Annotated in this window: 36 protein-coding genes and 4 pseudogenes; 24 read left to right on the forward strand and 16 right to left on the reverse strand. The window is 35.4% G+C overall.

What is annotated here, in order from left to right:
• The 6 genes and pseudogenes from H4J62_RS16585 to H4J62_RS20515 all read left to right on the forward strand — a co-directional run.
• Positions 1 to 319 (forward strand): zinc ribbon domain-containing protein (locus H4J62_RS16585; protein ID WP_182231348.1); only part of this gene is annotated, 319 nt, incomplete at its 5' end.
• Positions 320 to 433: 114 nt separating this feature from the next.
• On the forward strand, positions 434 to 1,309 hold the full coding sequence (locus H4J62_RS16590) for a dienelactone hydrolase family protein (RefSeq protein ID WP_182218540.1): 876 nt from the start codon (positions 434 to 436) through the stop codon (positions 1,307 to 1,309).
• Between the two features lie 231 nt (positions 1,310 to 1,540).
• Positions 1,541 to 3,166, forward strand: a complete 1,626-nt coding sequence (locus H4J62_RS16595) for an FAD-dependent oxidoreductase (protein WP_182218539.1) — start codon at positions 1,541 to 1,543, stop codon at positions 3,164 to 3,166.
• 156 nt (positions 3,167 to 3,322) lie between these two features.
• Positions 3,323 to 4,174 (forward strand): PEP-CTERM sorting domain-containing protein, encoded by an 852-nt coding sequence (locus H4J62_RS16600; RefSeq protein WP_182218537.1) that lies wholly within the window; start codon positions 3,323 to 3,325, stop codon positions 4,172 to 4,174.
• Between the two features lie 306 nt (positions 4,175 to 4,480).
• On the forward strand, positions 4,481 to 5,518 hold the full coding sequence (locus H4J62_RS16605; RefSeq protein ID WP_182218535.1) for an IS110 family transposase: 1,038 nt from the start codon (positions 4,481 to 4,483) through the stop codon (positions 5,516 to 5,518).
• Between the two features lie 251 nt (positions 5,519 to 5,769).
• A pseudogene (locus H4J62_RS20515) lies at positions 5,770 to 6,167 on the forward strand (transposase); the annotation flags it as partial.
• A 356-nt stretch (positions 6,168 to 6,523) separates the two neighbouring features.
• On the opposite strand, the gene prsT reads toward H4J62_RS20515, so the two are convergent.
• The gene (gene prsT / locus H4J62_RS16615; RefSeq protein ID WP_182218532.1) at positions 6,524 to 9,184 is read right to left on the reverse strand and encodes an XrtA/PEP-CTERM system TPR-repeat protein PrsT; all 2,661 of its coding nucleotides are present in this window, start codon (positions 9,182 to 9,184) and stop codon (positions 6,524 to 6,526) included.
• A gap of 221 nt (positions 9,185 to 9,405) precedes the next feature.
• The gene (locus H4J62_RS20680) at positions 9,406 to 10,497 is read right to left on the reverse strand and encodes a GNAT family N-acetyltransferase (protein WP_182231349.1); all 1,092 of its coding nucleotides are present in this window, start codon (positions 10,495 to 10,497) and stop codon (positions 9,406 to 9,408) included.
• 96 nt (positions 10,498 to 10,593) lie between these two features.
• On the opposite strand from H4J62_RS20680, the gene H4J62_RS16625 reads away from it, so the two are divergent.
• The 9 genes from H4J62_RS16625 (at position 10,594) to H4J62_RS16665 (ending at position 22,985) form a co-directional block, all read left to right on the forward strand.
• Positions 10,594 to 13,161, forward strand: a complete 2,568-nt coding sequence (locus H4J62_RS16625) for a hypothetical protein (protein WP_182231350.1) — start codon at positions 10,594 to 10,596, stop codon at positions 13,159 to 13,161.
• On the forward strand, positions 13,158 to 14,120 hold the full coding sequence (locus H4J62_RS16630) for a glycosyltransferase family 2 protein (protein ID WP_182217645.1): 963 nt from the start codon (positions 13,158 to 13,160) through the stop codon (positions 14,118 to 14,120). Before H4J62_RS16625 ends, H4J62_RS16630 begins: the two co-directional genes overlap by 4 nt.
• Positions 14,117 to 15,253, forward strand: coding sequence for a glycosyltransferase (locus H4J62_RS16635; protein WP_182217647.1), 1,137 nt, complete (start codon positions 14,117 to 14,119; stop codon positions 15,251 to 15,253). Before H4J62_RS16630 ends, H4J62_RS16635 begins: the two co-directional genes overlap by 4 nt.
• Positions 15,253 to 16,254, forward strand: a complete 1,002-nt coding sequence (locus H4J62_RS16640; RefSeq protein WP_182217649.1) for a WalW protein — start codon at positions 15,253 to 15,255, stop codon at positions 16,252 to 16,254. The genes H4J62_RS16635 and H4J62_RS16640 overlap by 1 nt, the downstream gene beginning before the upstream one ends.
• A complete protein-coding gene (locus H4J62_RS16645) occupies positions 16,251 to 17,303 on the forward strand; it encodes a FemAB family XrtA/PEP-CTERM system-associated protein (RefSeq protein ID WP_182217651.1) in 1,053 nt (350 codons plus the stop codon). The genes H4J62_RS16640 and H4J62_RS16645 overlap by 4 nt, the downstream gene beginning before the upstream one ends.
• 124 nt (positions 17,304 to 17,427) lie before the next feature.
• Complete coding sequence (asnB, locus tag H4J62_RS16650) at positions 17,428 to 19,344, forward strand: asparagine synthase (glutamine-hydrolyzing) (protein ID WP_182217653.1); 1,917 nt, start codon at positions 17,428 to 17,430, stop codon at positions 19,342 to 19,344.
• 4 nt (positions 19,345 to 19,348) lie between these two features.
• Positions 19,349 to 20,650, forward strand: a complete 1,302-nt coding sequence (locus H4J62_RS16655; protein ID WP_259364701.1) for a glycosyltransferase — start codon at positions 19,349 to 19,351, stop codon at positions 20,648 to 20,650.
• Positions 20,634 to 21,494: a glycosyltransferase family 2 protein gene (locus tag H4J62_RS16660; RefSeq protein WP_182217655.1), complete on the forward strand. Its 861-nt coding sequence runs from the start codon at positions 20,634 to 20,636 to the stop codon at positions 21,492 to 21,494. Before H4J62_RS16655 ends, H4J62_RS16660 begins: the two co-directional genes overlap by 17 nt.
• Before the next feature lie 33 nt (positions 21,495 to 21,527).
• Positions 21,528 to 22,985 carry an oligosaccharide flippase family protein gene (locus H4J62_RS16665; RefSeq protein WP_182217657.1) on the forward strand — a complete coding sequence of 486 codons (1,458 nt, stop codon included), beginning with the start codon at positions 21,528 to 21,530 and terminating at the stop codon, positions 22,983 to 22,985.
• A 522-nt stretch (positions 22,986 to 23,507) separates the two neighbouring features.
• Here H4J62_RS16665 and H4J62_RS16670 read toward each other — a convergent pair.
• Positions 23,508 to 25,048, reverse strand: a pseudogene (locus H4J62_RS16670) (IS3 family transposase).
• 188 nt (positions 25,049 to 25,236) lie between these two features.
• Here H4J62_RS16670 and H4J62_RS20525 point away from each other — a divergent pair.
• The gene (locus H4J62_RS20525) at positions 25,237 to 25,365 is read left to right on the forward strand and encodes a hypothetical protein (RefSeq protein WP_259364700.1); all 129 of its coding nucleotides are present in this window, start codon (positions 25,237 to 25,239) and stop codon (positions 25,363 to 25,365) included.
• 191 nt (positions 25,366 to 25,556) lie between these two features.
• Here H4J62_RS20525 and H4J62_RS16675 read toward each other — a convergent pair.
• The 4 genes and pseudogenes from H4J62_RS16675 to H4J62_RS16690 all read right to left on the reverse strand — a co-directional run.
• Positions 25,557 to 25,745, reverse strand: a pseudogene (locus H4J62_RS16675) (transposase domain-containing protein); the annotation flags it as partial.
• A gap of 110 nt (positions 25,746 to 25,855) precedes the next feature.
• On the reverse strand, positions 25,856 to 26,869 hold the full coding sequence (locus tag H4J62_RS16680; protein WP_182217659.1) for a tyrosine-type recombinase/integrase: 1,014 nt from the start codon (positions 26,867 to 26,869) through the stop codon (positions 25,856 to 25,858).
• Positions 26,866 to 27,801, reverse strand: coding sequence for a tyrosine-type recombinase/integrase (locus H4J62_RS16685; protein WP_182217661.1), 936 nt, complete (start codon positions 27,799 to 27,801; stop codon positions 26,866 to 26,868). The genes H4J62_RS16680 and H4J62_RS16685 overlap by 4 nt, the downstream gene beginning before the upstream one ends.
• The gene (locus tag H4J62_RS16690) at positions 27,798 to 29,045 is read right to left on the reverse strand and encodes a tyrosine-type recombinase/integrase (protein ID WP_182217663.1); all 1,248 of its coding nucleotides are present in this window, start codon (positions 29,043 to 29,045) and stop codon (positions 27,798 to 27,800) included. Before H4J62_RS16690 ends, H4J62_RS16685 begins: the two co-directional genes overlap by 4 nt.
• Before the next feature lie 155 nt (positions 29,046 to 29,200).
• On the opposite strand from H4J62_RS16690, the pseudogene H4J62_RS16695 reads away from it, so the two are divergent.
• Positions 29,201 to 29,410: pseudogene (locus H4J62_RS16695) on the forward strand (transposase domain-containing protein); the annotation flags it as partial.
• Here H4J62_RS16695 and tnpB read toward each other — a convergent pair.
• From tnpB to H4J62_RS16715, 4 genes are all read right to left on the reverse strand, one after another.
• Positions 29,407 to 29,619, reverse strand: a complete 213-nt coding sequence (gene tnpB / locus H4J62_RS16700; RefSeq protein ID WP_182217665.1) for an IS66 family insertion sequence element accessory protein TnpB — start codon at positions 29,617 to 29,619, stop codon at positions 29,407 to 29,409. The pseudogene H4J62_RS16695 and the gene tnpB overlap by 4 nt on opposite strands.
• Positions 29,619 to 29,915 carry an IS66 family insertion sequence element accessory protein TnpA gene (gene tnpA, locus H4J62_RS16705; RefSeq protein WP_182217667.1) on the reverse strand — a complete coding sequence of 99 codons (297 nt, stop codon included), beginning with the start codon at positions 29,913 to 29,915 and terminating at the stop codon, positions 29,619 to 29,621. The genes tnpB and tnpA overlap by 1 nt, the downstream gene beginning before the upstream one ends.
• A 131-nt stretch (positions 29,916 to 30,046) precedes the next feature.
• Positions 30,047 to 31,138, reverse strand: coding sequence for an acyltransferase (locus tag H4J62_RS16710; protein ID WP_182231351.1), 1,092 nt, complete (start codon positions 31,136 to 31,138; stop codon positions 30,047 to 30,049).
• Positions 31,139 to 31,186: 48 nt separating this feature from the next.
• Positions 31,187 to 32,386: a glycosyltransferase gene (locus H4J62_RS16715; RefSeq protein ID WP_182217670.1), complete on the reverse strand. Its 1,200-nt coding sequence runs from the start codon at positions 32,384 to 32,386 to the stop codon at positions 31,187 to 31,189.
• Between the two features lie 241 nt (positions 32,387 to 32,627).
• Between H4J62_RS16715 and H4J62_RS16720 the strand changes: the two genes are divergently transcribed.
• Genes H4J62_RS16720 through H4J62_RS16740 form a run of 5 tightly spaced genes read left to right on the forward strand, consistent with a single transcriptional unit; the run spans position 32,628 to position 38,449 of the window.
• Positions 32,628 to 33,968 (forward strand): O-antigen ligase family protein, encoded by a 1,341-nt coding sequence (locus H4J62_RS16720; RefSeq protein WP_182217672.1) that lies wholly within the window; start codon positions 32,628 to 32,630, stop codon positions 33,966 to 33,968.
• Position 33,969: 1 nt separating this feature from the next.
• Positions 33,970 to 35,577, forward strand: coding sequence for a phosphoethanolamine transferase (locus H4J62_RS16725; protein WP_182217673.1), 1,608 nt, complete (start codon positions 33,970 to 33,972; stop codon positions 35,575 to 35,577).
• Positions 35,578 to 35,580: 3 nt separating this feature from the next.
• Entirely contained in the window at positions 35,581 to 36,672 is a 1,092-nt protein-coding gene (locus H4J62_RS16730) for an acyltransferase (RefSeq protein ID WP_182217675.1), read from the forward strand.
• 56 nt (positions 36,673 to 36,728) lie between these two features.
• On the forward strand, positions 36,729 to 38,015 hold the full coding sequence (locus H4J62_RS16735; protein ID WP_182217677.1) for a right-handed parallel beta-helix repeat-containing protein: 1,287 nt from the start codon (positions 36,729 to 36,731) through the stop codon (positions 38,013 to 38,015).
• A 26-nt stretch (positions 38,016 to 38,041) separates the two neighbouring features.
• Complete coding sequence (locus tag H4J62_RS16740) at positions 38,042 to 38,449, forward strand: diacylglycerol kinase (protein ID WP_182217678.1); 408 nt, start codon at positions 38,042 to 38,044, stop codon at positions 38,447 to 38,449.
• A 61-nt stretch (positions 38,450 to 38,510) separates the two neighbouring features.
• On the opposite strand, the gene H4J62_RS16745 is transcribed toward H4J62_RS16740, so the two are convergent.
• Entirely contained in the window at positions 38,511 to 40,163 is a 1,653-nt protein-coding gene (locus H4J62_RS16745) for a hypothetical protein (RefSeq protein ID WP_182217680.1), read from the reverse strand.
• A gap of 344 nt (positions 40,164 to 40,507) precedes the next feature.
• On the opposite strand from H4J62_RS16745, the gene H4J62_RS16750 reads away from it, so the two are divergent.
• On the forward strand, positions 40,508 to 41,713 hold the full coding sequence (locus H4J62_RS16750) for a TIGR03087 family PEP-CTERM/XrtA system glycosyltransferase (RefSeq protein ID WP_182217681.1): 1,206 nt from the start codon (positions 40,508 to 40,510) through the stop codon (positions 41,711 to 41,713).
• 303 nt (positions 41,714 to 42,016) lie between these two features.
• Here H4J62_RS16750 and H4J62_RS16755 read toward each other — a convergent pair whose 3' ends face one another.
• Both H4J62_RS16755 and H4J62_RS16760 read right to left on the reverse strand, forming a co-directional pair.
• On the reverse strand, positions 42,017 to 42,304 hold the full coding sequence (locus tag H4J62_RS16755) for a GIY-YIG nuclease family protein (protein ID WP_182217683.1): 288 nt from the start codon (positions 42,302 to 42,304) through the stop codon (positions 42,017 to 42,019).
• A gap of 631 nt (positions 42,305 to 42,935) precedes the next feature.
• The gene (locus H4J62_RS16760; protein ID WP_259364691.1) at positions 42,936 to 44,363 is read right to left on the reverse strand and encodes a mannose-1-phosphate guanylyltransferase/mannose-6-phosphate isomerase; all 1,428 of its coding nucleotides are present in this window, start codon (positions 44,361 to 44,363) and stop codon (positions 42,936 to 42,938) included.
• Positions 44,364 to 44,600: 237 nt separating this feature from the next.
• On the opposite strand from H4J62_RS16760, the gene H4J62_RS16765 reads away from it, so the two are divergent.
• A complete protein-coding gene (locus tag H4J62_RS16765; protein ID WP_182217684.1) occupies positions 44,601 to 45,185 on the forward strand; it encodes an acyltransferase in 585 nt (194 codons plus the stop codon).
• 16 nt (positions 45,186 to 45,201) lie between these two features.
• Here H4J62_RS16765 and H4J62_RS16770 read toward each other — a convergent pair whose 3' ends face one another.
• Both H4J62_RS16770 and xrtA read right to left on the reverse strand, forming a co-directional pair.
• Positions 45,202 to 46,059, reverse strand: coding sequence for an FkbM family methyltransferase (locus H4J62_RS16770; RefSeq protein WP_182217686.1), 858 nt, complete (start codon positions 46,057 to 46,059; stop codon positions 45,202 to 45,204).
• A gap of 1 nt (position 46,060) precedes the next feature.
• Positions 46,061 to 47,545, reverse strand: coding sequence for an exosortase A (gene xrtA, locus H4J62_RS16775; RefSeq protein WP_182217688.1), 1,485 nt, complete (start codon positions 47,543 to 47,545; stop codon positions 46,061 to 46,063).
• Positions 47,546 to 47,716 lie beyond the last annotated feature (171 nt).

Here is a 47,716-nt window from a genome sequence, read left to right on the forward strand (position 1 = left end):
GTATAAGGCTGAATTAAATGGCGTAGTTTACCATGAAATTGGTCGGTTTGTGAAATCTTCCGGCATTTGCTATGGATGTAAGTATGAGCATAAATTCGATTTGAGTGTGCGAGAATTTTCCTGTGAGAGCTGTGGATTAGTACAGTGCAGAGATTTAGCAGCAGCTAAATCTGTTGCAGACACAGGCGAAAAAGAGTTAATAGCTAATGGAATATTAGCTAGGGCGTTGCCCAAATTTCAGCAGAAATCACCTTCTAAAATGAAAGTCTTTGAGCAATCAAAGTTTGGTGTGGGATCTGAGAAAAAAGAAGCAGCCTAGTTATCAAAAGCTAGATTGCAGAAGCCCCGTGATCAGAGCGAAGCGAAGTCGCGGGGTAGTTCACCGTGTGTATTGTTATTTGATAAAAACTCTCTAAATAAAAAGGAATTTATTATGTTTAAAATATTAGGCTTTATTGTATCTGTACTCTTATGTTCACTTCCCGTTTCTGCAAAAATTAAAATTGAGAAACACCAGCTTCCAATCATTAATTACGTAAGTATTCCCGTTCAAACACTTGAAAATAGCTGGCTAGTATCGGCAAAATTAAGCATTCCACGAACAGATAATACTTCAAAAATGCCTGCAGTAGTCATTATGCATAGCTCAGGTGGTATAGATAGCACGGGTGATTTTTACGCAAAGTCGCTTAATAAAAATGGGATCGTAACCATTGAACTTGATCTTTGGGGCGCTCGCAACCTCGCTGGAGGAACCGACAGACCAGCCAGTCCACAAGAAACCTTACCCGATGCTATTGCTGCATTACATTATTTAGCGTCAAGACCCGACATAGACTCGTCTAAAATAGGTATTATTGGATTTTCTTGGGGTGGAGTTTTATCCATGTTAACGGCTACTGAACAATATATGGGTATGACAGGTAGCTCTCTTAGATATGCCGCCCATGTTGCTCATTACCCTGTTTGTTGGGTATACAATAATGTTCCTGGTTTTGAATTTGAAAAACTCACCGGTGCACCGGTATTGATTCAAACCGGGCAATATGACGATTACGACTTACCTGACACCTGTTCAAACATGGTGAACAATTTAGTTGATATAGATAAAGAGTTAACTGACCTTAATGTATATAAAAAAGCTTACCACGCATGGGATAGACTTGAACCTACCTTAATCGTTGAAGATCCTTTTGCACATTTAGGACAAGGCGGCACTGTGACCTTAAAGCCGAATAAGAAACTTGCAGTTAAATCTCGTCACAAGGCTGTAAAGTTTTTCAACAAAGCTTTTGATCTTAATGAGTAATAATATTTAAAAATATCAGCAAATAGAATAAATGCCCTGTGATGCCGGTAGCTTTCAAAATAAAACGACTGGCATCACAATACGAGTTTTAAAAAAGCAATAACTTCCTCTACAAAATTTTATGAAACTGATGCAGGATCAATAAAAACACGAATTTATTGTCTTAAAAATGCCAATAAAATTATTATGTCATATAATAATTTACAATCTATATATTCAAAAAGAGTAACTATGAATAACCTAATTTCGCTATTAACAATAATAGTGGGTAAAGACTACATTTTTACTTCAAGTGAAAAAGTCGCTGAATATAATTTAGGAACATTCCCTCATAAAAATACAAATAAAATTGTAATCAAACCTGCAAATACAACGCAAGTTCAGCAAATAGTTAAAACCATTAACCAGTATAATTTATCCAATGACGACTCGAAGTTTTCAATTAGCACGGTAAGCTCAGGAAAAAACTGGGGATATTCGGCGCAAGAACCAAGTTTTGATAATGCCATATTAATGAAACTTTCACGTATTAAAGAACTCGATAACTACGACGACAAGCAAGGTACTATTACCTTAACCCCAGGTGTAACCCAACAAGATCTTTACGAATACTTACAAGAACAAGGTGGAAAGTTTTGGATGGACGCCACAGGGGCGTCTCCTGAGTGTAGTATTATCGGTAATACGATGGAAAGAGGTTTTGGCCATACCGAATATGGTGATCATTTTAACAACGTATGTAGTTTTGAAGTGATATTAGCTGATGGCAGTTTAATTAACACCGGCTTTAAACAGTTCTCAAAAAATGGTGTGATACCGGTGGCAGCAGATTGTTATAAATGGGGTATTGGCCCTTATGTTGATGGTTTATTCACGCAATCAAATTTTGGTATTGTCACCAAGATGACTTTATGGCTTATGCCAAAACCTGAACATTTTGAAGCATTCTTTATTAGCATTAAAGACGAAGATAAAATAGCGGATTTAATCGATGCACTACAACCGTTAAAATTAAATGGTATTATTAAAAGTTCAGCTCATATAGGTAACGATCATAAAGCGATTCAAGCACTCAGCTTTTATCCTTGGAAAAAAGCGAAAAATCAAACGCCATTACCCGAATCCATCAAAAACACGTTAAAAAAGAAGTTTATGGTTAATGCTTGGAGTGTATCGGGTGCATTCTACGGCACAAAGGCAGAAGTAAAAGTCTGGAAAAAAATACTTAAACAGGCGATTAAACCCGTTACAACTGATATCAAATTCATCGACCAATCGACTTTAAATCTAGCGATGAAATTTAAAGGCATACTGAGTTTAATTACCGGGATAGATTTCAATAGCAATATCCCTTTGCTTGAAAAAGTATTTCGTCTCAAACAAGGTATTCCCACTAATTACTTTATTCCAAGCACTTATTGGCGAAAGAAAACACCACCCAAAACTATCGACGGATTAGATCCCACTCAAGACAACGTCGGTTTACTATGGTTAGCCCCAATAGCCCCCATCGATGGCCAACATGTAAAAGCAATGGTTAAAATTATTAATACCATTCAAATTAAGTATGGTTACGAACCAGGGTTATCAATCACCCTATTAACTGAACGAACTTTAGACTGCGTTGTGTCGCTGGTATATGACCGTGATATAGAAGGTGAAGATGTAAAAGCCTTGGCGTGCCATGATGAGATGTTTGAAGCGCTAACCAATGAAGGCTATTTTCCTTATAGGCTTTCGAGTCATGCGCATAAAGCATTTTCTGAAATAGAAAGTAGCCTATCTCCTGTATTAAGATCCTTAAAGCAACAATTGGATCCTGAGGATCTACTATCACCTAAAAAATACAATATTTAGTGTCGGATTAATTTACACTTTTAATTAAAGCACAACAATAAAAAACAAAGACAGCATATAAAACAACAACTTAAAAAGTTGGCACGATAAGAGCATAATAAAAAGCAAGTAACTAATTAAAACAAACAAGCATTCCACATGGAATCGGAGAGAAAAATGAAATTAACTAAATTAGCAAAAAATTTATTAGCAGTATCTGCACTTACGGTTGCCTCTTTTGGTGCGAATGCTGGTGCAATAGCAACATCTGAGTTTACAATATCAGGCTTTGGCATATACCAAGGAGATGGTGCTGGTAATATAATATCAGCAACACCTTTAAGTGGTATTACTATTAGCGAATCTGATTTTTTTGGTTCAACCGCTGGGACTGGAAATTCACAATTATCAATGGATGATATTTTCACAGATCCTAACGAGACTGAATTTGATACGAACAACTTAGGTTATGAAAATTTTTCATTTGGCGTAACTGATGGACTAAATTCAGCTAATCTTCAATTTACAGGAGCTAATGGTTCTACAGCACCTACCGGTAGCACTTATGCTCATGCAGAAGTAGCAGGTACATCAACTGCTGAAGCAAGTACGAGACTAGAAAACTCAGCTAGGTTTACTTATTCTGATGGCGACGATAATACAAGCGCAGGAACAACAACTAACGCACTATTTGCTTATTCTTATTTGTTATCTCTAATTGCTGACTCTACGGTTTCTTGGGAAACGGGCACCGCTGAAGCTTATGGTGATTTTCAAGTGATGTTATTTGGTGGAGGGGCACCCCAAACGGTCTTCGATTTCAATTTTTCGAATCAAAATCTTCCTAACATTGCTGATAGTGGTTCAAAAACTGCAGCAGCAATCTTGATGGAAGGTATTAACTACACTATAACAGTTGTTCAAACATCTTCCGTTGATGTTCGTAGCGTTGCAGAGCCTACAACTATCGCTATGTTAGGCTTAGGTTTATTAGGTTTTGCTGGTGTTTCACGTCGTCGCAAGTCTTAATAAGTTCCTCTCCAAATTATAACTATTAAAAACCTTCTTCAAGAAGGTTTTTTTATATCATTATTTCAAGTTTAATGTGATTAGACGTTAACTAGTAATGCAAATTTGGTGTAACCTAAAAAAATTCTCAAGAGTTAAGAGCTCTACTTTAAACAGAGTAAAACAAAAATTGTCAAAATGGATGATATGAAGCGTAAAGACAATAGTGACGTGGTCTAATTGATACGACTACCCCAGATAATTGGACTCCCCAACCCTTGAGCGCTAAGCTACTTTAGTCGTTCTATCAAATAATGGAGTCTATTTATGAAAAATACTATTGTTGGTGTTGATTTAGCAAAAAATATAATTCAAATTTGTGTTCATACAAATAAAAAAGTGCATTCTAATACAGAAATGACACCGGATGAATTTATAGCATGGCTTGCTAACTCTACTCCTATAACAGTTGTATTTGAAGCTTGTGGAACTTCGAATTATTGGAAGCAGAAAGCGATTTCTTTAGGTCATGATGCTCGTCTTATTTCAACTAAATTAGTCGGTGCAATAAGGAAAAATCAAAAAACGGATAAAAATGATGCTTTGGCTATTGTTCAAGCGACATTACTGCCTGATGTAGTTTTTATCTCTGGTAAATCAACAGAGCAGCAACAATTACAATCAATAATGAGATTTAGAGAGCTGAGTGTTAAGCAGAAAGTAGCATCCGGTAATCAATTAAAGGCTCTCTTACTAGAATTTAACATCAAGGTATCAAGTAAGCTAGGCGGCCTAAAAGGGGTAATTAAATCTACACTAGAAGATGCTGAAAATGGTTTGACCTTTGAGTTCAGAGACGCTTTATCAGCAGCTTGGGCTCAATATTTATCGATCAACAAAGCAATTGACCTTTATGATGAGTGCCTAAATAAATCAATAGAAACACATCCTGATTGTAAAAAGTTACTTAAAATTGAAGGTGTTGGACCATTAAATGCAATTAACCTATACATTGCGTTAGGTTGTGCTGAACTAGGTACATTCACAAAAGGAAAAGATGCATCGGCATGTATTGGATTAACACCAATACAGCACTCATCTGGTGGTAAGGCTAAAATTGGTACAATAGGACGACATGTGAAAAATAGCAGGTTAAGGACGCAATTAATTACAGGCGCTATGTCAGTTATCCATCGAGTTACAACAAGAGCGTCTATAACTAAAAAAGATGCTTGGTTAAAGTCACTAATTGAACGACGCGGAAAAAAATGTGCTGCTGTAGCACTTGCAAATAAAACAGTAAGAACAGCCTACACGATGCTCACTAAAAATACAGAATATACAGCTGAGATCCTCCCAGCTTAAAAAAGAGTTCAATCAATAAAAATGAAATATCGAAGATAAAAATCAGCAGGCCAAGACAGTCCTTAACATAGAGCATAAAGCTCGTACCCCAGATTTGTCAGCCTGTTCGCGTAAATATCAAAGAGCCAGGGTTAGCTACTCAATAGAGCTCGTACATAAGTACGCATTTATTTCTTCAAGTATTTATTTTTGTTGTTGACACGGGGGAGTCCACATAAGTTAAAACATAATAGACTTAACTGGAGATACAAATGAAAAGCCGTAAAACTTATTCAAATGAATTCAAACTAGATGCAATTCCACTCGTTAGGGATCAAAACTACGCCGCAGCAGAAGCCGCTAGAAATTTAGACCTCAGTGCTCAAGTTCTTGGTCAATGAATCAAAGAAGCTGAAAATGGTGGTGGTCATGCTTTTAGAGGAAACGGAAAGCTAACGCCAGAGCAAGATGAAATCCGTAAACTTAAAGCCCAAGTAAAGCGCCTAGAAATGGAGCGTGAGATGTTAAAAAAAGCGACGGTCTTCTTTGCAAAAGAAACAAAATAAAATACTCGTTTGTTACCCAACATAAGAAGATCTGGCCTGTGATACTTATGTGTCGAGTACTGGGTATAAAAAGTAACAATTATTGCAGTTATCAGAAAAGAAAGGCTCAAAGCCCCAATGAATTTGAATGTAACGAAAGATAATTGAAAAAGGTAGCTTAACGAATTTAACTAGGGTGTCCGAATTTGGTTGACCAGGTCATGACATACCTTTAACAACTTAATTTTATTTAATTATAATTAAGAAATAAAAATAAACTTCTAAATTAAAAGTGGACCCTGTAACAAAATCTGTTACAGGGTCTAAAAATGCACTATATAGATACGAAAAAGCCACGATCATTATTGCTTTATCGTATCTCCAGCCTAGTAAATATTAAAACATTTCGACCAGCATCAAAACTCCTCATCTATAATTGTACGATCTGTATATTGCATTTGCATTAATACTCACACAATATTTATTGAGCAGTCGCATCCTCTAAATGCTTCAATATTTCTGTATCATTTGGGGCTAACTGCTTAGCTTTAGTCAACAACTCAATTGCTATCGCTTTCTGACCTAACGCAAGTTTAATTAAGGCTGCAGTATCAAAAAGTTGAGGGTGATTTTTATTTAAATCTAACGCTCGCATCGCATAAATATCTGCTGGTTCAAAATATCCCAACTTGTACTCGACCCAAGCTAAATTATTTAAAATAAGTAGATCATCTGGTGATTGTTCTAATAAAACCAAGTAATACTCCTTTGATAAAAGAAGATCAAAGTTAATAGCAATTTCAGCCAATAAATTTTTATTTATTAGATCATTAGGGTAAGAGGCAACATGTTCTTTCATAAATTCAAATGCACTTTTTTCTTGTTTTAACTTTTTATGAAGAGAAAAAAGTAACGATGCATTATATGAACTAGGTAATAATTCATATAGAGCTTCTATACCCGGAAGAGCTTGCTGATACTTTCCTTCTGTAAACCATATTTTACCTTGTAGTCCTCTAACAAAAGGTAATTTTATTTGTTCTTCGGTTAAGCTATCAATCTGTATTTGAGCTATATTAAATTGTTCTGTTAAAATCAGGTAACTGGCACGTAAAATATTAAATTGACCATCTTTTGGAAATGTTTCTAATACCTTTTCAACGGTTGAAAGGGCACCACCGTAATCAGCAAGTTTTTCCTGGGTAGCAACTTTTTTTAGCCATGCTGTTCTGTATTGTGGTTGAAATTTAATCCAGTCATCGTAAATAGTTAGAGCCTTTTCATTTTCATTTAGTTTTAAGTAACTACTACCAAGCAAACTCCAATGCAGAGGAGTTGTAGTCGAATCGACCTTTAAAGCTTTCAATAAAGTTATAACTTCATTAAATTTTTCATCTATAAAAAGCACTCGAGAATATAACAAACGGTGAGCAATACTATCTTTATTTTCAGAAAAACTATTAGCAATTTTATCAATAGCACTATCAATTGTACTTAATTCTTTGTGTGCTCGATAATTCAACGTTAGGGCTTTAATATTATTTGGGAAAGTGCTTAGTAGTACATCAAGAAATTTTATTGACTCTGCTGAATCTTTATTTTTAAGTGCCTTGTTAGCAAAATACAAAAGTGATTGACTATTACCTTTGTCAACCGTTAAAGCAAAATTGAATTCAATTTCAGCGGACTCGATCTCTTTTGTTAATAAATAAATAGTTGCTGCTAGGTTGTACCCTTCTGTTTTATCAGGATCTTCAACTTTCCATTTCTCTGCAATAGCTAAAGCTTTATCATATGCTTTATTTTGAATATAAGCAGACGCAAGAGCTAGTTTAGCTAAAGGTAAATCAGGTGCAATCTCAGATGCTTTTTCTAAATCCGCTATTCCTTCTAAATCGTTCATTGAAAGCTTCAAAATACCAATTTTAACTATATCTTGTGGATTAGTAATGTTCATCTCGCTTGTTTTTTCTACTAATTCCCCAGCTTCTTGAAATTTACCAGCTTTTAAAAGTTCGAAACTGGCTGCCGTAAGTAAATTAATATCATCAACCGTAGCGCCATCCATAATTTGTAATGTTTCACCTGCTTCGGAACTATAACCGAGCTGTAACTGAACGACTGCTAATACCTTTCGAACTGGATGTGCGACTGGTAAAGACCCAGTGATTGCAATCAGTAAATGATAAGACCGTTCATATTGCTCTAATTTAAAGGCACTCAAACCAGCAATGATTCTATTAGATGGAACATTAAGACCATTCTGAATTGCTTTGTCTGTATGTATTAATGCATTTTCATAATCACTACCTCTATAATAAACTAATCCTTTCAGTTGATTTATGAAAGGATGTTCCGGTAGTATTTTCAACAAAAAGTCTAAATGTTCATTAGCCTCAGAATACTGATCATTTCTGATATAGCTATTAGCTAAAAACAATCTGATTTGTATGTTTTTTGGCAGTAAACGATGGTATTCATTAAAGGCATCAATGGCACTTACATAATCACCATCAATGAAAAGTAATTGCCCTTTTAATAATAAAGCTTCTGTTAATTCTGGTGTTTTTATTAATATACTTTCAATTAAACCTAGAGCTCCACTTTGATTAGTGGATTCTGCCATAAGATAAGCCTCACCTAGTTGGCTATAAACCGATTCAGATGAATTTTCACTTGCTTGTACAATAGTTTCTTCAGCTTTTTTCTTATCACCAAGTTTTAAATAAGCTAATGTTTTATAAAGTAAAATCTCAGGTAAAACTGTTCCTTGTGACATTCTACTTTGATTAGCTAGCGTTAAAACCTCTTCACTTTTATTTTGTAAATTAAGTGCTTTAAATAATTTAGGCAATATAACTTCTGCATCCCCATTTAGCTCTAAAGATCGCCTTAATTCTTTTTCTGCGGCTTCAACATCCCCGAATTCTAGGTATAATGTCCCTAATAGGAGTCTGGATTCTGGATTTTCAAGTTCGATAGATATAGCATTTTTTAATTCTAAAATTGCTGCTGAACTTTTACCATTGGCAATATGCGTTTTAGCGCTTTGAATGTATTCTTCTGATGTTTTATTAGGAGAACAAGCAGTTAAGCTGCAAACCAAACCTATTGTGAGAATTAATTTATTACTGAATTTCATGGTATTCCTTCACTGTATTTTATTGTGCTTTCATACTTTGAGCCGAAATCGTAATCAATTTAAGCTTAAATAATTATGACTTACTATGTTAAATACTAACAAGATAATACTCTGTTGAATATTGCTTTATAATGTTTAATTTTATTCTCTAGTCTTAATAATAAATTTTTTCTGTGGTAACAATGCATAGCTAAATTGTACTATTTATAAGCTATTGAACTTTAATGATCTAATCGCCCTTTAATAATTCTAAGTGTACTTTCTATAGAGAAAACTAAACTACTCTTATAGTAACCGCACATATTATGTGCATATTCACTATTAGATAGAGATTGCTTATACCTAGACTTACCCGCCAAAAAATCATAATACTTCAAATTTCTTTCTCTATAATGTTCTATAGCTAAACTATGCAGATACATACCTAACTTTACTTTTCCTTCAAATTCATTACTAAATGCTGATAGATAGAAATACACTCTATCTTTGTACAAATAATTAATCAGGTAAGCGATAGGTTTATCATTAAGTGTTAGTTCTGCAATTTCTGAATGCTTATTCATTAATTGAGCTTTAAAACAACTTACAAAGGTAGGGTTTTCAAACCCACTTGGAGTGGGAGTATTTTTCCATTTATTTATATGAAATGCTCTGACCGAATTAAGTGTTTGCAGTTTTTCTTTTGGCAAGGTCACAACCCTAAAACTTAAATAACCTTTCTGAGATAATAGTCGCTGTGTTTGATTTATTTTTTGGCGGGTATTTCTTGATAAAACCTCCGATTTATATGAAGTATTAATGTCTTGCAAATTAACTTGGTAACCAAAATCTTCGATTATATTCCGTTTATTATTCGATAAAACATCTAATGTTTCTTCGGCTTTATTTGATAACATTCCCGCTATAAATTCACTCCACTTATCCTGCTTTGAAAGAAATAACATCAGGGCATGCCTTAACTCATACTCATATTTTTTATCGATAAGAAAATCATTGTACTCGATCCAAGATTGATCGAGCGCTTCTTCACCTGTCCGATTTAACCACCATTGCGTTGTACTTCGCAAACCAAGAACTTTACGTTCTTTTTCAAAAATAACCGCTAAAGCCATTACTTGATTGTTAATTGTAGCTTTCAATAAATAAAAAGGTTGTTTTACTTGTTGTAACCAGGCACCGAACCAATCCCAAGTTAAAAAATAGTGACAGTTCGAACGCCTCTGTAAATCAAGCCAAATGATCTCTAATTCATTTGCACAGTTAGCGCTTGAATAGGTCATTTCAACTTTGATCATTTCTTGTATGCGTTGCACTCGTTCAACTTACCTTTAATTATTGACTTATAAAGCGATTATCGGCACTATTTGTAACCTAATTATTGCTAAAAATCTATTTGTTTTGGAAAGATCTTGATAGTTCCATTTAAAGTAAATGAGCACAACCCGCAAGCTCTAAACACTCAAGTTGTTAGTTTTTCGTTTCCATTGTCTGCAAGCGAAATTTTCAAAACAGAAGAACTTCAATTATTCCATCATGAAAAAGTACAAATAGCTGAATTCCTGATTGTAAGTTATTGGCCTAACTCTTCAGTAAAGTGGGTAAGATGTAATTTCATCTTAGATGGTAAACAAAACGTAGATCCTAATTATGTTATCAAAAAACAACAAACTTGCGATCCTGTAACATTTAACCACGCTATTAATTGTGCAAGTATTCAAAACACATTTAAAATATCCAATGATAATTACAGCTTCCATTTACACAAGAATGAACTGCTCATAAACGAAATACCATGGGCGTTTAATTTAACTGGATTAAATAATGAAACATTAACGCTAATTGTTACTGACTTTTTGCCTGAAATGAATAAGTCTTCGCTCAAACAAGAAGTCGCTTACCATGGTGAGTTTAAAAATAATAATCATGATGCCGTTTTAGAATTCGACTGTAAGCTCACATTTAATGCTGCAACCCCAACAATTAAAATAGATTTTACATTACGTAATCCTAAACCTATGGTTCACAACAATGGAAAATGGGATTTAGGTAACAAAAACTCTTACCACTTTAAATCTTTGAATCTTGATTTTTTGTCTCTTGATTCTGACAAAGTAGCACTTAATATTTCCGATAAGGGTCAACACTTTCAGCACAGTGGTGCATGTTTACTGTATCAGGCTAGCAGTGGTGGTGATAATTGGAACTCAAGTAATCACATCGATGCTAAAGGAATAGTAAATAATTCATTCAAGGGGTTTCGAGTAACTGAAGGAATAGATGTTGTTTGCAGTGGTGATCGAGCAGAACCAACAATCAATGCAGTACTAAATAATAATAACCTATCAATTGCTTACAAAAATTTTTGGCAAACTTTTCCAAAATCTATTGAAAGCACGAATAACAAAATAACTCTGGGTTTATTCCCTCAAGATATAAACAAAAATCATGAGCTTCAACCTGGAGAGCAGACAACACATACCTTTTTTGTTAGTTATAGTAAGACTCCATCAAATCTTATAAATGTGAATGACCAAGAACTTTCGGTAAGCATTTGCCCTGAATACCTAGCATCAACCGATGTTATCCCATATTTTAGTAATTCGAACGATGAAGATATTACTAGTATTATTAACGAAGGTCTTACCTGTAAAGATAATTTTTTTGAAAAGCGTGAGGCAATCGATGAATATGGCTGGCGAAATTTTGGCGATATTTATGCTGACCATGAAACATTAGAGTATCAAGGTGATAAAGAGCTCATTTCCCACTATAACAATCAGTATGATGCTTTATACGGTTTCATCCGCCAGTTTCTCGTTACTGGAAACACTCAGTGGTGGACATTGGCAACAGATCTTGCTCAACACGTAAAAGACATAGATATTTATCACACTGATAAAGATAAAGCGGAATACAACCATGGTTTATTTTGGCATACCGACCATTATTTACCCGCAGAAACAGCGAGTCATAGAACCTATTCACAAAAGCAACCATCGAATGCATATCAAGATCATGCAGGAGGGGGGGGACCAGGTGGCCAACATTGCTACACGACAGGCTTGATGCTCCATTATTATTTAACTGCAGATGAAACCTCTAAGACAGCGGTAATAAAATTAGCTGAATGGATCGCTAATTTCTATGAAGGTTCCGGTACAGCTTTTGAGTTTTTACTCAGTATAAAAAACAGCGACACACCTGGCTTGAAAAACAAGCTAACCGGGCAATACCCTTTAGACAGAGGTACAGGTAACTACATTGTAGCGTTACTCGATGCCTATGAATTAACCAATAAACAGTCGTACTTAGATCGAGTTAGTTTGATCATTAAACATACTGCCACCCCCCATGAAAATTTAGCTAAAAGAGATTTAAGCAATATTGAAGAGTCATGGTTTTACACTATATTTTTACAAGCTGTTTTACGATATTTACTTGCTAAAAAACAAGCGAATCAAATAGACAGCTCGTTTAATTACGCTAAAAATTTATTGATGCACTTTTCTAATTGGATGATTAATAACGAAGCTCCATATTTAAATACGCCGGATAAGCTAGAATACCCTAACCATACATGGGCAGCCCAAGATATACGTAAAGCTAATGTGCTTTACGGTGCTTACTATTTTTCAGGAAACAATCAACTAAGTGCAAATAAATACAAAGATAAAGCAGACGAGTTTTATCTTTATGTATATAACTCATTGAAATCTGAAGACACTAGAACATGTACTCGAATTCTCGCTATTATGATGCAAAACGCCGGTTTTCAAAGCTTTATAAAACATAAGACTCTAAAAGCACTCACGAGAGAACAAGCAACTAAAATGGTGACGACGCCGAATTCGAGCAAGTTAGAATTAATCAAAACATTTACTAAAACGTTAAGACAAACATCACTAAAAAAAGAATTAACGTGGTTGTGCCTTCGTTCTAGTAAAGCTGAGCAGTTAATAGGAAAATTCATAAAATGAAAGTCTCCTTCATCATTCCACATAAAGGTCGATTAGAGATGCTTAAAGAAACAATTGTTTCTATTATAAATCTCAATTACGAACAATCGCAGATAGAGATTATTGTCGTAAGCCAAAACGAGGCTTTGTCAGCAAATGAACTTGTCTCAAATAACATTGATAATCAGATTAAAGTCATTTTAGCTGATCAAAAGGGAACCATCTCGAAATCGAGAAATATTGGTGCCGCAGAAGCTAAAGGAGAGTATTTAGCCTTTCTAGACGCAGACATCGATTTATCAAATAACTGGCTCGATGTTATGTTTGAAGAAATGAGTAAAGATGCACAACGAAAAATTGTTAGCGCGTACCAAGTTTGTGCCGATAACGCACCAGAGTTAGAGAAATTAAGAACTGAACTAAGTAATGCAGAAGTCGATGTAAATGTTAAGTTTCTACCGGGTCGAAATTTATTTTTGCATAAAGACACTTTTGCAGTGGTAAATGGTTTCCCTGAGCATCTAATAACCTGCGAAGATTATTATTTTACTGATAAGGTAGGAGAGTTAGGGGATTTATTTTATACCTCCAAGGCAAACTATGTGCACTTAGGCGAAGATAAAGAATGGGGGCAATTATTTCATAAAGAGATATGGCGAGGCCAATCAAATCTTAAATCCTTATCTGGCCGTACCATACCTATTAGAGAGTACCCTAGCCTGTTAGTCCCTTTATGGATTTTCTTTTTTAGCATTGCTGCTAGTCTTTTTTTACTCTTCGGTAATTTAAGCAATACATTGGTTTGTATTATCTTTATTGCATTACCTGTTTTTCTTTATAGTCAGCGATTGAGTCGTATGGCAAAAAGAAAAATTAAGTTTGGTATTATTGTTAAATTCTATTTGGTATATTTCGCTGCAAGAGCCATAGGCACGGTAGTTGGTTTAACAAAATCTTTTAACGTAAGGAATGCGGCGTGAGTCAACAGAAAGTAAGAGTTTTACAGTTTATTTGTTCTACCGGTTTTTATGGCGCAGAACGATGGATTTTAGCTTTAGCTAAAAACTTGCCAAAAGACAGTGTTCAATGTGACTTAGTTGTCACCTTAGAAGACAACTCCAAAAACTTAGAATTAGTTAAAGAATATAAAAAACAAGATATTGGTCAAGTATTTGAAGTGCCCATGCGCCATAAATTTGATTTTTCTGTTGTGAACAAGTTAGCAAAAATCATAAAAGACAATGGCTATGATGTCATTCATACTCATGGTTACAAGTCTGATATTTTAGGCGTATTAGCAGCTAAAAAGGCAGGAATTCGTTCTGTCATAACGCCACATGGTTTTGAAAATGCAGAAGATATAAAACTTCGCCTATTTATTTGGTTAGGCAATAGAATAATGAAGTATGCCAATGTTGTTGTTCCACTTTCTAAAGCTCTATGCGAAGACGTTAAAGGGTTTGGCGTTAAAGACAGCAAAATTGTATACGTACAAAATGGTGTCGATTTATCAGAAGTTGAAGAGCAAAAAGTTAAATTCAATAAATTAATGTCAGTGGGTGATGCCAAACGGATTGGTTTTGTTGGTCAAATGATCAGCAGAAAAAACATTCATGACATTTTAGATATTTTTGAGACCTTGGCTGGAAAGTATCCAAATATTTCACTCAGTTTATTGGGCGACGGGGAATCTCGAGCAGAATTAGAAGAACATACCAAAAGCTTAAACCACAAAAACCGCATTGAATTTATGGGCTACAGAGATGATCGACTTGAGCTACTTCAAAGCTTTGACCTATTTGTAATGACATCAACGCTTGAAGGTATTCCTCGCTGCCTAATGGAAGCAACTGCCATGGGTATACCTGTAGCAGCCTATAATATCGCAGGGGTTGATCAGCTCATTGAACATCAAAAAACAGGGTTGTTAGCCCCTTTTGGTGAGAAAGAAATATTAGCAACCTACTGGGAAGAGCTGCTCTTTGATGAAGAGAAAGCGAAAAAGCTAAGTGATAATGCCTGTGAATTTGTTAATGAAAATTATGCGGGTAAACGTATGGCCACAGAATACATTGAAGTGTTCAAGCAGCTATTAAATGGAAAGTACGATTAATGGCATTACTTGATAAGCCAAAAGTTCAATTTGTATTGTCAGTAGATACTGAAGAAGAATGGGATTGGTCTGGACCTTTCCCAGATAAAAACTTCTCTATCAATAATGTATTCGAAATCCCTGCATTCCAACTTTATTGCCAAGAATTAGGCATTAAACCTACTTATTTAGTGGATCATGCTGTATCTAATAATGTAGAAACTGCAGCGATATTAAAAGAATTACCTCGTAAAAATTGTGAGATCGGTGCTCATTTACACCCTTGGGTTAATCCGCCTTTTACAGAAAAAACCACGGAATTCCTTTCTCACGTAATAAATTTACCCATTGATATAGTGGAAGCAAAGCTCGTTGAATTAATCTCGAGTATTCAAACTAACATAGGTGTTAAACCGACATCATTTAGAACGGGTCGATGGGGGATTAATGGCGCTGTAATAGAGCTGTTAACCAAATATGATTTTGAAGTAGACAGCAGTATTTATCCTTTATACCACAACGATTTTTTTACTTGTGAAACTGCACCTATCAAGCAATATTACCCTAGTTTGGCTAATACAAATATTCATGATAAAAACCAAAAACATAATATCCTTGAGTTACCTGTTAGTTGCGGATTTAATCGTTCGAATTATTCGTTAGCACAAAAAATGCATCGGTTATTCGAAAAGCGTCCATTCTCGTGGTTAAAAATTAATGGGGCTTTATGGCATACGCTGCTATTAAGAAAGATATATTTAAGCCCTGAACTTTGCACTAGCAAAGACATGAATAGATTAATAGACAATAAGCTAAAAAATGGCGATAGCTGTTTCCATATGTATTTACATAGTTCAAGTCTACTAAGTGATGTCACAGGACTTAATAATGAAGTAAATGCTAGAGAAAATATCTGCCAGCGCATCAGTGAAGTAGTTCATCACTTATCACGTGTTGCCGATGTTGAGTTTGTAACCCTTACCGAAGCAAAGTCTAAAACAACCACTATGGAAAATGTATGATTAACATTAGATTAGTCCAAGATGTAGAGTTCAAAAATTGGGACAATTATGTTGAACATCACCCTTATGCATCTGCTTATCACCAAATAGCATGGAAAATATCCGTTGAAAATGCTTATAAGCATCGCTGTTGTTATTGGTTAGCTGAAAATGAGCAAAAAAACATTATTGGCATTCTACCATCCGTTTGGGTTAAATCGCCTATTTCAAAGGGTAGCCTTTGTGCCCTCCCCTATTGCGATGTAGGTGGGGTATTAGCAAATGACGACGAAATTGAACAAGCACTTATAAACGAAGCCATTAACTATTGTAAAGCGAACAATATTCCAACATTTGATAATCGTAGTAGTATGCCTAGTAAGTTGGCTTTCGAACATGAAAGTAGCCCTGCACCTAAAGTACGCATGTTAATCTCTTTTCCTGAGACTTCCGATGAATTATTTGCCGGTTTTAAATCAAAATTACGTAGTCAAATTCGAAAAGCTGAAAAAAATGGTTTAACAGCTTCAACGGCCACTGATTCAACTCACTTAGATACTTTCTATAACGTATTCACACGTAACATGCGCGACCTAGGTTCACCCGTTCATGCAAAAGAATGGTTTCAAGAATTAATAAACGCTTATGGTGAAGATATAATTATTGCTAATATTTATTTTGAAGGCAAAGTAATAGGTGCAGGTATTGTATTATTCGTGGGTAACAAAGCATGTATCCCGTGGGCGTCAACAAACGCCGATTATAATAAGTTAGCACCTAACATGTTGCTATACTGGACATTACTGAAGTTTGCAAACGACAAAGGCTGTAAAGAGTTTGATTTTGGTCGCTCCACGCTGGGTGAAGGCACTTACCGCTTCAAAAGCCAATGGGGCGCAGAGCCACAATTACTGAATTGGCAAAAGTTTGATACTAACGGTTTACTTCTAACAGAAAGTACGGGTGATGTTAGTAAGCTAAGAAAGTTTGTTGAACAAACCTGGCAGAAACTACCTGTAGGTTTAAGCGAATTTTTAGGCCCTAAGATACGACGATATATCAGCTTATAATTACCATCGTCATTCCGGTGGTGTTTTTGTAACTCACCTGAATGAACTTTCGTCATTCCGGTGTTGTTTTAGGCCGGAATCTATATAATACTTACAACAAAAATAATAAGGATATTTTCCAAACATGTGCGGCATTGCAGGATTTAGCCAATTTGATCAAGAGATAGCTTCTCAACAGACCTTAGTAGAAATGGGTAACGCTATTTTTCATCGTGGCCCTGATGCGGGTGGCGAATACCTAGACGATAATATAGCGCTGTGCCATAGAAGACTGGCCATTATCGACTTGTCTGATGCGGGTATTCAACCTATGCATTCATTTGACCAGCGCTATGTTATTGCATTTAACGGTGAAATTTATAACTTTTTAGAATTAAGAGAAAGTTTAATTTCAGAAGGTTATCAATTCAATACGCACACGGACACCGAAGTAATACTCGCTTTATATGCGAAATACGGCGCCGATTGTCTATCTCACCTAAATGGCATGTTTGCTTTTGCATTATGGGATAAACAAGACAAAACACTTTTCATTGCCCGCGACCGCATGGGTAAAAAACCCCTGTATTATCATTTTGATGGTAAAAACATATATTTTGCTTCTGAATTAAAGTCATTATTAAAATTGCCACAAATACCAAGAGAAGTTTGTACCGAGGCCGTTTATGACTTCTTTGCTTATCAATATATTCCCGATCCTAAAACAATATTTAACAACGTTTACAAATTAGAACCTGGGCACTTTATAACATTAGACAACTCAGGCTTAACTAAAAAACAGTACTGGGATATCTCGTTTGCACAAGTAAACACTGACTCCGAAGAAAAGATTAAAGATGATCTCACCGCACTAACTAAAGCATGTACTAAAAATCGCATGATTAGCGATGTGCCATTAGGCGCATTTTTAAGCGGTGGAGTTGATTCGAGTGGTGTCGTTGCGTTAATGTCAGAAATTGCCAACGAAAATAACAATAAGCCTGTTACCACTTGCTCCATTGGTTTTGATGATGAAAAATATAATGAAGTTAAATTTGCGCGCAGCGTAGCAGAGCAATATAAAACGGATCATCATGAATTCACCGTACATCAAAATGTAAAAGATGATTTAGAAAAAATTGTTAGCTTTTTTGATGAACCCTTTGCAGATCCTTCGTTGGTACCCACCTACTTTGTCTCTGAATTAGCAAAACAACAAGTAACAGTAGCTGTTGCAGGTGACGGCGGAGACGAAGTATTTGCGGGTTATGAAAAATACTCTGTTGACCATACTGAAAATCAACTCAGAAATAAATTTTCACCGTTTATACGTCAATCATTATTTCCTTCGCTAGCTAAACTAGCGGGCTGTTTTAAAGCAACACCATTTAGACGTGCTAAATCGCTATTAACTAGCCTAAGTGTAGATCCAGCGATGGGATTTTATATCTCAAATTCATTCATCAATGATGATGTATGGAACAGCTTAGTTAATGAAGACACAAAAGCTAAATTAGCAGGCTACCATCCTTCAAAAATAACTACTGATGCTTATAACAAAGCTGATGGTAAAGATCACCTGTCTAAAATTTTGTATACCGATATGAAAACCTACTTACCAGGTGGCATATTAGTAAAAGTTGATCGTATGAGCATGGCGAACTCGTTAGAAGTACGCGCACCAATTCTAGATTATAAAATAGTTGAATTTGCCGCTAAAATACCATCTAAATATAAATTCAATACTGAACATGCTAAGCCTGAGAAAAAGTACATTCTTAAAGAAATTTTCAAACCATTTTTGACCGACGACATTCTATATCGTAAAAAGATGGGCTTCTCAGTACCTTTAGCCGACTGGCTACGAACAGAACTTAAAGAAACTACAGAAGAACGACTATTTAACCGCACTGAAGGATTAACCCAATACTTCAAACCTGAAGTAATTAAAAAAATGTGGGATGAACATCAAGATAAGTCAGTAGATCACTCTTCACTATTATGGAGCATGTTAATGTTTCAAATGTGGTGGGATATGTATATGAACATGGAAGAAGGTTAATATTATGAGCCAAATTCACGTAATGCATATAACCTACGACATGCGTATTGGTGGCACCGAAATGGTGATTAAAAACATAATCGATGGCCTAACTCAGCCTAAAAATAACACCAAGCGTAATTCCCAAGGCGATACCAACAGTCATTCCCAAGATGACAGTAACCGTCATTCCCAAGACGATGCAGGCCGTCATTCCCGAGATGGTTTAATCGGGAATCCACAATCGCAAGATCCACAACTAAAACCCCAAGCAGATGACGACTTCAAAATGTCGGTCCTTTGCATCGAATCGCCCTTAGGCCCCTTCTCAAAAGAACTAAAACAAAACGGCATAGAATTTTATGAACTAAACCGCCAACCCGGCTTCGACACCAATTTAATAAAGCAAATTCTACAAATAATAAAAAACAACCAAGTCGACATAATCCATTGCCACCAATACACTCCATGGGTATACGGAGTAATTGCTGCAGCATTTACCAAAAAAAAAGTGATATTCACCGAACATGGTCGTTTTTACCCTGATTCAAGCACATGGAAACGTAAACTAATAAACCCAATCCTTAATTTTTTTACTGACCAAGTAACAGCAATCTCAAAAGCAACTAAACAAGCGCTCGTTGAGTTTGAAAATATTCCTAAGAAATCGATTCAAGTGATTTACAACAGTATTGCACCACTCCAGGTAGATGAAGAAATAGTCCACCAAATAAGGGCTGAACTAGCCATACCCAATAATCATAAAGTTCTAGGAACTATCGCTCGTTTTGATCCAATAAAAAATCACATAATGATGCTAAAGGCTTTTTCCAAAGTATTAATAGAACAGCCTAATACTACACTAATAATCATTGGGGACGGTAATGAGCGAAGTAATATAGAAACCTGTATAGCGACGTTAGGTATTACTAATAATGTCATACTCACAGGATATAAACCTAAGCCAGGGAATTATTTGGCATTAATGGATATTTACTTATTATCTTCTCTAAGCGAAGGTACATCTATGACCTTGTTAGAGGCGATGTCATTAAGTAAGCCATGCGTAGTGACTGATGCTGGTGGCAACCCTGAAATAATTCTGCATCAACAGACAGGGTTAGTAACTGCTAACGATGATGCTGACGCTTTCAGCCTAGCCATACTTAAGGTTTTAAACGATAAATTTGAATGTATAACATTTAGTCAATCTGCATATCTAAGATATAATTCGATATTTACCCAACATAAAATGAACATGTCTTATAAAAAAACCTACAGTAATTTAATGTTCCAACAAGAGGTTACAAGTGACAAAATCAACTAGTTTAGGTGTATGCATATTTGCATACAACGAAGAAGAAAACATAGAAAAGTGCCTTCAAAGTGTTATTAATTCAACGGCTGTACCAGAAAGATTAGAAATCAAAGTATTGGTGAATGGAACCACAGACAAAACGAGTGAAATTGTAAAAACCTTTTCAATTCGTTATCCACAAGTTAAGTTAGTAGAACTTAAGTTAGGTGATAAATCTAATGCTTGGAATGAATATGTTTACAGTGATATTAACCCTGACTGCAATCATTTTTTTATAGACGGTGATAATTGGCTGCCCGCATATGCCTTAGATTTTATTGAACATAACTGGGATTTGAGTAGTTGTTGGGGTGTTGCTTGTTTACCTATAGGTGTTTCTGAAAGTTTGAGAAAGTTTTTACAGGATTACCAACTAATTTCAGGAAACTGTTATGGTGTTTCGTCTGATTTTATTCATAAAATTCGAGAAAAGAATTTTAAGATACCTATTGGATTTATTGGTGATGATTCGGTTATCAGTTATTTACTTCAAGAGTGGGTTACCTCATCAAATAAACAAGGGAAAGTGCAAGTGATTTCTCTTACCGGGCCTGTGATACCCAGAGTGAAAATTTCTGTGGGCAATATCAAAATGTTACATAACCGTTATAAGCGATATGGCGTAAGACATTTACAACAAGAGATCTTTTATTTACTTGGTAGGAAGAATAACTTAGAACAATTACCTCCTCACTCTGTTGATATGAAGAGTTTTTTATTTCAAATTGAATTTAAACAATTTTTTGCGGTATCACCAATACAAATGCTTTACATGCCTTATTCCGTTCTTCACATCTGGCTTACCAACAAGTGAATAAAAACAGATTATTTCACAGGAATATAATTAATGTCTGATATAAGCGAGAAAGTCGTTAATAGTTCTTTCTTAATGCTCTCATTAAGGCTGTTTCAACGCAGTATAGGCTTAATAAGTACCATGATATTAGCCCGAGTTCTCTTACCTGAGGACTTTGGACTTATAGCAATTTTGACACTGGTGGGGCTCTTTTTCGAAATTTTAACTCAGACGGGTAGTGAACAATACATAATTCAAAAAACAAAGGTTGACCATAATACTCTTAATACCGCGTTTACCTTAGATATTATTACAAAGTCTATAATTTGGTTATTGTTTATAATTTGTGTTCCCTACATTAGTGAATATTATAATGAACCACAATTAAAGTGGGCCTTATGGGCATCTAGCCTAATTTTACCTATTGGTGCACTAACTAACCCAAACCTTTATATGCTTAAAAAAAACATTGACTTTAAAGCATTTACAAAACTAGAAGCTTTTCGTAAAATATTTTCATTTACCATCGTGATGTTAGTGCTTATCTTTGAACAATCATTTTGGGCTATAGTTGCTGGAGATATAGCCTCAATGGCGATTGCTGTGTTGGGGTCCTACGTTATAGCTCCATATAAACCAAGATTAAGCAAAGAAAATATCAAAATACAATGGGTGTTTTCTAAATGGATGTTAATTAAAGGTATATTTGGCTTCACACGTTCTCAAGCAGATACATTTTTGGTCTCAAATTTTTTTGGTATCGCTGATTTAGGTCGTTACCATATGTCTAAACATATAGCTTACATTCCTGCCAATGATATAATAATCCCAAGTATTGAGCCAGTATTTTCAGCTCTTGCCGAGTCTAAAAATAATGCTGTAGTATTCAAAGACCGTTTTCTAAAAGGTTTCTTTATTACATTTAGCATTATATTTCCATTATCTATGTTTATTTATATTTTTCCTGAATTAATTGTTAACTTTTTACTGGGAGAAAAATGGATTAATACTTATAATGTAATGAGTATACTTGGCCTTAGCGTATTATTTACGAGTATAAATCACTACTTTGAAACGTCTATGCTTGCACTTGCTAAAATTAAACAAGTATTTATATTTGACGCTATCACCATGGTTATATTAATAATAATTTTATGGTTTTTTCCTGGAGGAAGTGTAGAAGAATTTACCTTACATAGAAACTATCTTCTGTTGTCTTTTTGTATAGCTTTACTATACATAACCAATCACTTTTTTCATTTCAGTTTAATAAATTTATTAAAACTAACTTTACCTGCGGCAGCTTCAACACTCGTCTCTATATATCTAGTTGAAATTGCCAAGCCATATAGTTCAGATATCGCCGTTATATCTTTGTTATTTTTAGGAGGTATGTTTGTACTTATTAATATCATTTTCACTCTGGTTATCTTTAAGATCCCTTATTTTAGTAATATGAATGAAGTTATTTACGCCAAGTCAATATTGAAGAAATTCAAAATATGGTGATTTTTGATGGTATAGCTCATTTAACAAACGTTACTAAAGTAGCCTCTCTAGAAATATATTTATATAAAGAACATTAGCTATACAAGGTATTATAATTCTAATACGTGACACTAGTAATATGAACGTCCGGCTAAATACATCTAACGAATAATGCGGAGATTAAACAAGTTACTTCAAAAAATGTTGGAGATACTTATTGGAATGAAAAAGGCCAAACTAAATAGCAAACCATTTTTAAAGATCAAGTAATCAGTCAATTAACCATCGTTGATTTTTGTCATTAGCATCCAATACTAACGGTATCATTTTACGTTTATAGGAAATTAAGCGGGTGCCATAATACTTTGGCTAAGGAAAAACTATCGCTGTAAGATGAAGTATTTTCAAATCCAAGGGTAGACTCTACCCTATTCCGACCACGCCGATTACTAAGATTATCGCCACCAGAAATAATTTATAATAGGAAATAGCAATACGGTTTGACGTTACCGGTGTTTTTCAAGACAATTGTCGCCTAAATTATTAAGCAGCTTCTTTGCGTTGCTCTGGATTTAACTCCACAGCGCCTATTGGCTGCCAGTTTCGCTCTTCTTTTGACCATCGCTCTGGATGTTCATTTCTTTTTGTCTGATATAACACTTTTCGCTTCGCTAGTATCTCAACATCCAGACCATCATGTCTCTGGCATGGCGTCACAAACTTGATCCTGCTATGGCGATGCTCATTGTTGTACCAATAAACAAATTCTTTTACCCATTTCCTAGCTTCATCTAACGATTTAAAACCTTCGCTAGGCCAACGAGGATGATACTTTACCGTTCTAAACAGTGATTCTGAGTACGGATTATCGTTACTTACCCTTGGCTGACTACGTGAGGTAACAACACCTAAATCGTACATCTTAGCTCGCATCGTCAAGCTCTTCATCGGTGCCCCATTATCAGAGTGCAACACTACGTCTTTCTTCAAGCATTTCTCTGCCCAAACACTACGTTCTAGTAGTGCTGCCGCTTGCTCACCTGTTTCGTTGTAGTGAACTTCCCAGCCGACTACTTTACGACTGTATATATCTTCAATCATGTACAGGTAATAGTGTTGACCTATCACCGCTGTAGGCATGTAACTGATATCCCAACTCCACACTTCATTCTTCTTTTTAGCGGTATAACTTGTTGGTCTTTTATGGATATTTCTTGGCTTAGCTTTACCTCGGTGGTGCAGCATATTTTCAGCATACAATACACGATAAAAGCTCGACTCAGAAGCGATATATTCACCTCTATCAGCGAGTATCGGTACAATTTGGCTTGGCGGTAATGAAGCAAACTCTTCGCTGTTACAAACATCAATCACTGCTTGTATTTCAGCTTCACTCAGTTTGTTCCCAGGCTCTGGCCTAATGGCTGCGGGCCTTTTATCTTCACCAATAGCACCATCAATACGCCAACGTTGTAGCGTTCGAGTTGAGAAACCAATAACTTCACAGGCCTTATCTTGTCTCGCTCCCGACGCTACAGCGGTACTGACCAACTGTGCATGCTTTTGCCTATCAGTCAGCGAAATTAGCTGTCCTCTTTTTCCTTCCAATAGGCATCGAACTTTTTTCCTAATACAAGCAATGCGGCAGTCTCTGCTAAGGCTTTTTCTTTTCTGCGTAACTCACGTTCTAACGCTTTAATACGATTTTTGTCAGACTTTTGCTCAGGCGTAGTCTTTACTCTTTTTACCTGTTTAGTCATTGTATTTCGTGCGATACAAGCGAGTTTCCATCCTTTGATTTGTTCAGGATACAAACCTTTCACTCGACAATACTCACTTAACTCAATTTCCGATAGTGTGGCTGTTTACAACACAACTGAAAATTTTTCCTCACTTGACCACTTATCTGATGAACTTACTTTTGTCACGCTTAAACCTGAGGTATTAAATTGCTTTTGCCAACTATACAGGGTTGAGATGTTTATGCCTTCTTGCGTTGCAAACTTTCTAACTGATAAACCACTTTGACTGAGCTTGCTTAATATTGTTTCTTTAAATTGACTTGAATACCTTTGATAATCCACTTATTTAAACTTACCGCCCTCTGTTTATTTATAAAATTAATTGAGGCGACAACTATCCTGACACAGGGGGTTACCTAGGCAATAAATAATGGTAAATCCGTACGCTATTTAGCTGAGCCGTAAACCATCTCAGGTTGGATAATATGCGATAATGAAGGACTGATGCCATTACATATAGGTGAATTAGAATGTTAGCATCTCTCCCCTGCACACAGCAATCAAATATTGCCCTCTATGATTATCACAATTCACGATCCATTGTTTCTGTGGTTAATTACCTTGATGGTTATGATGGTTACCTGAAAGTTGATTGGTAGCATCATACGAACAAAAGAGGCAATATTGCCAGACTGTATGGCGCATTCTCGTCTAAAATTCATTGATTGAAGGCGGTTCAAGTAAAAAAACACCAAACCTGATGTTATCTTAAGCCTTATTGATAAATTCCAATGGCTGGAAGTAAGCTTAAAATAAAGTTTTTGCAGAGTAAGCGTGTGGGGAAATGCGTCTAGCCTTGCTTGAAGTTCCAAGGCAGTAGGTGAGTAAGAGTTTCCGGCTTCTTAGCAAGCTCATCTAAACAGGTTTGCAAATAGTTATCGACCAGCAAGCCATTGGCTCTTGCTGTTTCAATTATGCTATAGAGTATCGCACTAGCCGTTGCACCCCGAGGCGTATTGGAGAATAACCAGTTCTTTCGGTTATGTTAATATTAACATAACAGGAATTATGTGCAGTTCCCTGTTATGTTAAGTTAATTTCGCGAAGCCACTGTTTTAGTGACTAACGCGATATTAACCATACACATAATCAGAGACTTTCTAGAAATGTTAAAATATCTTCAGATGCCCCGTTTGATGAGGTTATTGGTAGTTCACCAATCAACGGGAGGCTTTCGAGTGCTTTCCTTTTCATTTCTAAATTGGCTTCCATATATTGATGGGTCGTTTCAATTTTCTCGTGTCCAAGCCAAAGTGCAATGACAGTTAAATCAACACCTGATTGTAACAAGTTCATGGCTGTTGAGTGCCGGATGGAATGTGGTGATATTTTTCTTCCCTTCAATGTAATACATTCTATTGATGCCGATTTAACAATAGTTTTTAATCGCTGATTAACGCCAAATCTTGTAATCGATTCACCATAACGGTTTGGAAATAGCGCTGAGTTAACATCAGGTTTCAAATCAATCAGCCAGGCATTAAGCTCTGTAACCGTTTGCGGCCATAGTGGCACAATGCGCTCTTTGCGACCCTTTCCATGAAGATGTATCGCATGTTGCCTTCGTAGATCAACATCTTTTATTTTGACATTGACGATCTCTGAAACCCGGGCCCCTGTGTTATACAGAGTCAACAATAGAGCATGGTCACGACGACCGAACCAAGTGGCCAAATTCGGCACTTTGAGTAGAGCTGTCATTTCAATATTGTCTAGATATTCAAATAAGAATCTGTCTGTTCGCTTCTCGGGTATGGCCAAGACCGGTTGGATATCTGCTAGTGCAGCTGGCTCCTGCGTGGCCGCATAGTTGAAAAATGAATGGATCGCTGCAAGTCTAGCATTTCTGGTTTTTACTTTATTTTTACGGTGTGTTTCAAGGTGCTGGAGGAATGAGATAACCGCTTCAGCATTTATGTCTACTAGGCTGAGCTCTGATACAGGCTTTTTTAGCTGTGTTGCGATGAATGGCAGTAACAGTCTGAATGTATCTTTATAAGAGCTTACGGTATGTTTACTGACTCTGCGCTGATTAATCAAATAGGAAAAAAAGAATTTTTTTAATAGTTGAGCCAAATCGATTGTGGTTGGTAACGACTTCATAATGAACCTCCTGATATATCAATTTCTTTAACCTTGTTTGCTGCGCAAGCCATTAGTTCCGGTATTGCTGTAATGTACCAATAGGTATCACTCACTTTTTTGTGCCCTAGGTAGTGCGACAGTTGCGCAATACGATTATTGATATTTTCTCCAGTTCGATACCAATCAATTACCCTTCGGCAAACAAAAGTGTGCCGCAAATCATAAAGCCTGGGCCGTTGGCCATTTAGCTTTACAGGCAACCCTATCGCTTTGCGAATCACCTTAAATGCATAATCAGCGGAACGAATATTAAGAGGTTGGTAGTTATCAAATTCAAAGAAAAATCCTGTTAGACTAAGCGGATTAAGTGCTTCCCGTCGCTGGCAATAAGCTTGCAGGGCTACTGTCGCGGTTGGTGATATTGGAATAACTCTCTGTTTCCACCCTTTACTATTGAGGATTGTGAGCTCCCCTGTTTTTAAATTTACATCCTCAGTTTGTAACCTAACGGCTTCACCAGGTCGCAGTCCACTTGCTGCTAATAATCCGATAAGCGTTTTAATCGTATCTGGCCGTAAGCCATTTAACGGGATCAATTTATCCGATGCAGACATTAACCGAATAATATCCGAATCATGAAATATAAATGGCGGCAAGCGGCGATGAGTTGGGCCAATAAAGTGTGTTGGTAACAATACCGAGTCGTATCCTCTGCAACTTAAGTAACGAGAGAATGGCCTTAAGAGTGAAAAACGCCGAGCAATGGCGATATCAGAGCCCGAAGGAGCTAAGTTTGCCCAGCCTAAAGCCAATGCAACGGTTAAGGATGTTACTCGTTCCCGCTCAGCAAACTGAGCGAAGTTTTGCAAATAATGGCCCTCGCTGACTAGCGAATAATCCAATTGGCGACGTTCAAGTAAATAAGATTCAACCAAAGAAGTCCAGTTCATCGCTTAAGCCCTCCTGGCCAAGGAAGCGCGATAGATTTCAGCCCTTCAAGGTCGATAAAAGTGTATCGTATAGTTGTATCAATGCACTTATGCCCGAGAACATCAGCCACTGTCTTTAATGGTACTTGGTTCACTAATAGCCGAGTTGCCATCGTATATCTGAGACGGTGGACCTGACTCTGTGAAGGCTCAAAATTGGCTTTTGAAAAAACTCTACGTACCACGCCTCTGATGGTGGTTGCTTTAACCGGTCTCCCGAAAGGTGCACGGTGATAAACAAAAATATTTCGTGTTTTTGTCGTTGGTCTGGCGCTAGTTACATAATCGATTAATGCGGCTATCAAAGTATCTGGTATTGGTAACTTATGCTGTCTGCGTGATTTGCTTGAATTCAATGTCACGACTCTCTTTCTCCAATCAACATTATCCAATGTGAGCTTAGCCACATCGATGGTTCTCAGCCCTAAATCACAAAGACAACGCGTTATGGCATAATCGCGTTTGCCAACTGAGCAACGGCGGTCAATAACGCTGAGTAACAGATTAAGTTCTGTGTCAGATAAAGGTTTCCTAGTGAGGGGGCTGTGCATCAGCTTAAGCCGGGGTGCATAAAGTCTTTCTTCTAGTTGGCAAACACCTGTTGTAGTTAAAAAGCGAATAAAACAATTTAATGAACAAGCTATAGCAGCGACTGTTGCCGGTGATACTTGTGTGGCACGAAAGCAAATAAACTCAGACAAATGCTTAGCATTAATCAATTTCATTTGTATTGATGGTTTAGTTTGTAGCCACTTCAAAAATTCATAGCCATAACGGCATCGGTATAATATTGTTGCCTCGGATAAACCTACAACATCTTGAAGGTAGTGCTTAAATGACGCAATTAACTTGTTTTGAACATTGAGTTCTGATTCGTCTTTACTGCATTGACCTACCTCTCTAAGCCAATGTGTTAATGCCGCTGCATTGGCCTTCTTATTCTTAGGATAACCTTCAAGACACTTACAATTTGGTAGGTGTAAATCGAGAAAATTTACTTTATCCTGAATAGTAATCTCCGTACCTGAGCAGCCTCTCTGCCACTGCCATTGGGCAAAATGTATAACAGCACCAAAATAATCATGAGCTGTTTTGGTCGGATAACCATTGTCTTCTAAATACCGAATGTAAGTGTAAATACTTGTTTCGGCTATATATTTTTTAGCTAATACAACTTGTGATGTTTGAATGTACGACTTCAGCATGGGATAACTCCTTTGTAGCAAGAATATCCCGTATTATGTTGATACTATTTTTAGTGAAGATCGAGTTTTATAATAGGATTGAAGGTAGTTATGCAAAGCAATTTAACATAACGGGGAACTGCACATAATTCCTGTTATGTTGATATTAACATAACAGGAAAAACTGGTTATTTTCAAAATCAGTCAATGGTGCACAGGCAAGTGCGACACTTTATAGTATCGTCATGACGTGCCGAGCCAATGACATCAATCCTTATTATTACTTCCAGCATTTATTCAAAACATTGCCCGCACGTCAAAGTGACGATGATGATTTAACAGATTTAATGCCGTGGAATGTGCAGCTAGACTTCGATTATAGCTAAGCGCACTGCTTAATTGTGCGCTTACTTTTATCCCAATAAAGAATTTTTAGTTTATCTTTGGCTTTGTTACAAAAGACAAATAAGGTGCCGGTATATGCATCACGAACGAGTTCAGCTTCAACAATGCCCACTAAGCCATTAATTGATTTTCTAAAATCAACAAACTGAGTATGAATGAACACCTCGGGTGCATCATAAAATATGTTCATCACATCAACTCACGTAATAACTGAACTAAATAAGAGGCGGGAGTTGAACTGGGTAAACTCAGCGATATATTACCAACGTTTATACATATTGGCTCAGGTTTAGAAAATACTTCCACTTGTTGTGTTATCTTTGCTTGAATAAAAGCGCTTTGGCTTACGCCTAGTTTTTTGCGATAAGCGTAAAATGTTGCAGTGGGTATTTGATGTTGACGACAAAAACCAACAATGGTTGAGCCACTGTTTTCTTGTTCTTTGAAAAGGTTTTTCCATTGATCTTGGCTGCGCATAGTTCCCATAAATTTCTCCAAAATTGTTTTGAAGTAATTTACGTAAACCAAGGATCATTTGTTAGATGCATTTAGCCAGACGCTCACGACCAATACTTTTATTGCTACTTTATTAATTAATTTACCCATGAAAATTTTATTTAATTATGTGAATGAGTTGTTTTCCATACTTTAAGCTTAATTATGTCTCTATATTTTTTTTCAATAAGTTGGTATGAATATTTAGACAATATGATTGTGATAATTAACACCGATGAATTAATAATAATCGCGATTATCCCTTGGGGAATGTTAGGATCTATATTAAATACATATTCAAGTATGTTAGTTATTCCCCCAAGAATGATGGAATGTAATAAGTAGATAGAATAAGACCACATTCCTATATTCCTCATTAACTTAAATGATAAAAATTGACCTAGTACCCCGTTTTTTTGGTTGGAAAATATAAGAATGGCGCACGCAAAGCTAAAGAGGGAAAAGTATAAATACCCATAATGCTGTTCAGCCATAGTAACACCAACAATGATCGCTATCAGTACCATTATTTCTAAAATATTAACACTCGATATAGTCAAATTAGTACTTCTAACGTTTTGTTTAATCCTAAAGGATAAAACGCCTATATAAAAGGCGCCAATACAACGGATACTGCCAAAATCATAGGTAATATCTAAGCCAGATCTGTTTAGTTGCTGCAGAAAAACATAACAACCGGCAATAATGATTAAAGGAACATAGATTTTTTTTGCTTTATCTAGAGTAACTGTAAGAATAAAAAAGCATATATAGGCAAAAAATTCAGTGCTAATACTCCAACTTGGAAAATTCCAACTTAAAGAGTTGTGGAGACCTAGAGACTGTACTAAGAAAATATTTGAAATAAACGTATATATATTATTTTTATCAAGTTGTTCGACCCCGCCAAAACCAGTTTGATATAAATATTGCCTGATTAAAATATAGGGTATCCATAACAATAAAACAAATATATGAAGAGGGTAAATCCTGCCCAATCTGAGGGCTATATATGTATAAAATTTAAATCCAGAATGTATTTTATCTTCATACGCATAGCACATCAAAAATCCTGAAAGAATGAAGAAAAAATCTACAAATAAGTAGCTGTTACTCACAAATAGAATAGGCTCTACGCCAAAATTATATGCTGAATGAATAAGTACCACTAAACAGGCAGCAACCCCTCTAAGTGACTCTAATTTGTATAACATAAACACAATCACCCCATAAACCAACGAATTTTTTATATTTTCTAATAACTATTTACTTATGAAACAAGAACTCAAAAAGAGATATTCTTCTTGAAATATATTTTCAACATTCTCAATTAAATATTCCATACCATGTAAACCGCTAGCTTTTGGGTGAACATCCATAATTGTATTTTCACCGTAAATACACTTTTTCATGATTTCACATGCATGTACGGGATTAATTCCTAAATCATTAATAACTTTGTTAGTATTGATACTGCCTTCATCTACTTTTTTAAGTAATGTAAGAATTGATTCATCCAAAGTGTCGTCTTTAAAATACATACCGCTTTCCTTGGTAATAAAGGGATACTTGTATCCGAAGTTAAATCCCTCCCGTAATAATATCGGCACTCCACAATGCATACCTTCTATAATTATTCTTGAGCTGCCTTCTCTTTTAGAAAGAAGTACATTGATCTTTGAGCGACGGTAATACTGAGCGACTTCCTCAGGGCCAATGTTTTCTATCACCGTTATTTGATCCTGTATACCTACATCACAAGCTATTTTTTCCAAATCAATTTTTGTAAGTTCACCACCGGCATAGCCAATTAAAACGACGCTAAGCTTAATATCCCTGTTTTTAAGTTTTTTCAATGCTTTAAACAATACGTTATGACGTTTTAGTTTATTAAACGATGAAACCATCAGTATATCGATATCTTTGCTGACCTTAACTTCATCATTAAAAGTGTTGGTATTTAGCCACCAGTTTGCTGCAATTGGAATTGGTATGAGAGTTTGACTGAAACGCGTTAAAAATTGTGCATCTCTAGGCTCCCCTGCTTGTACATAAACAGGGTGCTTTAGTTCGTCACATATAAGAATTTCAGGCATTAGGAATCGTGCTGTACTCGGCTCTAGTACTAAATGATAGCGTTCCATTATTTTTTCATAATCAAACAGGTACATAAAGGAAGGTATTGCATAATTATAGGCAATAGTTAAAATACCTTTTCTTCCATCCTTAGGGTAAGCCTGAATAATGGCCATATTTTTTAAAAAGCGCTCAGGGTCTTTAATAAAGGGCTTAGTCGCACTGAACGACTTATAAGATAAGACGTACTCATTTCTAAATTTTTCTATATCTCCAAAAAACCTAATCTTAAAAGCCAATTTCAATAACATTTCAAAAAATACGTCGACAAAAATAAAACGAGAATGCCCATGCAATTTAGATATAAAGTTTACAATTGTATTCATATTAATTTATTAACCTTAATAATTACGGGTCAAGTAATTACTATAAGAATAAGTAATTAAGCCTATAAATTGGTAATTTAAAAATTTAAGTTTATTATAAACATCAAAAATACAGTACTTTAGAGTTGAATACTATAAAAAATGAGGTCATAGTTAGCAATCAAATTTAACTGAATGCAGCTACGATAATAAGCTGATATCATTTAATTGTAGAATTGTACTTTATGAAGCGTATTTTGACATGTTTAAATTATTATTATTATTCTTAATCGTATTAGCATATGGCTTATATGCAGCACTAGCTATTGGACCTACTTACGGCTTCTATTTATATCAACTTATCTACTTTATGAACCCAAATGATCGTTATTGGGTAGGCCCTTTGAGCAATATTAGCTTCTCATTCATTTCAGTAGTGTTTATGTTTGGCTCATTTATTATATATAATAAGAAATGTCAAACAAATAAACTATCCAACATTCCAGAAGCTAAATGGATTGTAGCCATGGCTGTTTATTATATTTTAGTTACCCTTGTCGCGATTGATCCGGCTCTACATCGAACTTACCTTGCTAGCTACTTGAAACTTTTGCTTATAATGTATATAGCTTTTAGGGTTATTGATACAAGACAAAAATTAGAGTATGCATTGTTAGTGTATATTTTAGGTTCTGCATACATCGGTTACGAAGCATTTTCAGCTGGTAGGAATGATGTAGGAAGAATAGGTAATATTGGGACAGTTGATGCACCTGGTGAAAATAGTATTGCTGCATCAATGATTCCTGCGATTCCTTTACTGTTATATTTCATCTGGCTTAAACCTTTAAAAATAAAATTGATTTTAGCTGTTTTAGCCGTTTTTATTATTAATGGTATGATCTTAATTAATAGCAGGGGGGCTATGATTGGTGCAGGGGCCGGTACCTGTTATTTTTTCTTTTATATGATTTTTTCTAGATTCAAATTACCTAAACAGCGCTTGATGGTCATTGTTTTATCAAGCTTAATGGTAATAACGGTTATCAGGTTTGCAGACGACTTATTTTTGGACAGAATGGACAGTATTGAAAGTGAAGCAGAAGTCGATGAAAATGCTGATGGTGAAGGACGAATGAATTTTTGGCTTAAAACATTTGATATGCTTGAAGACCATCCTCTAGGAATGGGGATTTGGGGATATCAATTAGTGAGTCCGCAGTATCTCAGTACTACCCAGCTTAATGCTGCAAAAAGCGAAGGTTTATCTCTAAGAGCTGTTCATTCAATGTGGTTTCAAGGATTATCCGAGTTGGGATGGATTGGTTTCTCATTTTTTATATTGCTATTAATATCTATGTATAGACGTATGAAATTAACAATAAAAGATGCATTGAATAAAAAAGATCTTGAAGTTTATTACTTAATAATTGCATTACAGGCATCTATGTTATGTTTTATGGGCGCTGGTTCTTTTATTGATGCATTTAGACTCGAGGTTTTTTATTGGTTAATTTTATTTATAATTTGTGCTTGTAACTTATCACTAAACAATAGTCCTTCTGACATTAAAAATTCGCTCACCATCAAAAGGAAAAGATAACTTGCTTAAAAGAAAAGAATTTAAAATAAAGGAACTAGCATGCCTGTGTATTTTCCCAACTCTGCTTTTTCTAGTAATGATTATTATCAATTTATATAAGCCTGCTGATACGCTAATTAAATTACTCCTCCATGCTTTTTTACAAACAAGTATGTTATATGGTCTTATCTGTGTAACACAGCGTTCAACAATATTTAAAGTGATTTTGATCACATCAATTATTTCAGCATTTTTTATTCAGCTTGCATACGGCAGTCCAATGTCCGTTGGTGCTTTAATTAGTGCTATAAGTACCTCCCCTGAAGAAGCTTTTGCCTTCGTTAAATTTAATTTATTTGTAATACTCTTTTCAACTTTTATCTTTTCAATTTTCCTGATATTACCTTTGATACAAAAAAATAATATTTCTAACTCTCTAACTATTATTGGTTTTTGTTATTTAATTATCCCCACTGTCACTGATTCTTTTTCAAAAGACGCACAGACACAAAAAAAAGTATATCTAAACTCTGGCATAGCAAGAGGATATTCTTCTTGGTACTCAATAGTAGAATATTACGTGGTAGAAAAAACAGCCTGGAGATTACCTCCATTGCATATTTTAAGAGCTATAACAGATACTTACCACATACTTTACAGTGAAGTTGTTCTTGAGTCGACTTGGAGTAATGTGAAAGCAACAAAAGATTCTCCAAGTTTACTCGTAATAGGAATAGGTGAGTCATTAAGAGCAGGCAATATGTCGCTTTATGGCTATCACAGAGAAACGACCCCATTATTAGATCAAATACCTGAGCTTGAAGTCATTCAACATGTAACTTCTGCGGGCACAAATACCTATGGTTCAGTGCCAGCATCATTAACAAAATTTGATAATACTAATGATCTATCTAAATCCATTATCAATTTAGCGAAAGATGCAGGTTACAAAACATACTGGTTATCTAATCAAGCAAAATTTAGCCAATGGGATTTTTCTGTTTCCGCAATTGCTGACCAGGCAGATTATTCATTTTTCCTCTCTAATGATGAAGCTGGAGTACAGTATGACAATGTACTTTTTGAAAAACTAAGTGAAATTATTACATTACCTAAAACTAACGATAAAAGATTAGTGATTTTACACTTTTACGGTTCTCATATGAACTTCTCTGATCGTTACCCTGCTGAATTTTCGAGATTTAATAGCACGAATAAATTATTAGATGCTTATGATAATAGTATTCTATATACGGACTATATTCAGTCAAAAATAATTAAACTACTAGAAGAAGTGCAAGGAGAATACATGTTTTTTGCAGACCATGGCTTAGGTGATCCTGATGGACAAATGAGCCTTAGCCATGATCTACGCCTCCCTCCTAAGTTATCATCTCTTAAAGTACCATTAGTTATTTCTTCTAAACGAGAACTTGAGTTAGAAAAGTATCGAGGTTTTTCTTTATTTTATTTTGAATGTATATTTTCTTTTTGGTCGGGAATTACCGCTTCCGAGCTAACTGCAGATGATTATTGTAAGAAAGCTATAGGCCAAAGCTCTATTACCTATGTAGATTCAAATATGAGCGTTAACTCTCTCAACACTGATGTAACGAAGCGACGGAATTAAGATATGTACTGGAGATTATTAGATAAGGTTGACTCTAACCTGTATAAAGGAATTGCCATATTAATGATCGTAACTCATAACTTTATGCACTTATTTCCAAAGCCTAAAGAAAATGAGTTTTCGTTCTCGCTAGAAAGAACGTTAGATTTTATATATTTAATATCAGATTCACCTGAGAGTATCCTGAGGGTGTTAGCATCTTTTTTAGGTCATTTTGGTGTACAAATTTTTGTTTTCCTAAGTGCTTACGGATTAACAAAAAAACACCTATTAGCAAAAATATCCTATTGGCCTTTCATTCGCCAGAGAATAATAAAGATTTACCCCGCTTTTATCTTAGCTATCCTAGCTTGGGTTATAGTAGAAGGTTGGATTAAAACTGGAGGCGAGTTGCTAGGACCACTAAAGATTTTATACTGGGGATTAGACGGTGTATTACTGAAGTTAACACTACTCTCAAACTTTATTCCAGGGCAAGCTCTAAATCCAGTTGGCCCATGGTGGTTTATTCCTTTTATATTTCAGTTTTATATTATTTTTCCTTTTTTACTTTTTTGCTTTACTAAGTGGAACACTCTTGCACTAGTCATGATTACTTCCTGTAGCATAATACTAAGCACGCTTCTTAGCGGTAAAATTGGTGAACTTAATATTTACTATACTGTAATAGGCCATCTGCCCGAATTTTGTTTAGGAATTTATTTAGCTAGCAACGATAAAATTAAAATTAATCCTTTAATTTTAATTTTATCGTTAGCATTATTTATACTAGGTAATTTTTATGAAGTATTTTGGTATGTCAATCATATTAGCTTTCTAATCTTACTTTTAGCACTATTCAGCTATATAACTCCCTTAATCAAGAGTAATTACATTTTAAAAAATATTCTATTATTTTTAGGTGCATTATCAATGGAACTATTCCTTGTCAATGCTTTTCTAAGAACCCCTTTTATTGACTGGGCTATGGCAAGTAACTCAGAGCTAATGGCAATAGTATTGTGTACTTTATCTTTTTTCGCTTCTATATTTGTTGCTTTAATATTATCTAAGTCAGAAAAATTACTTATAAAAAAATTATTTCCAAAAAAATGACTATCAACATTATTCGTTCCTAGAATGAATAATGTTGTTATAGGGAACTAAAACCAATGCGATTTATGAAAGTATATTTACCTTGTATGGTATTAGGCGCCTTCGTTGCAATAATAGTAATTTTTGTCCCTTTTAAAAGCTTATCTTTACAAGTGTTAAATAAACTCCCTATGATTAGTGATTATATATATAAAAACCCCAAACATAAGGTTAACGCTAAAATCACTATAGTTGAAGCTAGTTTAAGTGAGAAAAGATTCAACCCCAATATAAAATACTTACAAAGAGGAATAAGGAAGTTTTTACCTTCCAATTTTAAGAAGTATTACATTTCAAATTCACAAGAACTTAATGCTGCTATAACAAACATCAATTCAAAAAAATCAAGTGAAAATGTTTTGATTCTTGAGGATGGTATTTATGAAATACTTTCCACAATAATGATAACAAGACCAAATACTTTTATTATTTCTTTTAGTGGGGACCCTTCAAAAGTTGTTCTCAAGGGAAACGGTATGCTCAAAAGTTCAGGTGTAATGAATATATTTACCGTACAAGCAGCCGGTTTTTTATTAGACGGAGTAACTCTAAAAGAGGTTAGTAATCATCTTATACAAATAAAAGGTGAGATGGGGGCTAACTTTCCAATTATTAGGAACTGTATACTTCAAAACTCTTACCAACAGCTAATTAAAGTTACAACTGGTGCAAAAAACAGACCATCCGAAACTGGTGTAATAGAAAACTGTCTATTTGAATATACCGCAGGAATTGGTCCAAATTATTATATCGGCGGTATCGATGCCCACGGGGTCACAAATTGGCTAATTAGGCATAACATATTCAAATCTATAGCAAGCCCACAACAACAAATATCAGAGTATGCTATTCATTTATGGGGAAATGCACAAAACAATTTAGTTGATAGTAACATTATAATAAATTCCGATAGAGGTATTGGCTTCGGAATGGGGAATATCGAGGGTGCTAAGTTTTCAAATTTTGCAGGGGTAATAAGTAACAATATCATATTTCATTCTAACAACGGCCATCATTTTGCTGATACAGGTATTGCTTTAGAAAGTAGCCCAAAAACATTAATAGAGGGGAACTATATATACTTGGCGCACGATTATCATAGAGCTATAGAATATCGTTTTACAGACTCTCAACAGATAACAGTTCGAAATAATCATGTAAATAGAAGTATTTCTTCTAGAAATGGGGGGCAAGCAGAGTTATCTAATAATAATACGAACTTAGATATGGTTGATTTTTTGATAAAAATGAAGGAAGTATTGTCCCAATCAAATATAGCTAGAGCAATGAGCAATGATAGATAAATTATTATATAATTAATGGAAAAAAAATGAGTAAAAAAGATAATAAGGAACACGCGAATGCTAACGGTTCAGGGATCATTAGAATAATGAGAGCTTTCTCATGCTCTATTAAAGGATTCCAGGCAGCTTTCATCAATGAAGCGGCATTCAGGCAGGAACTGATTTTATGTGGTATTTTGTTTCCCTTTAGTTTTATCATTTCTGAAACATTAACAAATTGGGTGATATTAATTTGCTCCCTTTTATTTTTATTACTAATAGAGATTATAAATTCAGCTATTGAAGCTTTAGCTGACAAAATATCCTTTGATCATCATGAACTACTTGGAAGGGCAAAAGATTTAGGATCTGCGGCTGTGTTTATTGCCCTAACAATAACTCTATTAATATGGGTTAATTATATATATCTATATTTTTCAGTGAAGCATTTTTAAACATTTGATTTATCAATCTATGGACCTCACAGCAGCTAAAAAATAAAAGAGTTAGAGAGCATCAAATATTGATCTTATACTTTAAAAATAGCGGGGGCCTAGGGTATTTCATAACTGTATCACCCTGTTTTAAGGAAATGTACAAACTCATGCTTTCAGCATCAAAAGTAGCACCCGTAATCTGAGCTTTAGATATGGTATCTAATATCCCGTAGTCATAAGGCCTAACATCATAAGGGGCGAGATCACCATTTTTAACTTTGACCAAATCACTAACGTGCCAAAGCCAGAAATAATTATAAATATCATTTTGTGCCAAAGCACAAGGCCCCCCACAAAGCCTACCTGTATCTTGTACAATTTTGTAACCTAGCCCAGACTTAAATCCTCCAGAATAACCTAGAGTAGCGTATGTATTTGTTCCTGGGACAATAAATCCATAAGATGCTCCAGATATAGCAGTCCATAAATCATTCATTAAATTTTTATTATAAAGAATGTCATTAGAATTACTGTAGCTATCCCCATAAACAGACTTATTATATAACATATTAGTCAAGCTAAAGTCTAAAACCGGAATTGCTGAAACTCTTCCTCCTACAGTTTTATTGAGTAAATCTAGTTCAGGCATAAGTACGAATCCTGAAGGCCCAATAGAAAGTCTGGAAGCAATAGAGCCTCCTGAATAACCACTGATGTATGTTCCTAATAACTTCTCTTGCCAATACTCAGGTATTGGAGTTAACCATCCAGCAGCATGGGCAGAACCATCAATTTGAAAAGGGCCTACGATTGAAGACTGATCAAGATTAAAGGCATTTTTAAAAACAATAGTCGTATCAGTTTCTGTACCTGGGGCATCGTACCAATTAATATAATTCACCACCAATTCTGATTCAATAAGTTGCATACCAGTAACTCGGAAATAATTTTCAATACCTGTATCTACCCGTGGAGTATTATAAAATAATGAAAAATTTTGGATAACCTCACTTCCTATTTTAAAGTCCCTGATATTTCGACTATTTACTACTATAGGGATCTTAAATTCAGCTATGCCTTGTTCGGAGTGATGTCCAACAACAAATAAAGATACATTTTTGGCATTGAATGCAATGACACCAGGTGAATAATCTAAATTAGAGCCATCTGTTTTGCCAAAAGTACTTACCGATAACCGAAACCCTCCTTGATATTCAAAAGAATCTAAACTGAGCTCTTTGAGTACTGAGCACTTTTCATATATGTATGAACCTGACCATTCACCAAATCGATTGTTAATACAATGACTAACTTGTGATTCTTGAAGCTCAGAGCAAGCATGCTCAGATGTAGCATACTGCTCTTTGTACCTTATCCTGTGCTCCTTTGCTCTTTCACAAGCAAAATCGATACTACAAGTTTCATGGATGACGTCCCCGCCCCACTCCCCAAATAATCCATCTTTGCACTCTCGAACTTGGGTTTGCTCATTACATCCGCTGGATGAAGGCACATCAGAAACCTGATATCGAATACGCTCTTGTGTAGCCCCATGTGAAATCCCATCACATGAACGAAATTTTTCAGCTCTAACTGAAATATCTTCTTTTTCACATGAAAATAAACATAAAACGATTACAATTATAAAAAATTTCACAGTTACATTAGATCCTTTACTAATAATAAAACACATTAATTCAATATTAATTATATTTAAAGCAAGAATAATCATACTCTTTTATTCATCCCTATGCTCGCATCTATAGATTTAAAATCCTCAGATGCTTAACTATCAAAAAAGGTTTATTGTTATGTGTTTTTATCTCCACTAACAAATACTTTCCCTAACATCATCTGCCTGAGGAAACAATAAGTAGGATGTAAAATCAGATTTAATATTTTTTCTGAAAGTTGAACCTTAACTTTTGCTATGATAATAATTTTAATTGAATTTATCGATGTAATATCAAAACTTATTTATAGTTTTAACATTAGAGGTAATTGGTTTATTATTACTCGATTATAAAAAACAACCTGAATTAATTATTGAAACATTTAATTTAAAATGGAAATATATTGAATATTATTTTTCTAGCCCAACGAGTACCCTTCCCCCCCAATAAAGGGGAAAAAATTCGTACTTTCAATCAATTAAAATATTTACATGATAAGCACCAAGTCAGTATATGTGCACCATTAGAAAAAGATGAGGACCTTTCATTTTTCAAAACTCTATCAGATGAATATTGCCATAATGTTTATTACAGTAGTTTACCAAATAAACCAGTTAGGCTTATAAAGGGCTTAATGACTGGAAAGGCTTTAAGTGTAGCCAATTTCTATTCTGATGATCTACAAATAAAACTTGATCACTTACTACTTAAACTCGAATTTGATGCTGTAATTTGCACAAGCTCCGCTATGGCTGAGTATATTTACAAGAGTAAATCATTACAGGAGCTCACAAAAAAGCCATTACTACTAATGGATTTTATGGATTTAGATTCGGATAAGTGGCGACAGTACGCCGAAACATCTCGTTGGCCAATGAAATGGATTTATCAGCGAGAAGCAAAAGTTTTAGCTGATTATGAAGAGAAAGTTACACACGATTTTGACACCAGCTTTTTTATAGCTGATGCTGAGGTGGAATTATTTCAATCTAGAGTTAACAGCTCAGGGAAAGTACTAACGATGGGCAATGGTATGGATACCGATTCTTTTGTACCTGCAGCCTCACCTCCTAACAATAATACACCTGTAATGTTATTTACAGGTGTAATGGATTATAAGCCTAATATAGATTCAGTTGTTTGGTTTGTTGAAAATGTATGGCAAAAAATATTAAAAGAGTACCCTAAGGCAAGGTTTATTATTGCAGGTATGAATCCAACCTCCCAAGTTAAAAATTTGGAAAAAATTAGTGGTATTGAAGTTACAGGTTTTGTTGATGATATTTTACCTTACTATCATCAGTCTGATTACTTTGTTGCTCCATTTCGGATAGCTCGCGGTGTTCAAAACAAAATTTTACAAGGGTTTGCTTGTGGCTTACCGGTAATTTCGACTCCTATGGGAGCTGAAGGAATTGATTGCACTAAAGATATAGACATTTTGATTGCCAGTACAGCAGATGAGTTTTTGTCCTGTATAAAGCATCTTGATTGTGATGCTGAATTTCGTGAAAAAATTAAAGCTAACGCGCTAAAGTTAATACATGAAAGGTATTCTTGGGAAGGTAAATTGCAGGTTTTAGATGATGTTTTGAATGGTAAAGTGTAGTTTTTTCGTTTTATGACCTCATTTTTTGGTGTGTTTTATGATCTGCTTTTTGGATTCCCGCCTTCGCGGAAATGACAGGTGGGTGAAACTGGTGGATGACGTTGGTTTTCCTAGTGTAATATAAAGCCGAAATAGATTCTGTATACCGTCATCCTCGTGCTATTTTTCAGTTTGTTTACCAGTTTTATGGATTCCCGCCTTCGCGGGAATGACGTGGGTGAAGCTGGTATAAATTAAGAGCACCGTCATCCTCGAGATGTCTTATCGGGGATCTAGTTTTATGTACTTGTTCTGGGTGCCCTATTAAAGTAACTCGTTATATAAATCACGCCAGTTTGGGTTACTTTTTTCAATCAAGTTTATTTTCCAACTTCGGTTCCATTTCTTAAGCTGCTTTTCACGTCCTATAGCCGTTATCATGTCTTCCAACAGTTCAAAGTAAACTAATGTTTTTACGTTATACTTTTTGGTAAAACCGTCAATTTCACTGTTTTGGTGTTGATAGATTCTTTTAATTAGATCACTTGTTACACCTATGTATAAAGTACCATTTCTTTTGCTAGCGAGAATATAGGTAGCTGGATTTTTCACGTTTCCTTCCTTGGTAGATATTTACTTATACAAGTATAGCTCCAGTTTTTCATTTGAAGCTTTATTTGTGGCCTCGTTTTGTGTGCTCGTTCTGGATTCCCGCCTTCGCGGGAATGACGGGTGAGTGAAACCAGTATAGATACAATGCGCCGTCATCCCCGAAGTGTTTTATCGGGGATCGAGTTTATCAGTTCATTTTGGATTCCCGCCTTCGCTGGAATGACGGGTGGGTGAAGCCGGTATAAATTAAGTACACCGTCATCCCCGAATTGTTTTATCGGGGATCGAGTTTTATCAGTTCGTTCTGGATTCTCGCCTTCGCGAGAATGACGGGTGGGTGAAACCGGTATAAATTCATTACACCGTCATCCCCGAAGTATTTTATCGGGGATCGAGTTTTATCAGTTCGTTCTGGATTCACGCCTTCGCGAGAATAACGGGTGGGTGAAACCGGTATAAATTCATTACACCGTCATCCCCGAAGTATTTTATCGGGGATCGAGTTTTATTAGTTCGTTCTGGATTCCCGCCTTCGCGGGAATGACGGGTGGATGAAACCGGTATAGATACAATGCGCCGTCATCCCCGAAGTGTTTTATCGGGGATCGAGTTTTAGATATTCAAAGCCGAATTATTCAACTCGGCCATATTTATCTTCGAAACGAACGATGTCATCTTCACCTAAATAACTACCGGACTGTACTTCAATTAACTCAAGCGGCAGCTTGCCAGGGTTTTCTAGTGCATGAACGACACCTATAGGGATGTAGCATGATTGATTTTCAGTATAGAGCTTAGTTTCTTCGTTAATAGTAACCATGGCACTACCTGAAACTACAATCCAATGCTCAGCTCTGTGGTGATGCATTTGCACCGACAGTTTGGCACCCGGCTTAACCGTAATGCGTTTAACTTGGAAGCGTTCGCCTATATCAATAGAATCGTAATGCCCCCAAGGTCGATATACAAGACGATGCTGGGTGGCTTCGGCTATGTTATTCTCTTTGAGAGTTTTAACAACGGCTTTAATGTCTTGAACGTCATCTTTGTTCGCCACTAATATCGCATCTTTAGTATCAACAATAACGAGGTTATTGACGCCTATTGTCGAAATTAATCGGCTATCACTGTGCAAATAACAATTCTTTGAATTTACAGTGATCACATCCCCTTTGATAACGTTGTTGTTCTCGTCTTTTTCTGTGATGTCCCACAATGCCGAGTATGAACCTACATCACTCCAACCGGCATCTAAAGGTACAACGACGGCAGAGTCTGTATTTTCCATTACCGCATAATCAATAGACTCATCTTCGCATGCTAAAAATGCGGATTTGCTGGGTCTAATAAAATCCATATCTAAATTGATATCAGCCATCGCTTCTTTACATTGAGTAAAAATTTGTTGTTTGTATTTTTTGAGTTCTTCAAGATAACGTGAGGCTTTGAACATAAACATCCCACTATTCCATAAATAAACACCAGCAGCTACAAACTCTTCTGCAAGGTGGGCATTTGGTTTCTCTACAAATTTATCTACAACATAGCCAAATTCATCTAACTTTTGCCCTTGCTTAATATAACCAAAACCAGTTTCAGGGTGCGTAGGTACAATACCAAAAGTTACCAGTTTTCCTTCGTTGGCTAATTGGTTAGCCTGCTCTACAACCTGATGAAATTGTTCCGTATCTTTAATTACATGGTCTGAAGCTAAAACCAGTAAAACCGCGTCCTTATTTTTTTCTAACGCTTGTATCGCCGCTAATGCCAAGGCCGGCGCAGTATTTCGTCCTTCAGGTTCAAGTATTATTGCCGGATTTTTTACATAACTTCTTGCTTGTTCTGCCACCAAAAATCGATGATCTTCATTACAAATTAGAATCGACTGACTACAGTTTTCTGGTAATCTCAAGAGTGTGTCTTGTAACAAGCTTGTTTCGTTTACCAATGAGAGAAACTGTTTAGGGTACATAGTACGAGATAAAGGCCACATTCGAGTGCCGCTGCCACCGCACATAATAGTTGGAACGATATTACTGATCACAGGTAATTCTTCCATGTATAAATTGAATACTAAAGATAATAATCTATCATCTAAATTTAGAAAAGCATTAGCCTTAAATTAGTATTACTTAGCTACAAATAATGCAGCGCTGACTATTCTTAGGTATAGTTATCCTCATATTTTATCGTGTTAATGTAGAATCAAGGTAAGATATTGCTTTAATGGAATTAATAACAAAAGAAATATTAGCTTTATTAATGCGCTGATTAAAAATTATTAGAGGATGAGAACGTGAGAAGTATAATTAAACAGGCTATTTATTTTTTTGCTGCAATAATTATTTCACCTATAACATTAATATACCTACTACTAAATATTTTGCTAAAAAGTGATTCACTTTTTAGCACTTTTTCACAGTTATTAAGTTTAATTCCCGGTAAAAGTGGTAGTTACTTGAGAGCAGGGTTTTACCGATTTTCAATGAAAACTTGCAGCCCTGATGCTGTTATTTCTTTTCTAACGTTATTCTCGCAACGTGATACCCAAATATCAACAGGTGCCTATATTGGCCCACAATGCAATATTGGGAAATGTAAAATTGGTCAAGATACACTGCTTGGTAGTGGTGTTCATATAATGAGTGGTAAAGGGCAGCATAACTTTAGTGATTTAACTAAACCCATTAAAGATCAGGGGGGTAAATTCGAAAAAGTTACTATTGGTAGTGGCTCTTGGTTGGGTAATGGTTCATTGATTATGGCTAATGTTGGAGATCATTGTGTGGTGGCTGCAGGTGCCGTTGTTATTGATGATGTACCTGATTACTCTATTGTTGCAGGTAACCCTGCTAAAGTAATAAAAAAATTGTTAGAATAGCCCCTAGATAACTTAACTAGTCAGCGATTCCAATAACATCATATTGTTGTATTGGAAATTGATCATAAAATTTTGAACTTCTATTAATGGGCTTATTATCTTGAATAGGCACAAGCCATTTAAATGACCTTATTTTTTCAGCCTCATTAAATAAGTCTTCTGCAGTTTGCTTATCTCTTGTTAACACCGCAGGATGAAGCTCTAAAAGAATGATTACTTTATCAGCTTTTTGAATAGTCTCTTTTGCACCAGCAAACATTGCCTTTTCTTGCCCTTCAACATCTATTTTGATCGCAATATTTTTTGCTAATATAATATTATTGTTATTAATAAGAGAATCTAAAGTAGTAACTTGGGTTTTTCCTGAGACGTTATTAACAAGGTGCCCTTCGTGATCTGAGCCTTGTTCACTTTTAAAGTTAAATTCGCCATAACCATCAAAATTAGAGATTGCGCTTTTAAACGCCAGATGATTTACCGAGATATTAAGTAAATTCTGCTTAAGTACACCAAAAACAGTAGGATTAGGCTCTAGTGCAATAATATTATTTAAAGCAGTACAGTGTTTATTTACCAACGATGACACAACCCCAACATCAGCCCCTAAATCTATAAAGTCAAAAGTAGTTAATTGGTCATTTAACATTTGTGTAAAGGGAAGTATCTCATCTAAATAATAGTTTTCTGGGCCATAGTTCTTCCAAAAACACCACTGATCCCAAGGGACTGAAAACTCGCTGCCTTTTATATTGTAGGTGATTAAATGACGATTAAATTTATATTTAGTTGCTTCGTAAAAACGATATTTACCAGGGATGTCATAACTCTGCGCTAATCTAGCAAAATAATTTAGAAGTTTAGGTAGCTTATGCATGCTATTTGCTCTGCATTATCTGATGAAATTTTTCAGCATTGTTTTCTATAAATTTCATTAAATCTTGATCAGGACTTTCCGAATTACTCGACCCCTGTAGTGAAAAAGCAACTAAAGCATCATTGTTTGGTCTCCCAAGCAATGAATTAACCGTTTGAAAGAGCTTCGCTTTTACCTTGTTAGAAAAGAATTTATCTGATATTTGATACCAATGTACAATAGTTCTTTTTTCACCGCTTGGGGATACTAATTGATTAATCTGTGCTTGTTGTTTAGAGCCTTTAATATTAATATTTTTTGTACTAATTAATGTCCAACGGTCTGCATCATACAGCTTGTTTAATGATGAAATAAGTTCGCCTGTGCCATTAGTGTATGCCGCTATAAAAAAATCTATTGATATGTTTTCACTGAAGTTAAGACTTCCCTGTTGAGTTTCACTTGCCTGAGGAAAACTTGGCTGCCATTTTATTGATTTTCTGTTTTCGATATTACTAAATAATGATTGAGTATTAATGATGTAAGGTGATTTAATTACTAGTCTGTTATTTTCAATTGAATTGAACCAAAAAAATTGCAAAACAAAAACAGTAATAACAACACTCGTTGCCGACCAAGCTGTTAATAATTTGTCACTTTTATCAGTCTTGCTTTGAATTGATGGATTCAGGTTCATGCTTTTATCTCTAAATCTCTCTCCAATAACTATCAGTAAAAAAAGTATAATCGCGTAAAAAACACCACCATATATAAGATGATCAGCACCCGCTGCATATTCCATATCTGTTAAGTGTGCCGTTAATATAATTCCGTATACTCTTAACGCATTAGCCAAAATAGGTACAATTATTGATATAAGAACAAATAGTAATTGCTTAGGAAATGTTCGAAATGAGAGATACGCATATATATTACCAAAAACAATAGAGGCAATAAGAAAACTGATTCCTGAGCAGGCTTCGGCTACTAAGAATCGCCCTGCTGGAATATCTAAATACAGCCCATTTCTATAAATGGGTACGCCTGTCATTTCGAGTAAGGGAACAGCTAAATCAGTTGTGAGTTCTTGCAAATATGGTATGAGTTGTTCACCTACAGGAATAGCAAACAACATGAAATAAAGAGGAAAAAAGATGATTTTGGCGGCTTGATTACCCACAAAAAACCAAATAATTAATGGTAAAGAAACATAGGTAGCAATATGCATAAATAAACGAATATCACCAACGAGCCCAAAAGTATAAAGGATTAAAGTGCCGACAAGAGGAATCAGTAACCAATAATTGGGTGTGAAAGGTTGTTGACTAAGTTGTCTTCGCTTTTGATAAATAAGAAAAAAGGCGCCAGTAATCACTAAAAAACAATGATTAAATATTTCCGACGCAATCCAAACATTTACCGAAGTAACTATTCCTTGGTAATAGGTGTAAAACCAAGCAAGGAATATAATAATAATAGGTAATGTTTTAATAAGTCTCTTACTCATGTTTGTTCATGCCTATGTAGTTAACCCAAGAGCTTTATGTAAACGTCATCTTCGAAGTATCTTATCGAAGAACCATCACTTAGTAACTGGATCCCCGATTAATACACCACGGGGATGACGCCTTTGACCCATGTGCATAAGCAATAGCAATAGCAATAGCAATAGCAATAG

The sequence above is a fragment of the Colwellia sp. BRX8-5 genome, from assembly GCF_014077325.1.
Classification (GTDB): Bacteria; Pseudomonadota; Gammaproteobacteria; order Enterobacterales; family Alteromonadaceae; genus Colwellia_A.

Bases quoted from the DNA above. Each gene is read 5' to 3' on its own strand.
- H4J62_RS16590 (WP_182218540.1), top strand. From the start codon at position 434: ATGTTTAAAATATTAGGCTTTATTGTATCTGTACTCTTATGTTCACTT.
- H4J62_RS16595 (WP_182218539.1), top strand. From the start codon at position 1,541: ATGAATAACCTAATTTCGCTATTAACAATAATAGTGGGTAAAGACTAC.
- H4J62_RS16600 (WP_182218537.1), top strand. From the start codon at position 3,323: ATGAAATTAACTAAATTAGCAAAAAATTTATTAGCAGTATCTGCACTT.
- H4J62_RS16605 (WP_182218535.1), top strand. From the start codon at position 4,481: ATGAAAAATACTATTGTTGGTGTTGATTTAGCAAAAAATATAATTCAA.
- prsT (WP_182218532.1), bottom strand. From the start codon at position 9,184: ATGAAATTCAGTAATAAATTAATTCTCACAATAGGTTTGGTTTGCAGC.
- H4J62_RS16630 (WP_182217645.1), top strand. From the start codon at position 13,158: ATGAAAGTCTCCTTCATCATTCCACATAAAGGTCGATTAGAGATGCTT.
- H4J62_RS16640 (WP_182217649.1), top strand. From the start codon at position 15,253: ATGGCATTACTTGATAAGCCAAAAGTTCAATTTGTATTGTCAGTAGAT.
- H4J62_RS16645 (WP_182217651.1), top strand. From the start codon at position 16,251: ATGATTAACATTAGATTAGTCCAAGATGTAGAGTTCAAAAATTGGGAC.
- asnB (WP_182217653.1), top strand. From the start codon at position 17,428: ATGTGCGGCATTGCAGGATTTAGCCAATTTGATCAAGAGATAGCTTCT.
- H4J62_RS16655 (WP_259364701.1), top strand. From the start codon at position 19,349: ATGAGCCAAATTCACGTAATGCATATAACCTACGACATGCGTATTGGT.
- H4J62_RS16665 (WP_182217657.1), top strand. From the start codon at position 21,528: ATGTCTGATATAAGCGAGAAAGTCGTTAATAGTTCTTTCTTAATGCTC.
- H4J62_RS20525 (WP_259364700.1), top strand. From the start codon at position 25,237: ATGTTAGCATCTCTCCCCTGCACACAGCAATCAAATATTGCCCTCTAT.
- H4J62_RS16680 (WP_182217659.1), bottom strand. From the start codon at position 26,869: ATGAAGTCGTTACCAACCACAATCGATTTGGCTCAACTATTAAAAAAA.
- H4J62_RS16685 (WP_182217661.1), bottom strand. From the start codon at position 27,801: ATGAACTGGACTTCTTTGGTTGAATCTTATTTACTTGAACGTCGCCAA.
- H4J62_RS16690 (WP_182217663.1), bottom strand. From the start codon at position 29,045: ATGCTGAAGTCGTACATTCAAACATCACAAGTTGTATTAGCTAAAAAA.
- tnpB (WP_182217665.1), bottom strand. From the start codon at position 29,619: ATGAACATATTTTATGATGCACCCGAGGTGTTCATTCATACTCAGTTT.
- tnpA (WP_182217667.1), bottom strand. From the start codon at position 29,915: ATGGGAACTATGCGCAGCCAAGATCAATGGAAAAACCTTTTCAAAGAA.
- H4J62_RS16710 (WP_182231351.1), bottom strand. From the start codon at position 31,138: ATGTTATACAAATTAGAGTCACTTAGAGGGGTTGCTGCCTGTTTAGTG.
- H4J62_RS16715 (WP_182217670.1), bottom strand. From the start codon at position 32,386: ATGAATACAATTGTAAACTTTATATCTAAATTGCATGGGCATTCTCGT.
- H4J62_RS16720 (WP_182217672.1), top strand. From the start codon at position 32,628: ATGTTTAAATTATTATTATTATTCTTAATCGTATTAGCATATGGCTTA.
- H4J62_RS16730 (WP_182217675.1), top strand. From the start codon at position 35,581: ATGTACTGGAGATTATTAGATAAGGTTGACTCTAACCTGTATAAAGGA.
- H4J62_RS16735 (WP_182217677.1), top strand. From the start codon at position 36,729: ATGCGATTTATGAAAGTATATTTACCTTGTATGGTATTAGGCGCCTTC.
- H4J62_RS16740 (WP_182217678.1), top strand. From the start codon at position 38,042: ATGAGTAAAAAAGATAATAAGGAACACGCGAATGCTAACGGTTCAGGG.
- H4J62_RS16745 (WP_182217680.1), bottom strand. From the start codon at position 40,163: ATGATTATTCTTGCTTTAAATATAATTAATATTGAATTAATGTGTTTT.
- H4J62_RS16760 (WP_259364691.1), bottom strand. From the start codon at position 44,363: ATGGAAGAATTACCTGTGATCAGTAATATCGTTCCAACTATTATGTGC.
- H4J62_RS16770 (WP_182217686.1), bottom strand. From the start codon at position 46,059: ATGCATAAGCTACCTAAACTTCTAAATTATTTTGCTAGATTAGCGCAG.
- xrtA (WP_182217688.1), bottom strand. From the start codon at position 47,545: ATGAGTAAGAGACTTATTAAAACATTACCTATTATTATTATATTCCTT.